We start from the raw sequence: 57,671 nt of genomic DNA, 5'->3' as shown, positions 1-57,671 counted from the left end.
TATACTCAAGGTGCTTGTTCACTTGCTGTACGCATTATCATTAATGAAATCGGATTAGATTGTGAATACGAATCTGTTGATCTAAAAACGAAAAAAACTGAGAAAAACAACGATTTTTTATCCGTTAACCCAAAAGGTGCCGTACCTACTCTTCAATTAAATGATAAGCAAATTCTTACTGAAAATCTTATTATTCAGATGTACTTAGTGGATGAATTTAAAGCAACAAAATTATGCCCTCCAATCGGAGATTTGTCGCGTTACACGGTGCTCGGATGGTCAAATTACATTTCCACTGAATTGCACAAGACTTTTGGTAATTTATTCAATCCAGCTATTACTTCTGAAATGAGAGAAAAAATTTTTATCCCTGCAATTAAATCAAAACTCAGTTATGTTAATAAACAGCTGGGTAAAACGAATTTTATAGCGGGCGATCACTTCACGATGCCAGATGCCTATTTATTTGTCATGCTTTTATGGGCTTCTAAAATGGGAATTGATACCAAAGAACTCACTCATTTAACACGCTATTTTTCAGAGCTACATCACAAACCATCGATTGTTAAATCGCTTAAAGAAGAAAGTTTAGAAATGGCTGCTTAGCAATGGCTCTATCAGTCCGTATGACTTAGGTTATACGGACTACCTCTGGTTATTTTTTAAAAAATCAATTTCTTTGTGACCAAAGTAAACCGTAATAATCGTTCCTATAATAACCAATATTGCGCCTAATAATGTGAATAAATTAGGAACGTAATCCCAAATTAGCCAATCAAAAAACCCGCCAAAAACAACAATCAGAAAAACAAGCGGAGACATTAAGCGCACGGGAGCCGTAGCATAAGATAACGTAGCAAAAATCTGATAAGAAGTTCCAAACACCCCAATTGCCAGCAAAAATAGCCAAATCTCAGATGACTCTGGGGATTCCCACTGAAGAGCTGCCACAAAACCCGATGCTAACGTACTGATCATAAAGTAATAAAATAACATTTGTTTCGTAGAACTGCTCTTACTGATGATCCGCATTTGTACGATAGCTAGGGCGGTCAGAAAACCAGAAGCAAGTGCAATAACGGAGGCAAAAGATAAAATTTCATGGCCTGGATTAAGAATTAATCCTACTCCTAAAAAACCTATTATAATCCCTAAAATTGCTTTTTTAGGCGTTTTAGCGCCAAGCAGAGCCCAGGCAATTAATGGAACGAATAGAGGCGCAGTATTATTCAATAAAAGCGCATCGACAAGTGGAAGAAATTTTACAACATAAAAAACACAAAACAATGCCATTAATCCTGCTAAAATTCGCACTACGTATTGCATTGGGTGCTCTACCTTTAAACGGAATGTTTTATCCGTAATAATCCAAGGGAGGAGAATCATTAAACTAATGGCAAATCGGAAAAATATTAACTGTGAAGTGGGTAATAAACCCCCAATTTTTTTAACAAAAACAGACATCGTCGCAAAGGAAAACGCGGATATCACACCATAAAGTAATCCTAACTTTAAACTTTGTATTCTTTCCAATTACTCTTCCACATTTGCTACAGTCTAACCTACACTATGTATTACTTCCTGCAAAAGAGCAACCATCACCGTTAAAAATATTAAGCTATCCTATTGATTTTGCTTGATAAACTGGATTGGTTGTACGTAAAAAGATTTGAGTGAAATAAAGTTTCCCTTTTTTGTCTCGTGCTAGCCCTATACCCGTCAAATTATAATTTCCCATAATATTTCGCCGATGGCCTGGACTCGTTAACCAATTGCGTACAACCTCTTCTCCGTCTCTATAATTGTAAGCGACATTTTCAGATCCTCCCTGGCACTGTTTAATTTTGGCAAATAGGCGATGAATGCGTTTGTCAAAGTATTTGTGTCCAAAGGGGATAGCATGTTTGGCCATATCACGACTATGTTTTGCTGCTTCTTCTGACATTAACCTATTGAGTTTGAGCGGTTTTAAACCGTGTTTAGCTCGATACGCGTTCACATAAAATAAAATGGCTTTCTGATTGGCGTTATCAATCGATTCCGGTTTGCTTGTTTGTGTTGCTGTGGTCAATTGGCACAAACTCATTAAAAGGAGGCCAACGATTGCTATTCTTATTTTTTCCATACTGATCCTCATTTTTTCTTTCTGTTTTAGAATCATCAATGATGGTAAAAAATATTTCTCTTGTCCAGAGTTTAGGATTAAAAACGATCTAACATTTCAAAAAACGAGCAATAATTCTCCTGTTAAGTGATAGCTCACCTTAAAAAGTGAACTATCACTACCCCATAAATTACGCTTTAAATTGGGGCTTATGCAGTGTAAACGGTAAATGCTTATTCAATGATGCTGTGAGTTGTTTTGCTGCAAAGAAACTTGCATCGACTTGCGTGCCCACAGCAATACATTGCTCACCTGTATTGTTGCAAAAAATGTCATTGAACCTAGATGAATTAGGAAAAGGCATGTCGGTGTATTTTTCCCACATTTTTCCAGCATTGTTGCTCGTAAAAACAAGTGGTTTTAAAATAGGAATTGTGGTGATACGCTTGGTTTCCCACCCAACAGCAACACAATGTTTTCCTGAATCATCGCAATGGATCGAATTTAGAACATGTTTACCTTCTTTTTGGGTAATTAAATTCATACCGTCCCAATCTAAACCACCATTATGCGTAGTGAAGGAAAAGGGCTGGAAGGCAGCGGTATAAAAATCATAGATATAACCAATTGACGTACATTGCATGCCTGCTCCATCACACGCCACATCCACAAACGTACTTACATTACTCTGCGTTTCTTCCATCGGTAATACAATGGGCTTGCTCCAATGCTCCCCGCCATCTTGAGTAGAATAAGCCACTGAGTGACTTGAATATCGATCACCGAAAAAAGACGTTGATATGACAGAATTACCCACGGCTACGCAGTTCCGGCCTGAGAAATTACAACTAACCCCTGATAAAAAGGTGCCATGATAAAATGTAGAAGGGGCTTGATAAAAGGGCTGTTTTAATGCGCTAAATAGTTTCCACGTTTCCCCCGCATCTTTGGTGGTATAAATCAATGGAGTGGCTTCATTGTCGCCAGCTAAGCCGCCAGCTATTGTGCAAACAGTGCCTGCCTGATCACAAGAAATCGCGGTAAATAGAGAGTCATTTTCATAAATTTGGTTTCTGTCAATTCCTTTGGGGAGTGATAATGTCTTAGGGGTGCTCCAAGTGACACCACCATCTTTCGTTGTGTACACCACCGGAGTCGGAACGCGTTCAATAATGGCGGAGCTGGTCACGATGCACTGTTGCCCAGATTCATCGCAATGGATATTGGCCGGATTTGGACTGTCGCTTAAAACAGGAGTAATTTCTTCTTTGGGGGATGCTAAAACGGTGGGCTCACTCCATGTTAAACCGCCGTCTTGGCTCGCATACGCTAAACGCTCATGCAAATGGTATTCGCCACCAAAACCAACAGCGACGCATTGTGTGGCCGTTTTATCACAAGATACTGCATCTAATCTTTTTAAAGCAGTGTTTAAATGCAAGTACCCATTTTGATAAAAAGAGTTTTCTGCAAAACACGATGCCGACATACAAGCCACAAATAACAGCGTTAAGCGCATGGATTTTTTCATAATGGTTCCTTAAGCGTAAAAATCGCTCGTATTATGGAAAAAATAATCTTTAAAGAGAAGGAGTTTTTTAATAACACACTCAAACTCCAGAGTAAAAGACTAAATTTACGCTCAGATTGTGATCACTGCAGCACCAGTAAACCGTCCATGACGAAGATCGTCAAGTGCTCGATTCACCTCACGTAAAGGATAAGTATGAACCTCTGTTTTGATTGGAATTTGAGGTGCTAAAGATAAGAATTCTTCACCATCTTTTCGTGTTAGATTGGCCACAGAACATAACGTACGCTCCCCCCAAAGGATAGCATAAGGAAAACTTGGGATATCACTCATATGAATGCCTGCGCAGACTACCGTTCCTCCTTTTGCTGTGTTACGAAGCGCCAGTGGAACAAGGTCACCTATTGGAGCAAATATTATCGCGGCTTCAAGGAGTTGCGGCGATTTTTGCGCTGAATCTCCCGCCCAAGTTGCTCCTAATTGATAAGCAAACTCTTGTGCAGCACGATCACCAGGGCTGGTGAATGCATAGACTTCTTGATCTTGATGGCGAGCGACTTGTATCAAAATATGCGCTGCGGCACCAAAGCCATATAACCCTAAATGTTTTGCTTTGCCGGCTTTTAAAAGAGCACGATAACCAATCAATCCTGCGCAAAATAAAGGTGCAGCTTGATAATCAGGGTAGCCTGCTGGTATTGGAAAGCAGAAATGCGCATCAGCTACGCAATACTCTGCAAAGCCACCGTCAATCTGATAACCGGTGAAGCGAGCTTGATCGCAAAGATTTTCACGTCCTGATAAACAAAATGGGCACGTTCCACAGCTCCCACCCAACCAGGGAACCCCAACTCGCTGGCCAAGTTCAAATCCTTTGACTTTCTTACCGAGTGCGTCAATATGCCCCACAATTTGATGCCCTGGAATGAGAGGAAGCTTAGGATTTTCTAGCTCGCCATCGACAACATGTAAATCAGTACGACAAATTCCACAAGCACTCACCTTAATGCGCATTTGATGCGGTTGCGGTTTAGGCTTTTCGACCTCAGCATACACTAGTGGTTGCCGTGGTTTTCGCATGAGCATTGCATGCATGAAACGTCCTTATTTTAACCAAGCTATACTTTATAAGAATAATACAATACGCATAATTCTTTTAGAAATTAGGATGAGATGATATGGAAAAATACATCGACCGATACGAAGCAGGGACAATGCTTGCCGGGCTACTAAAAGACTATGCAAACAAGCCAAATACCATTGTATTAGCTTTACCCCGCGGTGGCGTTCCTGTCGCTTATGAAATAGCAGCGACTCTTTCAATCCCTCTTGATGTTTTTATTGTTCGGAAATTGGGGGTTCCAGGACATGAGGAACTTGCAATGGGTGCCATTGCGACTGGCGGAATCGTTTTTTTTAATCACCAAATCATCGATTCTTTAAATTTGCCTGAGACGGCTATCCAACGCGCGATCAATGCGGAAGAAGCTGAGCTTAAACGACGTGAGTCTGTGTACCGCCAAGATAAGCCTCCCCTGCAACTCAACCATAAGACGGTTATTCTTGTCGATGACGGCGTAGCAACGGGTGCAACCCTGTTTGCTGCGCTGAAGGCAATACGTCAATTACACCCCTCTTCGATTATCGTTGCAGTACCTGTCGCTGCTCGATCAACTTGCGAAGAGTTAATAGGATTAGCTGATAAATTGATTTGTCCGCTTAGACCCATTAATTTTTATGCCGTGGGTTTGTGGTATGAAGATTTTACTCAAACAACGGATGAGGAAGTATTTACACTGCTTACCAAAGCGAACCAAACCTTCCCGAATCCATCAGCTTAAGGATGAACTTATGAGTTTTACTGCAGGTATCGACCACGCTATTGCTATTCCCATTGCTGAAGCCGAACTTAATGGGATTTTACATATACCCAAAGAATGCATAGGCCTGGTGTTATTTGCGCATGGCAGTGGCAGTAGTCGTTTGAGTGTGCGTAACCAATACGTCGCTAAAGTCTTCAATAAAGCAAAGTTAGCCACGTTATTGTTTGATTTATTAACACCCGAAGAAGATGCCATTGACAATTTCACTCGCGAATTTCGTTTTGACATTCCCTTTCTTGCCTCTCGTTTGCTTGACACGACCCATTGGTGCTCAGATGAGCTCAGTGATTATTCTTTAAATTTTGGGTATTTTGGGGCCAGCACAGGGGGAGGAGCAGCGATTGTAGCGGCTGCAAGAAGACCTCAATACGTTAAAGCAGTTGTTTCTCGTGGGGGAAGACCCGATTTAGCAGGTGATAGTCTACCCTTGCTAAAAGCACCTACGCTTTTAATCGTGGGGGGGAATGATGAAGTGGTGATTGAGATGAACCAAGAAGCCATGGCACAAATGAACTGCATTAAAAAACTGGAAATAGTTCCCGGTGCGACTCATCTTTTTGAAGAGCCCGGCGCCTTGGATATAGTCGCCAATTTAGCGAAAATATGGTTTATGAAGCACTTGATCTAGGCCCTCTTCTTTACTTGATGTCCCGCGGGATGAAGAAGAGTAATCTATTTTAAAAGAGGTTTCATCGACCTCGAATGAGTAAGACAGGGGTCGGTGCAATTCTGATGACACTCTCTGCTACGCTCCCTAAAATGAAATGATTTAAACCGCGTCGGCCATGAGTACCCAAAACAAGCAAATCGGCAAGCCACACTTTAACTTCTTCAACAATTTTTTCAGCAAGCTTCCCTGAAAAAGGCTTTAACTCAACTAATTTGCAGTCAAATGCAATCTGCGCTTTGCGAATCTCTTCGCTCAGTTTATCTAAAAATTTCAAGCCTTCTTCACGATAGACTTGCCAAAGAGAAGCATAATCAACATGACTTTCAGTGGTATAAACGATACTTTCATCAATAACATGCACAATACGTAGTTCTGCATGTTGATCCTTAGCTAATCGAATGGCTTCTTGCAAAGCTAAATAGGAAATTTCGCTTCCATCCACAGCGACCATAATGCGTTGATAGATCATCGCAGCCCCATTTATGCATTTATTCAGGTCCTAGTGAACAGTATAGCTTAGGCTCATTTTTGAAATGACGCTGGAGGGCTATAGATTGGGGTGTTAATCCCAATAGAGATCAACACCCGATGTTTATTTTGCATGTGAAGGCATTGGACGTACAATCAACACATCGCATTCTGCCCCGTGAAGAATGGCATTAGCAGTAGAGCCAAGGAGTAGGGCTAACCCATGTTTCCCATGACTGCCAGTCACTATCAAGTCAATTTTCTTTTCTTGAGCGACACGAAGAATTTCGTTCTTTGTGGAACCAAATTCAATCATGCAATGCTTTTCATCCACTCCCAACTGCTTAGCTAGCGTGGCTAATTCTTTCTCGGCTTGCTCGCGTATTGACACTTCAACTTCAGCAAATCCAGCAAATCCTGGATAAGCATAGGCAGGAATCGGCTCAACAACATGAACGAGATATAATTCTGCTTGATTTTCATCAGCAATTTTCTTTGCTTTATGCGCGGCTCTAATTCCTACCTCATCGAAATCAGTCGCGAATAATACCCTTTTATACATGTTCTCTCTCCTTGCAAACCTCAAATTCACTAGAGCGCGGTTACACTCTAGGGATAAAGATAACAGAAATTTTTTATTCCCACCTTTGTCAGTTTACTATAAAATTTGCCCAAAGCGTAAGGTAGGTAATGCTAAATCCATTGATATATTAGTGTTGACTTTTTCATAAAATTTAGCTGAAAAAATTATGCAAAAAAGCGGCCAATTTTATAACCCTTAATAGGCTCAGGTCACGCCCTCGTAGAGAATTGTTTATGCTGTTAGACATACTTGGTGCAATTATTTCACTTTTATCCACTTATTATTTCATTCGCCTTGATAGCAAAGCTTGGTTAACGAGCTTGTTCGCTACATGTCTTAATGCTTTTCTCTATTGGCAAAAAGGTATCTATGCCGACATGATCCTCGAATCCTTTTATTTTTTTAGCACTTGCTATGGGTGGTATGTCTGGCAAAATCCAACTCCGCAACGAGAAAACATTCGATCCCTTTCTAAAAAACATTGGTATTTACTGTTAGTCTTGCTCCCGAGTTGCTTCCTACTGATAAGTACTTTGCTTGTTATGTTTACCCGCTCTGATGTAATAATACTCGATGCGCTCACTACCTCACTAAGCTTAGCTGCACAATGGTTAATGTGTTACAAAGCAATCGCTACTTGGATTTTTTGGTTTTTTACCGATGTCATTTATGCTTACATGTACTTGCACAAGCAATTGCCTTTTCATTTCCTACTCATGCTTGTGTACATGGGAATGGCTGCAATTGGCTATTTAACATGGTGGAGACGCAATCCAGTTAAGTTAAGCAATAATGGAGATTGGGCCTTGGTCCAACCCAAGCGAGCTGTCTCTTGATCACCTGTTTGCTTACGCCCCCTTGTCCGCAGATCTAGCCTTTTAGCGCAGTGCTCCTGAATCCCACGGACAAGCCGCGGGACGCCGAGCGCTGCTGGACTGGGTTTCAGGGATGTGTAGATGATTCAGCCCAAGTGAGGAGGAAACAGAGCCCAATGTTTGCACAAAGCCAATCTCATGTACTCTTTTAGCCAATTGCCTTTAAGGAGCCGACTGGTCTAATCCAAGGATTAAATTTCGCAAGCTCAGTAGGTAGCATTTTGATTGCAGCTTGGGCTTGCTCTACTTGACCAAACTCACCAATGGTCAATACGTACCAATCCAAACCATCCCGTTTGGTTAAGCGAATTTTTGCATTCGCAGTCATCTTATGGCTATTCACAAAATGCATGACGTCATCTCGCTTACGACTGGCTAATACCTGTATAGTAAATTGACCTTTTTTGGCATTTACTTTTGCAACCTTTTTTAAATTATTTGGAGGTTGTTTTGCAGAAGCAACTTTTGGCATTGGATTTGTTGGATGCAACGTTTTTGGAATCACAACCACCCTATCTCTAACCACTAATGAGTCATTGTTTTCATCTTCATCAATTGCAAAATCCAGCACCCGTTTAGGGGAGGGTTGCACTTGCTGTCTTACTGAAGCCGTTAACCACCCTGGTATTTCACTGGGTCTACTGGCAAAGGCTTGATTAATATCCGGTAATTGACTCACCAAAACCGGTTCTTTCTCAATAGCAGGAATTATAGGGACTAAAGAAGGTAAAGGTTGACTCACTTCTGCAACAAGCTCGGAGACATCGTACTCCATCTCATCTTGAAAACTTGCGGAGGAAGGTAGAAACTGATTTTGCCACAGATAAGACGAAGCCAGTAAAGCAATGGCGGCAATCGCTAAGAACCCCATATTCCTAATAAATGATTTGTGTCGTTCAATTAATTGTTCAGATTCAGAACAAAAATAATCCCTCATATGCGTGTTGATCCGAGCGATATTACCGCCGGTTAGCTGATAAAATTGCTCTAACCGCTTCTCACTCATTGACTTATCGAGGACTTTAGTGAAGGGTAATGAATTCAACACGTACGTTTTTGTTTCTGCTTCTGTTAAAACACCAGGCTCTAAAGTATGAATTAAATTGGGTTCCAGCTTATTTAAACTTGTAACTAATGAAAAATCAGAAATGAAACAAAGGTGAAAGAAGCCATTGTCTCCTTGATGTTTGAGTTCCAATAAAGCTTCTTGCAAAAAAGAATCTGATAAATTGTGCGCATCATCGATGATAATAAGCACATGCACCTTTCTATCATTAATTTGATTCACTAATTTTGCAAGGTTAATTTCTGAATCAATGCGAAAATGGAATACTGCATCCAGCTGTGTTAAGAAATCTTCCTGTGAAAAAGGCGCCACCGCCTTTATCAGATGCGTTTTAATTGGCGAATTAAGACTTAATTGCAGCAGCTCAGCAAAAGTCGTTTTACCAGCGCCTCGCTCGGCCAAAACTGCTATTATGACATTATTAAATAAGACAAGGTGATTAATATAATCAATCTTGGTAAGCCAAGAACTGGGCTTAAAAATTTGCTTGGCAACTGGGTTATCCCCCTCCTTGATGCCTGGCTCAATTGCCTCATTTTGCATGCTAATCTCCTTCAACTGCACTTTGTAATGATAAACGCAAACTATCTTCCGGTACATTGTCTTGAATGTGACAATTTCCCATTGAGCTCATCAATATAAAGCGCAAGTGCTTATTTTTAATTTTTTTATCTTGTGACATTAATGCACGTAACTCATTTAGGTCAATATCAGCAGGAATTCTGCGTGGTAATTTAGCCATCATCAATAGCTTATCAACGAATTGTAATGCTTTTTCTTCGAGTAAACCGAGCTGATAAGAAAGCAAAGCAGCACAATAAAGTCCAATTGCAACAGCTTCTCCATGCAACCACCGCTCATAATGAGTATAAGCTTCAAGCGCATGCGCAAAAGTATGACCGAGATTTAATAAAGCACGCTGCCCTGCTTCTCGTTCATCTGCCTGGACAATGTCCGCTTTAATTCGACAACTCTGACTAATGACTTCGGGTAGTTGGGCCGAATGGTTGGAATCTAGCCCCTCTTCCAAAGCAGCATAAACAAGATTAAGAAATTCACCGCCGGCGAGTAAGGCATGCTTAATGACCTCAGCAAGGCCAGCGCGGAACTCTCGTAAAGGGAGTGTCTTAAGCGTATTCAAATCGATAATAACAGCACTCGGTTGATGAAAACTACCGATCATGTTTTTTGCTTGAGGATGATTTATCGCCGTTTTTCCTCCAATCGATGCGTCAACTTGAGCAAGTAACGTAGTAGGTATTTGCAGGAATCGAACACCACGTTGATAGGTCGCTGCAGCAAATCCTGTTATATCCCCAACAACTCCTCCTCCTAGAGCAATTAAGGTGGTATCCCGGTGATGATGCTTTGCTATCAAAGCATCATAAATAGTAAATAAGCTTTGCTGATTTTTAAAGGCCTCTCCGTCTTCAAGAATAACAGTATCGCATTGCCTATCAGCAAACACCGCTTTTAAAAATCCAAGATAAATGGGAGCGACTGTTGTATTAGTCACGATGAGTACTTGCTTAGACAACACGTAACGATGAAACAGATTTTCGTCGGTTAACGCATTATGCCCAATCAGAATAGGATACTCATGTCCTGGTAGGCGAATAATCAGCTCTTGATGTAACTTAAATTTCGCCATAGATATATTTAATAATGTTGTTAGCTACTGCTTTAACCGTGAGTTTATCCGTTTCGAAACTAATATCTGCCAATTCGTCATAGAATGGCTCCCTCTCATCACGCAGCATGGCCAATCTGCTTTCTAAGTCATCCGTTTGCAGCAGTGGACGTTTAGTATCACGTTTTGTTCGCTCATATTGTTGCTGTATGGAGGTCTTAAGATAAATCACTGTACCGCGACCTGCGAGCGCATTTCTGTTTTCAGGGGTCATGACGACGCCGCCACCAGTCGCTAAGACAATATTCGTTTTTTGCGTTAATTCATCAATTACTTTCTGCTCTCGACGACGAAAACCTTCTTCTCCTTCAATATCAAAAATCCAGGAAATATCCGCCCCTGCGCGTTCTTCAATCACTTCGTCAGAATCATAGAACTCAAGCTTGAGCTCTTTTGCCAAAGTACGGCCAATTGTACTCTTACCTGCTCCCATCGGCCCAATTAGAAATATATTTCGTACTTTAACTATGCTCATTTTTAATTACATACCCCTTGACTGTAAACATGGGGAAAAATCAACCCCAGATTCGATTAACTAGTACGCTAAAAGGTCTTCATCGATTATTCAAATGAACTGAGCAATATCTCTAGAGACATTACTTAGTGAATTGACCCTACTCGCTTACCAAACTTGTCCAACTTAACACCTCCTGCAATCGCTTGCCTTTGCTTTTCCACCGTTACTACTGACAAGTTGTTCGTTATTATCCTAGGAGTAATGAAAATGAGCAACTCTTCATTTTTAACTGCGGTTATGCTATTTCTAAATAATCGCCCGACAACAGGCAATTCTCCTAGGAAGGGAACACGATTTAGTGCATTGTACTTATCTCGTTTATAAATACCTCCTAAAACAACGGTTTGTCCATCATTAATTAGGACACTTGTCTGTATTTCTTTTGTTAAAATGGAAGGAACGCCATTAAATACCTTGACAGACGGTATATCTTGACTGATCTGTAAATCCATTAAAATTTTACTGTCTGGTGTAATTTGCGGTGTCACCTTTAAGCTTAGTACTGCTTTCTTGAATGCGACAGCGGTTGCCCCACTTAATGTCGCTTCCTGATATGGTATTTCCTCCCCTGATTCAATAACAGCTGTCTGCTGATTCGTTGTTATTAGCCTGGGATTAGCAATGATTTCACCCTTTCCTTCGCTCTCAAGTGCAGAGAGCTCAAGATCGAGAAGTATACCATTACCCAATTTAGCTAATGCAATGCCAACCGAGGCTGGAGAGGCTGAAATAGGTACTGCAGCCAGATCAAGATTGAGGCGCTCGGCCAAAGGAACCTCTTCTTTCAATCCACTCGATGGCAATGACTGCTTCATGCCCTTTAATCGACCCACTAAATGAGTCGGCCCAGATACACCAAAACGGACGCCCAAATCCCTAGCAAAATCCTTCGTTGCATTCACGATGCGAGCCTCAATGAGGACCTGTTTAACAGGCACGTCGAGGCGTTGCACCAGCTCTCTTATTTTTTCAAGATGAGCTTTAATATCCTGCAACCAAATTGTGTTGGTTCTAGGATCCACACTTGCGCTACCTCGAGGAGATAACAGTGGCATTTTTGGATCTTTTAATAAATTAACAATATCAACTGCTTTTGCATAGTTAATTTGTAATAAATCTGATCGAAGCGGTGCCCAGTTTCTACGATCATTCTCCCTATTAAATTCTTTTTTTTCAAGCTCTATGATTTCATCAACAGGAGCTACAAACATCACATTACCTATTTTTCGTTTACTCAACGATCGAGTTGTAAGAATAATATCCAATGCCTGGTTCCAAGGAATATTATCCAAACATACGCTAATATTACCTGTTACTTTATCACTTACTACTATATTTATTCCAGTAAAATCAGCCAACAATTGCAGAACAGCCCTCACTTTAATATTCTGAAAATTTAAAGAAATGAGCTTATGCTTACTCACTTTCTGTTCATAGGAGGGCAAGCGAACTCTTTCCTGTTTCTTCACTTGGGTAATAGGATCCGGTTTTATTGTTTTTACACCGATGCTCTCTGCAGACAAGCATTCGTTACATAGTAGTAACATAAGAATCAGGATAATTTTATTCAAATCTATTCTCGCTATTTTCATACTCTATGTCGTTTTAAATGGCCTATTTTTTGTCAGGAAACCCCGGTTTTAAATAAAGTGTCATGACTTTTCGTTTTGATTGACCCGCAATAAAAATCTTTTCTTCTAAAAGAAGGTATTTATTGGTCATTTTCATCACTCGCCAGTTTGTTTTTCCTATCTGCTCACCCAACTTAATGGAAGAGGTTTTTCCATTAGAGTGGCTCAATATTGCCCAAAAAATTGACTTTCCTTTTAGCAATCCACTGTAACGTAGCTTCTCCATAACCATTTCTGGTGGAAATTGTTTTTCTCGAGAAGCTCGAACACTCACTTTATTACTCTTATTTCTTTCAAAAAATGGATTGAATTCAATCATATTAGCAGTAGAAAACGCGGGTAAAATCGCTAACTTTGAAATAGTTTTATTAGGCAAATAAGGCTCCATTTTACTTTCTCTTAAAGAAAGAGACAGAGCATCTTCAGCAGCATTACCCACTAATAACCAAAATAGAACCACAAATAAAACAATCCAATTCTTCATCTTTTTATTTCGTGTTTATATTGATAAATTTTTGCCTCTACTTCCATGCGCAATTGTTGAAAATTGTTTTGAGAACCATTGAATGAAATTTTTGTGATATCAAAATAATCAAATCGAATTAGACGATTAAAGTGTAAGAGTTGATTTAAAAATAATGCCAACTGGTGATATTTACCTATAACTATCATATGAATGCTTTCTTCAGTCAAAAAGGGATGTTTCAATTCTGGCTCGGGAGAAAAAACCTCTAACGTAATACCTGATTTAACACACGCCTCTTGAATGTCGACCAATAACTGATGAATTTCGTCTTTTTTAGATATCGTTTCTATTTTGCTTTCGTAATGATTTTTTAACATTAAACCCTGGACTTCTTCATTATCATTATTTGTAATTTTCAGTTTATTCTCATAATCCATTTTGAGGGAATTTTCTTGATTTACTAATTTTTTATTCTTCTCAAAATCTGGATGTAAAATAAGACAGTAATTTACCAGAATCAAGCTGATTGCCAAGGCGGTTAGCATCAGGCAGTGTAAGGAAATTGGCAGCTTGCTAAGATTTTTCAATCTCGTTTTATTAAAATTGATGTTTTTCATTTGGCTTCCATTTTTCCTTAAAAACAAGGGCAAAGCTAAGATTAAATTGGGCTTTATTTAAGCCATCAATTTTTTTCACTTCGAGTAAACTTGGATCTTTCATCCATGGGTTTTGTTTAATGTTTTTTATCATTGAAGCAATTAAATCATTAAACTCAGAGACCCCTTGCAAGACAACTTTGTTATTTTTAAATTGCATTTGATTAAGATAAATACCATGAGGTATTATTTTAGTGATTTCACCGAAAAAATTAACAACCAAATACCCTTCTTCATCCAGTTTTTTCTTGAACAAGATCCGCTTAATTATTCCTTCTTTTTTCATTTTTATTTTTTTTATTTCATTTATTTTTTTATTTAAGTAGGTGATTTTACGTTCAATATCTTTAATGCATTTTTCTTTTGAATCATTAAGTTTTTTAATATGAGAATGGATCAGAAGAAAAGCGAATATAATCAATATGAAAATAACCATCGCGACTGCAAGTAAATTTCTTCTTTCTCTATTGCGCCTAAATTGTCTCCAAGGCAATAAATTAATCTCAATTAACATGGCATTTGCCTTATAGCCAAACCAAAACTCACTAAAAATGAAGAGGAAAGAGAAAACTTTTCGCCCTTTGGCGTGTTTGGAATATTAGCGTGGTTAAGCAAATTAATAACAAGGGTTGAAATGTTCAATTCTGCCTCAACGTATTGAGCAAGCTTATTTAACTCAATCCCCTCTCCGGCGACATAAATCAAATGAATTGCTCCATAATGGCCATTAGCCAAAAATAATTGAATATTCCTTTTTAAGTGCAACAAAGCTAAATCAGAGAAAAGTCTCCATGACTTGGACATTATTTCTTGGTTAGATAGGAACGATTGCTCAGCGACAAATTTTTTTTCTTGCTCCGTCAGTGTTTCTAGCAAAGGCGCGATGTCAATCTTTTCATCGCGCGTGTAAATCACTCTACCGTTCGTTACAATGCATAGGCGCATGAATGGATAACTGATATCGACCACCATGATCACTTTTTCGAAGCTACTGCGATTAATATAATTCAGCGCACGCGCCATGGCATAGGATTCGATATCGACAAGAATAACCTCAAGACCTGCACTTTTAATCGCTTCAATACGTTTAAGGATAGGTTCACTCTTAGAAATGACCAGCAACACATTCACCATGCCAACTATTTCACTATCACCTAGGACAACAAAATCGACGAAAATCGCTTCTGATGAAAACATAAGTAATTTTTTTGCTTCGTGAAAAGCCAGCTCTTCAAGTTCAAGATCGGTTAAATTGTTAACAAATTGGATTGTTTTACTCATGATCATTGAATCGGGAACAGCAAGCGCTACATGCCTCGTTGTTGGATTCATTTCTGATAGCAGGGTTTTAATCGTTAAACTGAGTGTATCACTGTCAATAATGCCCCCGGCTTCCACCACGTTCGGTGGCAGAGGCTTATAACCACAAGTTTCTACACACAGCGTTTCACCCTGGAAGGAGAGTTCAAGCATGTTGATTGATGTTGGACCAATATCCATACCAAGCACTGAACGAGTCTTGGATTTGAATCGTTTAAACACGATAACTCCATTATTTTTTACGAGTTGGACAATAACTGAATCACTTTTCCATTTCAGTTTTTCAGCGCGACCATCATAGCTGAGTTCTTGATGAAAATAAATTTCTTATCACTCATTTTTTTAAATGAATGAGTATGAAAAGGATACTTAGTAACCCCCAATAATCTTACTGCCTAATAATTGTTCTCATGGCGTTATTTCAGTACAGAAGATAACGAGGATGTTAAAGTGGTACCAATTCACAATTACCAGGGAGTTTTCTATGTCTTTCTAAAACGATTGCGGTGTTGTATCCACGCCTTGCGTTCCAGCACAAGCTATCGAAAAAAAATGCTTACCCTCTTTGAGTTGGCATTCACTAAGAAAGAATTGCCAGTGAAGATAACGATTAAAACTATTGTTGATGCGCATAAAACAGAAATTAAAGAAATGTGCGAATTACGCCAAAAAATAGCTGCTTTTGCGCGAAGAGTAGCTGACTTAGAAGAAGAGAAAAAAAGGTTACTTCAATCCGCTCAAGAGCAAGAAAAAAATTTAAGGATTGGAGGACACCAGTCGAGAAAATGAAGAGCGGTTAAGCGCATTGGCGCGTAAAAAATGAGACACAATCGGTATTTTACTTAATAATTCGCAAAATACTATTAAATGGCGCTATAATCAGCACATTCAATTTTAATCATTTAAATTATTCCTCTCATGAAAAAAGCAGCATACTTCTGGCGCAAAGGCATTTGGGCATTGGTTAGCCTTTTTTTCCTTTTTATAGTCTGCGCCAGCGTGCTTTACTTATACCTCGAAAGTCAACTTCCAAGTGTCGAATCGCTTAAAACAGTCCACTTGCAAGTTCCTTTGCGCATCTATACGCAAGATGGGTTACTGATTCAAGAATATGGTGAAAAACGGCGGATACCGGTTACTTACGAACAAATCCCGCCTATGCTGATTCACGCGATTTTAGCAACAGAAGATCAGCGTTTCTTTGAACACCCCGGTGTGGATATTTTTGGCTTAGGCCGAGCTACTGTACGCATGATTCAAACAGGCACAAAGTCGCAAGGCGGTAGTACTATTACCATGCAAGTAGCCCGCAATTTCTTTTTAACGCGCAAAAAAACCTTTTTACGCAAGTTCAATGAAATCTTGCTTGCCATTAAAATCGATCGCGAATTAAGTAAAGAAAAGATTTTAGAGCTTTACCTGAATAAAATCTATTTAGGAAACCGCGCTTATGGCGTGGGAGCGGCGGCAATGGTGTATTATGGCAAGACCTTAAAAGAATTGAACTTGGCTGAAATTGCTACGATAGCCGGCTTGCCCCAAGCGCCTTCAACGCAAAACCCTATAGCTAATCCACTGGCAGCCAAAAAGCGTCGCGATCATGTACTAGAGCGCCTGCTTGAACAAAAATTCATCACTGAAAAAGAATATCAAGAAGCGATAGCTCAGCCTATCACGGCTCAATACCACAGCACTAACGTACAGGTTAATGCGCCTTATGTCGCAGAAATGATTCGTCAATCCATGTTTGAACATTTTGGGCCTAAGGCCTATACAAAAGGTTACAAAGTATACACGACCATTAAAGGCCCTTTGCAAATCGCTGCCAATCAAGTGGTAACCAATAATCTGCTTGCCTATGATCGTCGCCACGGTTATCGCGGTCCCGTTGCTAACATCAGTGGCATGGAAAACCAATCAGTGGATTCCTTACACAAAATCCTGGCTCAGTATCCGGTGATCAATGATCTTGAACCCGCAGTCATTTTAACGGTAAGTGAAAAAGAAGCCACCGCTGCCACTCGCCATGGGCTAAAATTCACTATTCCTTGGGAAGGATTATCCTGGGCAAGGCCTGCACTTAAGAACGGTTGGATGGGTAAAGCGCCCACCAAAGCCAGCCAAGTCGTTGCGGTAGGTGACATTGTCTACGTGCGTAACCAAAATGACCAATGGCAGCTCACTCAGATTCCTCAGGTTGAAGCAGCACTCGTTGCGCTCAATCCAAACAACGGTGCCCTTGAAGCTTTAGTGGGTGGATTTAATTTCCAAAAGAGCAAATTTAATCGGGCCACTCAATCCGAAAGGCAACCCGGTTCAAGTTTTAAACCTTTCATTTATGCGGCTGCTTTAAATAAAGGCTATACTCTGGCCACGCTTGTGAATGACGCTCCTGTGGTGGTTGATGATCCCAGCCAAGCCAACTTATGGCGTCCACATAATGATAACCTGACTTTTAATGGACCGACGCGACTTAAAGATGCTTTAGTTCGCTCGCGCAATTTAGTTTCTATTCGTGTCTTAGACGATATTGGATTTGACTATGCGATTGACTTCATTAGCCATTTCGGCTTCCGCAAATCGAGCCTTCCTAAAGCGCTTTCCTTAGCGCTAGGTAGTCTTTCTGTAAGTCCCTTGGATCTGACGACTGCTTATGCCGTTTTTGCTAATGGGGGCTATAAAGTCGAACCTTACTTAATTGATCATATTACCGACAATGACGGTAAAATTCTTCTACAAGCCAAGCCCACGATTGTTTGCAAAAATAATTGTGATCCTTCCAAAGTTGATCCGTCTAATCTAGCGCCAAGAGTGATTCCAGAAGATATCGCCTTTTTAATGAACACCGCCTTAAAAGACGTCATCCAACATGGTACAGCACACGCTGCAAAAGTTTTAAATCGTCAAGATATTGCAGGTAAAACAGGCACAACCAATGACCAAGTTGACGCGTGGTTCGCCGGCTTTAATTCCGAAATTGTCGTCACCACTTGGGTTGGTTTTGATACACCTCAATCGTTGCATGAATATGCTGCAAGCGTAGCATTGCCTTTATGGATAGACTTTATGAAAATAGCGCTAGAAAATACATCTGAGCAAGAATTAACTCAACCGCAAAATGTGGTTGCAGTACGTATTGATCCAGTCACAGGATTGCTTGCTAAAAATGATCAACCCAATGCCATTACTGAGTATTTTCGTGAACATGACATCCCTGGGGCCGAAGAATCTTCTTCATCGACTTCGGTATACAGCGATCCCACCGTCACCGCTGAAAATACCACTGTCCAAGCTGCAGCAAATTCACAAGAACAGGACAATTTATTTTGACCCGAGTTTAGGCTTGGGTCTTTTGTCTTTTGCACCTTTTCTTATTACCCTTTTTTGATTATTAATTTGACAAAAGCAATCGCTAGCAATATCATTTGTTATTTTTTTGATCAAAAAAAGGACTTCATATGGCTAGTGTTCTCAGTGATTTTTTTACTCCCTTACCCCAAGAAATTTTAATCCATATCTACTCTAACCTAAGTCTAGAAGAACTTTTACGCGCGTGGCGCACAGGAAGTAAAATACACCAAAGAGCCATAGAATTCGTTGTATTTACTAAAAATAATGTCGAATTTTATTCAAGCCAACTTAGCCTATTAAGGCTACTTTCCAATCTGCCCTCGATTTTCAACAATAACAATGACTATTTAAATGATTTGAAAAAAAAATTTTATAGCAGAATAAATAACCCCAATTTAAGCTTGGCTGATCAATTACGGGGATTAAACCTGCTTGGTACTATTGACGACCTCTCATTAGATATTACGCTGATCCTATCCACACTGGATCAACCAGAGCCAAGCTCTGTGCAAATAGCATTAGATTGCCTGACCACTGTGATTCCTGCTTTAGATAAAAAAACACTAGCAAATCTTGTTAAACCTGTTAAAGCTAAACTCATCACTTCAGATGAAAAAATCTATCAAGCAGCACTGGACTGTTTGGCAGCGATGGTGCCTGCTTTAGAGAAAGAAACCCTCACGACTCTGGCCGAGCTTATTAAAAATAAACTCGATGATGAAAATTATGCTATTCGCCAAGCAACATTGAATTACTTAAAGAGCATTGCACCTGCTTTGGAAAAAGAAACGTTAGCAATTCTTGTAGCACCTGTTAAAAATAAGCTCAATGACCCAGACTCAGATGTCCGTCAAACCGCATTGAATTGTTTAACAGTGCTGGCACCTCCCTTAGATAAAGAAATGCAAAGAATGCTTGTTAACCCACTCATCAATAAACTCGATGATCCTGATTGGACTATTCCCCAAGACGCACTAAACCGCTTAGCTGCTATAATACCCTCCTTAGGAAAAGAAACATCAGCAACCCTTATTGAACCCGTTAAAAATAAGCTCAATGATCCCGATAAGAATGTTTGTCAAGCTGCATTGCTTTGCTTAACCGCAATGATACCCCTTTTAGAACAACAAACACTGACAATGCTTGTTAAATTAGTTATAAGCAAACTAGATGACACAAATACAGCCGATATTCGCCAAGCTGCGTTAAATTGCTTAACAGCAATGGTGCCTCATTTAGAAAAAGAAACACTTACGACGCTTATTGAACCCGTTAAAAACAATCTAAATGTCCAAAATTGGAAAGTGCGTCAAACCACATTAAATTGCTTGGCAGTATTGGTACCCCATTTAAAACAAGAAAACCTAGCAAGTCTTGTGGAACCTGTTAGCAACACACTCAATGACCAAGATAGCGATGTTCGCAAAGCCGCATTAAATTGTTTAGCAGCAATAGCCCCTGTTTTAGCGCAAAAAATACCACCAACGCTTGTTCAACAGATCAAAAATAAATTCACTGATCTGGATTGGGCTGTTTGCCGAGCAGCATTACAATGTATAGCTGCAATGATACCTACTTTAGAAAACGAAATGCAGGAAACCTTTATTAGTCCAGTTATTAATAAGCTTAATGACCAAGATTGGAGAGTTCGCCAAGCCGCATCCCATTGCTTAGAAACAATAGTCCCTACTTTAGGGAAAGAAGCTTTGGTATCGCTTGTCAAATCCATTACGCATGAACTAAACGACCAATCTGGGACCGTTCGCCTATCCGCATTAAATCGCTTAAAAATAATAGCTCCTCGTTTAAAGAATTTAACGACAGAAATGCTAGAAGAAGTGGTAAAGCTTATTACAAATGAACTCAATGGCAGAGATTCAAGAATTCACCAAGTAGCATTGAGTTGTCTCGCAGCTATAATACCCTCTCTCGATAAAGAAAAAGTAGCTACGCTTGTTCCATTTATTGTAAATAAATTAAATAATGCTTCGAATTTATGTGTTCGCCCAGCATTTAATTGCATAGAAGCAATGGCACCTATTTTAGAAGAAAAAACACTAGCCACACTTATGCAAACGGTTACCAACAAACTTTATGACCAAAATGCATCTAGTCGCCAAGCAGCATGTCATCTTCTTGTTTTGTTACTCGTCAATCCGAATATTGAGGTAAAAATAGAACTAAATCCTTCATTACCGAAGACAAGCGAAGCCTTGTTTATCCATACTGTCTCTGACTGGATTACACACATTAGCAAACAGACAAATCCAGCAGAAGTGATATTGCAACCAGAGAAAGAATATCCTCAAATGACAGGCTAAGGGCGCATCCAACAAACCTTACCAGCCAAGATGCCCCATTCTGCGCCTTATGGTCTCAAAGAGAGGTCTACAAGTATAAAGCACGACAGGTCACCAAAATGAAGTCTTCTCTGCTGAAAAAGAAGATGCGGTTACCTGTCTCAAATGACTAACGTTTTGAAATTTATATAGATTTTATCATTCAATTTCATTGATATTAAGGTACTGTCCCATGGCAAACACGATGACCGATTTTTTTTCTCCATTACCCCGAGAACTTTTGATAGAGATCTACTCTAATTTAGACCTTAAAGCACTTTTACGCGCCTGGAACACTTACAATAGAAGACATCAAAGAGCGATTGAGCACGTTTTATTTGCAAAAAATGATGTCGAGTTTTATGCAATCCAAATGAAAATGCTCACAACACTTTTTAACCTCGCTCCCATTTTAATGCCTGGTAATAACAATTATTTGAATGACTTAGTCATCAGTTTTTCTACTAAGGTAAAAAACCCGAAATTGAGCTTGTCCGATCGACTACGGGGGTTAAAACTGCTTGGCACAATTCGGAAAGTTCCTCTGGACATCACACAAATAATATCCAAACTTAATGCGCAAGATCCGAAGGCATGCCGAGCAGGATTGAATTGTTTAAAAATAATGGCACCTGCTTTAAAGAAAGAAATTCTAGCAACGCTTGTTGAGCCTGTTAAAAATAGACTCAATGATTTAAATTGGAGAATTCGGCATGCAGCATTAAATTGTTTAGCAGCGATGACTTTTGCTTTAGAGAAAGAAACACTAGCATCGCTTGTTGAACCGGTTACCAATCAACTCAATGACCAGGATTGGGATGTTAGCCAGGCCGCATTAAATTGCTTAACCACTATGGTACCGGCTTTAGAAGAAGAAACCGTAACGACACTTATCGCGCCTGTTAAAAATATCCTAATCAATGACCAAGATTTAGACGTTTGCCAAGCAGCACTAAATTGTTTAGTCTCCATGACACCTGTTTTGGGGAAAGACATACTCACAACGCTTGTTGAGCCCATTAAAAAACTCAGTAATCAAGATTGGGAGGCTCTCCAAACAGCCTTAATTTGCTTAGCGGTAATAGCACGCTCTTTAGATAAAGAAACACTCGCGACTTTTGTTGAACCTATTACCACTAATCTAAATAGCCCCAATTGGTATATTCGTGAAGCAACATTGAATTGTTTAGCATCCATGGCACCTTTTTTAGAGAAAAAAAAGTTAACCTCTTTTTTCGAGCCTATTACCAGTAGGCTTCACGATGAGGATGGGAACATTCGCAAGCCAGCATTATATTGCTTAAAAATAATGGTCTTTGCACTCGAGAAAAAAGCGCTAGTCACTCTGATTGAGTCGATTACAAATAGCCTCAATGAGAAAAATGGGTTTATTTGCCAAACAGCATTAAATTGCTTAGAAGTAATAGTACTTGCTTTGGAAAAAGAAACGCTAGCAACGCTTGTTGAACCTGTTAAAAATAAACTCAATGACCAAGACTCCGATGTTTGCCAAGCCGCATTAGATTGTTTAGCAGCAATGGCTCCTGCTTTAGAGAAAAAAACCCTTGTCACGCTTGTTGAGTCTGTTATTAATAAACTCAATGACCCAGATTCAGATGTTTGCCAAGCCGCATTGAATTGTTTGGCCGCAATGGCTCCTGCTTTAGAGAAAGAAACACGAGCAACACTTGTTGAACCTGTTAAAAATAAACTCAATGACCCAGATTCAGATGTTTGCCAAGCGGCATTAAATTGTTTAACAGCAATGGCTCCTGCTTTAGAAAAAGAAACACTAGCTACGCTCATTGAACCAGTTATCAGTAAACTCAATCACCCAGATTCGGATGTTTGCCAAGCCGCATTGAATTGTTTGGCCGCAATGGCTCCCGCTTTAGAGAAAAAAATGCGAGAGCCCCTTATTGAATCGGTTACCAATAAACTCAATAGTCCGAGTCTGTTTGTTCGGCAAACAGCATGCCATCTTCTCTTTTTTTTATTAACTAATCCCGATAACGTCGCAAAAATAGAAATCACTAATTCTTCACTGTGTACAAGCGAAGCTTTGTTTATTCATGCCGTCTCTGATTGGATTAAACAAATTAATAACGCTCTCCCTTTAGCAAAAGTGGCATCGCAACCCGATCAAGCACATTCTCAAATGAGAGCGTTTTGAAGTCGTAAGGCTGCGTTGAGAGAGCGGGTAGTATTCGCTCTCTCAGCCACCACTCGAACCTCTTCAGCACAAGACATTAAGATCGCAGACGGTATGGAATTTTTAACTCGCCAAAGCATCTGTAGCCGCGACGTATTCATAACCTAGCTCGCGAGCCACCGCCTCGTAGGTGATCATGCCTTTATGAACATTGAGGCCGTTCAGCAAATGACCATCACTCAATAAAGCCAATTTTACCCCTTTGGTGACGAGGCTTAAGACAAAAGGCAGCGTTGCGTTATTCAGGGCAAAAGTGGACGTGCGCGGAACAGCGCCAGGCATATTAGCGACACAATAGTGAACCACATGATCTAATACATAAGTGGGGTCTTGATGCGTGGTTGGCTTACTGGTTTCAAAGCAACCTCCTTGATCAATAGCGACATCGACAACCACTGAGCCTGGGCGCATTGTTTTTAACATTGCTCGAGTCACCAACTTAGGTGCTGCGGCACCGGGAACTAGCACTGCTCCGACTACTAAATCCGCTTCGGCTATATATTGCTCCAATGCTTCAACGGTAGCATAGATAGTGTTTAATTTTGAGCCAAATTGGAAATCGAGCTCCCTTAAGCGAGACAATGATTTGTCCAGGACAATCACTCGTGCCTCCATACCCATGGCCATACGCACCGCATTGGTACCTACCACACCGCCTCCTATAACAACAACATTAGCAGGAGCGACACCGGGAACGCCACCAAGCAATACACCTGATCCTCCTTGCGCCATTTCAAGACAATGCGCTCCAGCTTGGATTGACATGCGACCAGCGACTTGTGACATCGGCGTTAATAAAGGTAAGCCTCCATCATTTTGCGTCACTGTTTCGTAAGCAATCGCTGTGGCACCCGATTCCTTTAGTAGGCGTGTTTGTTGCGGATCCGGAGCCAAATGGAGATAAGTAAATAACGTTTGTCCTTCGCGCAAGCGGCGACATTCAATGGGTTGGGGTTCTTTTACTTTCACAATAAGCTCAGAACGTTCAAAAATTTCATCTGCTGTGGCAACAATTTCTGCTCCAGCAGCGCTGTATTCTTCATCGCTAATTCCGATCCCTAACCCAGCACCTTTTTCAACCAAAACAGTACTGCCTACACGGACAATCTCTCTTACACTCGCAGGGACAAGACCAACACGATTTTCTTGTGACTTGATTTCTTTTGGAACTCCGACAAACATGATTTATTCCTTCTAATAGTGTTCTTGGTTGATTTAGTGTAATAGCTCACGTTTCCCTTTTATTCCTCGTCCTGCGGACAAGCCGCCGGGATAGAGAGAAAGGGATTTATTCCTTACATTGCCTGTAATTGCTTAATCATTTGAGGGACCAATTCGAAAAGATCACCCACCAAACCGTAATCAGCAATTTGAAAAATAGGCGCTTCTGCATCCTTATTAATAGCAACAATGATTTTCGAATCCTTCATCCCCGCCAAATGTTGTATTGCTCCAGAAATTCCCACAGCGATATATAAATTGGGAGCAACCACTTTTCCTGTTTGGCCTACTTGAAAGTCATTCGGTACAAACCCGGCATCTACTGCTGCTCTTGAAGCACCCACTGCCGCTCCTAACGCATCCGCAAGTTCTTCAATTAATTTAAATTTTTCTGCACTTTGTAAGCCTCGGCCGCCGGAAACAACAATTTTAGCACTGCTTAGATCAGGGCGCTCTGAGCGACTTAACTCTTGCTTTATGAATTGCGTGCTATTTCCTTCGATGGTTTTATCAAGATGTTCGATGGAGCACGGATTTTGCTCATCAAGGATGGCGTCGAAGGCCGTTGGACGAATGGTCAATACTTTAATTTTGTCTAAAACGCGCACTGTCTCGATGGCATTTCCTGCGTAAATGGGGTGTTCGAACGTATCTTGGTCGATGATTTTACTCACATCCGAAACTTGAGCCACATCTAATTTAGCCGCAATACGAGGTAATAAATTTTTACCAAACGTAGAAGCCGGAGCCAAGATTGCAGAAAATGAAGAGGCCATTGAGACCACTAAATCACTCATGATTTCAGCCAATTGATGAGCAAAATTTGGATTATCCACTAACCACACTGAATGGGCTCCCGCCATTTTGGCAGCCTGTTCGGCCACTGCTTTACAATCTTGACCTGCGACGAGTAAAACAGGATTGTTATCCAGTTGCCTTGCAGCAGCAAACGTATTTCGAGTTGCAGAGTGCATTTGCTTATTATCGTGTTCAACAATGACTAAAGCGCTCATAATTTCCTCCTCACTCAAAGCACTTTGGCTTCATGTTTTAATTTTTTTAATAGCTCTTCAACAGAGTCGACTTTTACTCCTGCACTGCGAACCGGTGGCGCCTTCACATTGAGAATCTCAACGTGATTTTTAAGTGTTAAGCCTAATGTTTCCAGTTCAACGATCAATAGCGGCTTGGATTTAGCCTTCATGATGTTAGGTAAGCTAGCATACCGAGGTTCATTTAAACGAAGATCAACACTAACCACCGCGGGTAAATGCATGCTAAGCGTTTCTAAACCACCATCGATTTCTCGAGTGATTTCTATGGCGCGACCGTTTACATTCAGGTTGGAGACGAAAGTACCTTGAGGCCAATCGAGTAAAGCAGCGAGCATTTGCGGGGTTTGATTATTGTCGCCATCAATGGCTTGTTTCCCCATTAAGATAAGATCGGGCTGTTCATCGAGAGCAATTTTTTGCAAAATTTTTGCGATATTAAGACTGCAGTAACTCTCTTCAGTCTTGACAAGAATTGCACGGTTAGCACCCAGCGCTAACGCATGCCTGAGTGTCTCCTGACTCGTTTCTGAACCTATCGATACCACGACGACTTCTGTTGCAACCTTTTGTTCGAGCAATCGAACAGCCTGTTCCATCGCAATTTCATCAAAAGGATTCATGGACATTTTGACGTTTTGTTTTTCCACACCGTGTCCATCAACCCTCACTCGCACTTTGACATAAGGGTCTATCACCCGCTTCACTGCAACTAGGATTTTCATCGTTCCTCACTGGAAATACTAAGTCAGTCCAGCATATTGCCAGAGGTAGTGACTTAAATTCAATACTTGAAACAAAGCAAGATTGTCTAAATAGACGCTATGGGTCAATTTAGACGAGTATTATTGTCACAAAGAACCGACAAACGCTATCCAGTATGATCTACTGACACCAAAAAATTTGGAAGATCATCATGAATAGCGCTTTATTAATCACTTCAATGACTTACCAGACCCACGAATTGATAGGATAAAAAAATACTCACTGATAGAAATCATGTTTTTGATAGGTGTCTCATTGTGTTTTTTAATTTCATTGAGATTTATAATCGATTAGTAAGGTGATTTTCCGGCACCATACTCTGATGAAGAATAGCAATAACAATTATTGAGCCAGATATAGTGAAGTAATAGATGGCATGACTTCCACATAAAAATCGATAAATATCTTTGCCTAAATCATCAGAGCAATTTTTTCCCATCAACGGCATATCTGATAGCAGTTCAACAGTCCTTTTTAATTCTTCCAGATAACTTATGGAGTGTTTTGATCCCCAATGTTCTAATGTAAAGCGACGAATTTGAATAAGATCCTGTCGTGCCTGTATTGTAAACTGATACCTGGTCATTATTCGTCGAATTTTCCATTTAATAATTCATCAAAAAAAGCATTCCCTTCAATAAGTCGACCAGTAGCAATATCTTCTTTTGCCTGTTCTACACGCATTTTCAAATACTGGATTTTGAGGGATTCTAAATTTTGGTAGTCATCAACAGACAGCACAACGGCAACAGCTTTGCCATTTCGGTTAATTTGAACTGGTTCACGTTGTACTTTGAGAAGCAAATCTCCAAAATGTGTTTTTGCTTCATTCGCGGATAATGATTCCATAATAAAATCTCAGTCATTTCGTTCGATTCAATCATTATAGTTGAATTAATCGATAATTCCAAACTCTTCTATGTAGCTTGCCTCTTTGCTGACTGGGTTTTGCATAACGGAAGATCTCATTACATGAAACAGATTTACGAGTAAGCAACCGTTCACGTCACCCTGTGTTCATGCTTACACGTGTGTCGCGTCCTCTTAATTTAAAGTTCGCAAATACTCACTAAACGCTTGTCCTACTTCCGAATGATACATCCCGAACTCAACCGTTGCCTGCAAATAACCCAGCTTAGATCCACAGTCGTAACGCTTTCCAAGAAATTGATAAGCTTGAACAGTTTGTTCTTTTGATAAGCGTCGAATTCCATCAGTGAGCTGAATTTCGCCGCGCTGATCAGGAACCGTTTTTTTAAGGTAGTCAAAAATTTCTGGAGTAAAAATATAACGGCCCACAGCCGCAAGGTTGGAAGGTGCTAATTCTTTTTTTGGTTTTTCAACCATATCGATGATTCTCGAATAATTCTCAATGGCATCCGCAACTTGCACGATGCCATAATGACTAACATCATGCCAAGGGACAGGCTGAACCGCCACGATGGAATTCTCGTCTTTTTTAAAATATTCAGCCATTCGTGAAAGGCATGGTATTTTTGAATCATCAATTAAATCATCAGCTAACAACACAGCAAACGGATCCCTACCCACCACATGCTCAGCGCAAAGAATGGCATGACCCAAACCTAACGGTTGATTCTGCCTCACATAGGAAAATTGAATTCCAGGCGGCGATACACCTCGGACCACTTCGAGTAACTCTTTTTTCCCTTGCTCTTGCAACCGCACTTCGAGTTCAAAATGATTATCAAAATGATCTTCTATGGCACGCTTGCTTGAACTGGTAATAAAAATCATATGGGTAATACCAGCACGAACAGCTTCTTCGACGGCGTATTGGATCAGTGGTTTATCAACAATGGGTAGCATCTCTTTGGGATTGGCTTTTGTTGCGGGTAAAAAGCGCGAGCCCATTCCGGCAACGGGAAAAACTGCTTTTTTTACTTGCATAGTTAATGCGCTCCTTCGGATTAAGATGCAACACACGTTTCTGAAGAGACCGTCACAACAGGGGGACGGCCTACTGAGTAATAGCGTGCAAGTTGCGCCGTTTTCACTGCAGATAAGGGGTAACAGTTACGCCCATCAAAAAGTGGTGCATCACCTAATTTCATTTTTAGAAAATCAAGAGGGTAATTTTTAAATTGCGGCCATTCAGTCATAATGGCTAAGGCATGCAAAGAGGTATTAAAAACAGCTTCAGCGGACTCACACCACTGTATTGCTCTATTATCTGCTAATAATTTTTGTGCTGCTGGTATAGCGACTGGGTCGAAAATTCGAAGATTAGCGCCTGCCTGCAATAGAGTCTTGATAGCTGCCAAGCTGCTCGCTTCGCGCAAATCATCGGTTCCAGGTTTAAATGATAACCCCCAAATACCAATGGTTAGTCCGTTTAGGTTCTGTTTAAAATGCTCAGACAACTGAGCAAAAATCCACTTTTTTTGTAAGCGGTTTATGGATTCGATCGCATCCAACAAATTAGTGTCCACATTCACTCGCTTGGCTGTCTGAATCAAGGCACGCACGTCTTTGGGAAAACACGATCCCCCATAACCAATTCCTGCATTAAGAAAATGGGGACCAATGCGATAATCGAGCCCAATTCCCTGGCGTATATCATCAATATCGGCTCCAAGTTCGTCTGCAAGCCGGCTGATTTGATTAATAAAGCTAATACGGCAAGCCAGCATTGCATTAGCGGAATATTTGGTCAGTTCCGCGGAACGTCGGCTCATGAGTAGAATAGGAACTCCCTGGTCTGCCAAAGGTTGATAGAGTTGCTTTAACACCATTAAGGTTTGCTCTTCACCACCGATGACAACACGATCTGCGCATAAAAAATCGTGAACAGCAGTCCCTTCTCGTAAAAATTCAGGATTGGAAGCGACTCCTATTTTAATTGCCTTGTGATAATGTGCCAACTCGTTATTCACATGGGCTTGAATTTCATCACCGGTTCCTACCGGCACAGTCGATTTAATGACCAAAACACAATCTTCTTCAGCTTCCTGAGCTATTCTGGAGGCCACGGCAAACACTTGTGATAAATCCGCATTTCCATCGGCAAGGCCCGGTGTCCCTGTTGCAATAATATGGACTTTCGCCCGTGCTATTGCAGCGGATAAATCAACCGTAAAATCGAGCCGCCTTCGAGCGAGTTGCTCTTTCAGTAGCTCTGGAAGTTGTTCTTCATAAATAGGACATTTCCCTTGAGCAAGCATGGCAATCCGCGATTCATTGATATCCACGCAAATCACGTCATGACCTAATTGGGCTAGGCAAGCAGAAGATACTAAACCGACATATCCAGCTCCGTAAACGGCGATAATCATAGGTATCTCGACAATAAACCTGGTCAGTGTAAAAGCATCATTGTTGCCAATAATGGATATTTTGTCGAGCGTTTGTCAGGTATACTTTTAAGGTTGTTACTTTCCACCGATAAAACATGTTCTCTAAAAATCTCATTAAACAACACTCATGGCTCAATCGACCGGCGATCCTTTTATTTTTTTTTGCTGTCCTTCTTTTTTTCGTCCGCCTTTTTTTGCGCGGATCGCTTTTAGAGATTGATGAAGCAGAGCAAATGGTCATGGCGCAGCAGCTTCTTCCTGGATACCCTGATCAACCCCCTCTTTATTCCTGGCTGCAGTACTTTTTTTTTAAATTATTAGGTCGGAATCTCGCCAGTCTTGCTTTACTAAAATCGCTACTCCTTTTTGGTTGCTTTTATAGCTTTCATCAAATTTGCCGCCTTTATTGCCCCTCCGTTTCATTAGCCTGGTGCGCTACATTGAGCTGGGTATTCATTCCGGCGATTAGTCTTGATTTAATAAAGGACAATACTCATTCTATTTTAGCGTTATTCGCCGCATGCCTTACCTGGTATTGGTTTATTGCCCCCTCCTTGTTGGGGAAAACGCTCTGGTATACCATTTTAGGACTTATTATTGGGATAGGATTTTTATCGAAATTTAATTACTTGATTTTTCTTGCTTTATTTGTTTTTACTGCAATTTCTCTACCGCATTACCGCTCTAAAATAATTAATTGGCACAGTTTAATCACTTTACTCATCGCTGGCGCTATAGCGAGCCCCTATTTTTTCTGGATAGCCCACTTCCCCAATCTTGCTTTTCGCAGCGCTTACAAATTAGCAAGTGATCATAACCGATTGCTAGGTTTAGGGTATTTAATGAAAACAAGTCTTAGTTTCGCAGTGCCATCTTTCATTATCATTTACCTTTTTTTCCCTGCGAAGCAATCTGTGCCATTGCAAAACCATTTACATTCCTTACTCGTTCGTTACCATAGACTATGCTTCCCATTGCTGGTTTCGTTGATTTTTTTCAGTGGAATGAGCAATTTTGAAACACGCTGGCTTATACCCATTCTTTTTTTATGCCCGCTTTTGCTCTTTAAACAAGTGAATCTAACGAATCAATTAAAGCAAAGGGTAAAGTATTTTTTGATTCTCGCTTTAACGGTTCAATTCATTTTTCTTATGGTGTTAATCCATCGAAGCCACAGTAAGCAGAAAATACAAGATGAGTTTCTCATTAATCAAATGGTACAAGCCATTAATACCGATCATCAGCAAACAAAATTTATTGTCGCTGACTCTCTTTGGCTTTTGGGAAATTTCATGTTACTGCGACCTGATCACTATGGATGGTTATTGCATCCATCGACTTATCCTAAATTGCCTCAAGGAAATTCTTTACTGGTTTGGCAAACGTCTTTACGCCCAATCTGGATCGATTTTTTTGCCGTCAAGCAACCTGAGATCAGCGGCATAACTCTGATTAAAAATCCGAAAAATCATCTAGTCATTGCAGGCTATGCTTACTCTTCGGTTAAATAATCAGCAGTGCAGTTTTGCTGCTCTTCTATTTTCGCGCAAAACTGGATTGCCTTATCCTAAAGCGAGAGCCTCGCTCGCGGTGAATCAAGTACAAATTGCGCGCATAAATAAATACGCCTGTTGCCTGCCCTAAAATAAAGACTGGATCGCGCTTATAAATTGAATAAAGCAATAATGTAATTCCCCCAAATAAACTCAAATACCAGAAAGCAACGGGAATAACGCTTTTTTTCTCTTTTTCACTGACTAGCCATTGAACAATAAAACGCGCAGAAAATATTCCCTGTCCAATAAAGCCTATCGCGAGCCAAAAATAATTAATGTTCATTGATGGACACCTCCGGTGCACACGGACGTTTGAGCAACCAGCGAACACCGATTAAATCATGTATGCCAACAAACAAGCGGTTCATGACCCCATATTTAGATACGCCGTGTCTGCGAGGTCGATGATTAACGGGTAAGTTAATCAACTTAAACCCTGCTCTTTTAAATAATGCAGGTAAAAAACGATGTAAATGATTGAAATGAGGAAGGGCTAAAAATGCCTCGCGCGGAAATAATTTTAAACTACAGCCGGTGTCAGAGCATTCGTCCTTCAATAGTTGACGCCTCACACGATTACCAATCAGCGAAGACATTTTACGTAAGTGATTATCATCTCTTTTGTTGCGATTCCCTAAAACCACTGTATTCGCGTCTTGCAAGTGTGCAAACAGACGAGGAATATCAGCTGGATCATTCTGACCATCACCGTCCAACGTAACCAGCATTGAATAGCGAGCAGCTCTCGCACCACTTAATAAGGCAGCACTTTGACCGTAATTGCGCTTATGATAAACCACACGCAAATTTTTATGGACCTGAGCTAACGTCTTTAGACGAGCGACTGTCCCATCAACACTTCCATCATCAACAAAAATCACTTCATAAGTAAAATCATCTGCCGGCAAAGCGGCTCTAATTTCCTGATATAATGCCTCAACGTTATCAACTTCATTGTAAACAGGTATCACTATGGATACTTCTCTTTGTTGATCTGAAGACATTTAAAGACTACCTAAGATAGCAAAATTTAGCCATTATACAGTATGTTGCCACACAGGGGCTAGCCACGATTTACGTCGCAAGATGTTCCGCAAAAGCCCTACTTCGATCAAAGCAAGGTAAGCAGCAAATAGCACATCACTAAGATAATGATGACTTAGAAAAACCCTTGATAAAGCCACTGCTATTCCCAATAAAATAAACCAATAAAAATAGCGCGGGAACAAAATACATAAACCAAAGATAACGCTCATAATGGTCGTTGTATGGCCTGAAGGAAGTGACCAAAAATTTGGGTTCCATTTCAATCCGTAGAAACCATACATTTGGCCATCTAAAAGCAACCTTGGGCGAGCGCGCCCTAAAGCCATTTTCAGCAATAAGCAGATTAATCCTGGAACAATAACACACATTAATAAAAACCAGGCCTTCGCTTCCAACCTCGGATTTTTAACAAGGTAACGAAAGCACAGTGCTAAGGCCAAAAAAGTAGGAACATAAACAGCCCCTAATCCAAAACGAGTGAGAACACTTAAAAGGGGGAGATGATGCCTTAAATCAAGAGCATGAAAATAATAAGCAATCGGTTTATCCAAATAAAAAAACAACAGTGCTATTAATCCAAAATAGAGCATCATAACCAGGGGTTTTGTCATAATTGCCAATAAGCGATCAAAGGGTGACATGGCTAACCCCAGGCTTTTGCTGTCCAATCAAAAAAAGCTCCACCCAATGCCCTTTGCTGTAGTTAAATCCTTTGATTCGCCCCAAAATTGCTAAGTCCATGAAACTGTTTTCCCAATGGGCAAAATGATTTGCCTCCACGATAGCAATGCGTGAAGGGTCCGATTGTAAGATTTGTCCAGCGAGTACACCATTCACAAATTGGACCGATTTAGTATTTAAATTAAACACAAGACTTGGTTCATCAAAACCGACCACAAGTAAGGGTTTATCATCCGCAATCGCTTTTCCATTAACAAGCTGCACAAGATTTGAAGTAAGCCATACGGGTTTTAACTGAGGAAGAAGAGCAGTAAAGATCAGTGAATAACTGATTAGTGCTATCAATAGAGTTGTTAGGTAGGCCTGACGATAAATCCCGTTCCAAGCAAAGCGAGCAGCGATAACACTTAGTACTACTATTGAAATGCACAGAGCAACGCTTGCCAACGTAAATTGTTGCATCACTAAATAAGGCAAGCTTACGAAACTGAGGGCTAAACCTGTTGATAAAACAACCCAAAGCACTTGCAGTAGATGTAACCATTTTCCTGGTTTTTTATCGTGATTATCTCCTTGAATTGCCAAAGCACATAATAAAGCGATTGCTGGAAAAGTCGGAAGGACGTATTGTGGAAGCTTTGTCGGCATTAATTCAAAAAAAATCCAGGTTGGAATGATCCAAGCCAGTAAAAATTTGATGACTTTTTCTCGCCGGTGCTTAACCGCATGAACCCCCGCTTGCCATAAAAATAGTGACGCAGGCCAGAAAGTCAACGGGAGAATTAAGAGGTGAAAGAGAGGAGGCTTCCCATGTGATTCGTGTCCCCCTTTTAACTTAGGAAGTAAATCCCTATGAATCACTTGCAAAAGGTAATTGGAATGCTCTGCCTCATTGACCATGATTATCCAGGCAAGACTGAGCGCAATAAATACCAATACTCCTTTCATCACTTGTAAATTGCGCAGCCAAGCGATTCGCCTTTCAACAAGGCATAAAGCAATTATCGATAAAATACCGACCAAAGGGGTAACCCCTTTTAGCACAAGTCCATAGGTCATTGCTAACCAAAAACAAGCGGCCCAGCCCCAATGCACTCTTTTGCCCTCTATACCTGCTTGGTAAATGATCCAAAGCGCACCTTGCATCAGCACAACAGAGGACAGTAATGAAGCATCAATTACAGCCATATGGCTTTCGACAACGAGCAGCAAGGTAGAAGCAAGCATTACCGCGGCTAACACCGCAACCGTCTGTCCGAGAAACCGGCGGGAAAAAAAATAAGTTAATAAAATAGAGATTAAGGCTCCTAGCAACGAGGGAATACGATAAGGCCATATGATGTTTGCATCGGGATTGCTAAATAACTTCACTGAGGCAGCCTGTAGCCAATTAATGCCAGGGGGCTTGCGAAAACGCGTCGTCTCTTGGAAACGAATTTGAAAATAGTTACCTGTTTGTACCATTTGTCGACTTGCTTGCGCAAAATGCGCCTCGTCCCTGTCCATGACAGGCATTTTGACAATCCCTGGCAGTAAAAGGAGCAAGGAAAATAATGTTAAGAGCAAATAATGAGTTAATTTCGGCAATGTCATCACTTTCATAGTGAGCATGAAAAGTCTGTGAGCTAGGAGTATATACTCAAGATACTGCAAAATAAATTGCGTACAATAAGATAGCTGCATCTAACTTTTAAGCCATCTTAGAAATCTTCATTTTGTCTATGAGCCGCTTTACCACCTGCTAGTTGTACTGGAAAGAAAACCTTGAGCAGAGGAACAACTATCCGCTAGAATTAGCCTTCTCTTAACAAGGCGTGTTATTCATGCTCGAATTATCAACTGTCCAGCGAATAGTCATTTGGATACTGCCTGTACTCTTCGCAATCACAATCCATGAAGCGGCACATGCCTGGGTGGCCTCTCGTTTTGGCGATACAACGGCTAAAATGCTTGGACGATTGAGCTTTAACCCACTAAAACACATCGATCTTATTGGTACTGTATTCGTTCCCATCGTAGTGCTCCTACTAAGCCAATTTAGTTTCGTCTTTGGTTGGGCAAAACCCGTGCCCATTAATGCTTCTTTGTTACATAATCCTCGTCGTGATTTGGCCCTTGCTACCGCAGCAGGCCCACTATCCAATTTACTCATGGCTTTTTTGTGGGCAATTTGCCTTAAGCTAGGGATGATATTGAATCCGACCACCTCCAGTGCTGCTTTATTTATGGCACTCACAGGGCAAGCAGGCATAATGATTAATCTTGTATTAGCGTACTTAAATTTAGTTCCCATTCCACCCTTGGATGGAAGCCGAATTGTTGCCAGCCTTTTACCCATTAAGCAGGCTATTCAGTACCAAAAAATTGAGCCTTATGGTTTTTTTATTCTTCTGGCCCTTATCTTTACGGGTGCCTTAGGCTGGTTCATTCTTCCTCTTCTACGCTGGTCTCTGGCTGGAATTTACACCTTATTTGGTATATGAAAATTCTCGCCGATGCCAGCTTACCTGGGTTAATTGAAGCCTTTCCTAAACCGTTTGAGCTTAGCGTCTATCGCCATGCCGATGAAATTCCTCATCTTCTTAACGATCAGCATATTTTACTTTGCCGTTCCACACTCAAAGTGAATGAACAGTTATTAAAAGGTCAGTCGCTACGTTATGTTGCCACAGCAAGTTCCGGCACTGATCATATCGATTACCTTTATTTACAGAATAATGGCATTGAACTAATTGATGCCAAGGGGAGCAATGCTGTAGCTGTAGCCGATTATGTGATTGCTACCCTGGCGTTTTTGCAAAAATATAAAGGGTTTAGTGAGGTACAAGCAGGAGTTATCGGAGTAGGAGAAGTCGGGGCTAAAGTCGTTAAACGTTTGATGGCCGCTGGCATGGAAGTACACTGTTATGACCCACTTAAAAGTGAAAAGGATCCCCTTTTTAGTAGCTGTACTCTTGAAACAATTCTGCAATGCGATCTCATTGCCATCCATGCCAATTTACACGATAACCTTCCTCATCCAAGCCGAAACCTCTTTAGTGAAACACTTCTTAACCAGCTCAAACCAACGGCAGTGATTATTAACGCCTCACGTGGTGGAATAATGGATGAAGAAGCCCTATTACAGCTCAAAAAACCCATTATTTACTGTACTGACGTCTACACGAATGAGCCTCACATCAACCCAGAAATTATAAAAAGTGCGACACTCTGTACTCCCCATATAGCCGGACACAGCATCGAAGCAAAATACAATGCCATTCATATGGTCAGTAAGAAATTGCATGCTTGCTTTAATCTAGCCCCTCCTTCTATTAGTGAACCGGCAGTTACAGGGTCTATTTCCTTCAATGAAGTTGAGAGCTGGCAGGAGCTGGCCCTGCATCTCTATAACCCGCTTGAAGAAACCACTTTATTGAAATCTTCACACCATCTTCAGCAAAGTTTCTTAAGCCTGCGTAAAGCCCACCAAAAACGCCATGATTTTTGTAAATACCTCTTGCCAGTGAGTGATGCACAGACAAAAGAAATATTAGGAATTTAAATTTTCGCGTTCAATTCGCATTAAATCCCTTGCGAGAGTGGTTTAATAAGGCTTTGAGTCGTCCGTAATCGTCAGATTGCCGGTTCTATCCCCCACCAAAAACCTAAAATTAGTAAATGCAGGTGCAGATACTGAACCAAAGGAAATCGTAAAAGGTGACGTTATCGCAACGTCGGTGCGCAATAATAACCATCTACTGCCATCAAAAGCATAGGTTCGTAAAAAGAATTGCGTGCCATTCTCTATGTCCGTTATCTTTGCTGCGGTGTTTGAACTACCAACCGATTTTTGGAAACCCACTACTTCATAAGTTCCATTGGCATTTTTCACGACACTCAAGAATCCTGTACTGTAACCTGCATCGCTCATGGTAACGGGGATTATAAAAGTGTCCTCTCCAGGCACACTAGGAGTGGCATCATCAGGAATTAATAGCATGGGCTCATCATTAATTAACGGCCATTCATCCACATGATCTGCTTTTACAAAACTAATATTCCAGGTGTTGGAAACTCCAGCCACAGCATCAATTCCCTGATATTGAATTGAGGTATAACAAGGAGGGGAAGAGAGAGGGTTATTCCTTCTGTCAAAAACACTAAAGGGACATGCATCATTACCCACGGCAGCAAATAATTCATTGTAATCATTCGTTATTGTGGCGGTATAGGTAGTTCCGTCATATTGTAGATTGGTCGGGTTGGCTACTAAGCTAGAAGTATTAGCACTATAAAACTGATAATAATCTTGTACTAAGCTAACATAATTGGTTGAAAAAAATTCCTGACCATTTAATTTCGTATTACTCGGGTAGTCTGGGTCATACTGCCCTAAAATGGAAGGAAAATAAACAGTCAATCCGTTTGAGTCGGCTCGATTAGCGCTGTTTAATAAATACTTAATGGTATTCGCATTCGCACTGACTACGGCGTTTGTAGCGAGTTGCAGTACGGGATCTGCTGGAAATTGGGCAGCAACGGCTGTAGCAAAGGCGGTCAAATCCACTACATCGAAACTATTCGCCTCCCATATGGACGTTGAATAATCAGCCGATTTATAGCGTGCATTCGCAATGGCTTTCCACTCAGAAACAGAACGAACATGGCTGTTTAAAGCATTTGCAAAATTGCTAATTGCAGCAATTAAATTAGCTACCTCAGAGGAAGCGGCTATTGATAACGTGGTGGAATCACCTTCATTCTGGCTCATATAGCCATTAATAATATCGATACCAATGGCTAATCCATTAGCCAGTAAATTATTCTTTACATAAGCAAGAAAAGTGTTGTACTGCCATCCTTGACCAGGTTCTAAATCTTCCGAAGCGACGAAATAATTGGTATACGGAGCTAGACCTGCTAAGAGCTCTGCACTAGCCATTAAACAGGCATCAAAACCGATCATTTCAAAACGCTTCCCTGTATTGAGAGTGGCTCCTCTAATGGCAGCAACCAATTGATTGATAGGTGTCGCGGCATTATTGTAAAGCTCATCTCCGCCAAAACCACCATTTGGACCACCGCCGTGATCGTTAAAAATTAAAATATAATTATCCGCTGGAAAGTTAGTCATTCCCCATTGGATAAAATCCTGAATGGTACTCGCTGCTGCCATGTTGACAGGACCTAAATCCTGAAGAGTTACGGCACTTCCTGGCAGTACAATCTTGCGTTGCACAGTTAGCCAACCAGGTGCATTAGCACCTCCGGTTTCTAAAACCACTTTCATTTCCTTAGAAGAACCCACCGTGGCCATTTGATTGATATTAAAGCTAGCGGATTGACCTAGTGATTCCAAATCAGAACCCACTATATACATTAAGATTGTGTACTTCGCTTGAGTCACATTAAAAGCAATACTACTCACTAAGGGTGCTCTTCCATTGTAATCAATCACTAAATGGCGATAAAACCTACCTGGAACTAGATTACCCAAAGTAACAATAATTGAACAATAAGCATTAGGGGCAATAAAAGTCCCGCAGGTACTCGCTATTGCAGCAGGAGAAGGGGGCTGCTGATCACCACCATTGATAACAGTAATACTGCGTAAAGGTAAATATTGTGTGGGTAAATTATTGTGAATTACGTAAGTCAGGGTTTGAGACTGATTAGGCTCCATGTCTGTTATAACAGGTAAGGAAACAAATTCTAAAGGTAGTTTCGCTGCCCAAAGCCAATGCGTCCAACAACAAAAAAACACCAATAGATAACTGTATTTACGCATGGTATTGAATCCTTTTAATAAAGCGACTAGGGATTTATACGGATACCTAATGAAATTCCCTGTGAACGCAAGTGAAAACGAGCTGGGCCGATAACCGCAAATTCTCCATCTAAAATACCTGTATTAGCTGTTCTGACTGTGCCTAAATCAGCATAAAGATATTGGAGTAAAAGGTGAGTATTTTCTTTAATCTGATAAGCGATACCTACTCCTCCTTCAGCAGCAAATCCTGTTTTTTTATAGCTACTTAACGATAAGGCACCTGCCTCAACTCCTAAGACAGGCTCATCATCATAGCGCAGCTTTGTCCACGTAGACCCAATGCCACCGCTTACAAAGAGAGAAAATTTCTTTAAGGTTGCAAGAGTTAATGCGACATTAAACATCAGGCGGGCATTGGCAATGGAGATTCCATAAAGATAATTATTCATTGTTGGATCTTGGTACTGCTCAATCTGTCCTCTGATCTCATTATTGAAAAAATCATGATCAAAATAGTGTAAATTTAAAGCGGCTCGCAGGCCTGAGAACCATTGCCACTGAGTAGCTGGAGAAGCAGTGCGAGAAAAAGGAAAAAAATAACCAACTCCAAGACTAAATTGACCAACAACTGGATTGTGAGTTTGATGGAGGTTATCGGTTTCTGTCTCAGTAATTTGATAAGAGGAGTTGCCTAATTGCAAATGATTAACACCTAATTCTCCTGTAAATTCCAGTTTTGCCTTTCCCAAAGAGGAAGAAAACACAAGAGAGTAGAAAGAAAATGAACCAAGAAATACAACAGCTATCCCTGCATGCTTTAATGAAAATACCATTTATAAATCCTGCTAAAAAGCGCTTTCAGTCGAATTTTTTGTTGAAAAAACTTTGGGTTAGCATCATACAGATATTTTTTAAGAAGACAATAACGCGACTTTAATGAAGTCGGGAATAATAGACTGTACTGCTCAAATGATAATATTGCTGAACAAAAAAATAAACTATTTACGCAGGTTGTTCACTCAATCGTCGAATAACGACCTGATCAGAAAAAGCATGACGAACGTTACCAATTTGCTGATAATTCTCATGCCCTTTCCCTGCTACTAGAATAATATCATCCTTATTCGCCAAGCTCATTGCTTTGGCAATGGCTTGCTCACGATCGGGAATTTTATAAAGATTCACTTTGTTTGAAATACCGGACTCTATTGCCTCGATAATGGCGAGGGGATCTTCGGTACGTGGATTATCGCTCGTAATGATTGTAATATCGGCATACTGGCTGGCGATTTTACCCATCATTGGACGTTTTGTTTTATCGCGATCACCACCGCAGCCGAATACCACTATGATTCGACCTTTTTTAACATTCTGCAAGGTAGCCAATACATTTTCCAATGCATCGGGAGAATGCGCGTAATCAACAATAGTGTAAGGTTCTCGAGTTACAATTTCCATTCGCCCGGGAGCCGCTTGTAATTTTGTCATGACCTCAACTACTTTTTCCACAGGATAACCATAAGCTAATAAACTGGTGAAGACAGCTAATGCATTATAAATATTAAAAAATCCCAAAGCGTTAATCACCAATTCCTGATGGCCCCATGGCGACACTAATTCAAGCTCTGTTCCTTTGAGATTAACATTCCAACGCAGTGCTTTTACTTCAGCGTCCTCTCGCACACCATAGCTCATGATTTGCTTGGCCTTACACTGCTTGCGCATTAACGAACTGTAGCTATCGTCTTTATTAATTATTGCCCATTGAAGATTAGGTTTCGCGAATAACATCGCTTTTGCTTCAGCATAAGCTTGCATGTTGAGGTGATAATCTAAATGCTCATGGCTTAGATTAGTAAAAATGGCTTGTTGAAATTCAATACTATCGACACGTCCTTGAGACAAAGCATGTGAAGAAACTTCCATGCAAACGTGTTTTATTGCCTTTTGCTCATAGTAATGCATAAGCTCTTGTAAACAAAGCGCATCGGGTGTGGTGTTAATTAAAGGTTGCAAGGCCGAAACTTCGCCCTGCCCTATCGTGCCAATATAAGCGGCATGCTCACCTAATAAGTTATGTGCTTGTGCCAGTTGAAAAGCAATCGTTGTTTTGCCGTTAGTTCCTGTCACGCCTGTGACAGCAAGTTTTTTTGTTGGCTCCCCATAAAACCGACTCGCGATGGCACCTAGCTGGGTTCCTAACCTCGGTACAGGTACGGCTGGAAAATGTGCTGGGATTTGGCTAACAGAAGACCAATTTTCGGGATCATAAACCAATGCAGCTGCTCCAGCATTGATTGCTTGCTGGATAAAGAGGCGTCCATCCGTTGCCAGACCGGGGTAAGCGAAAAATAAAAATCCTGGCTTAATTTGCCGGCTATCGTTGTGCAAACCTAAAATTTCGCATTCAGGAATAGCCCCTTTAATCCACGGTTGCATCAGCTCAGCAAATTTCATTATCACCTCATGTAGTCGTTTGGTCAGGTGGAACATCAAGAATACGCAGCGTTCCCGACATGACTTGCGCAAAAAGAGGGGCGGCAACGGAGGCTGCGTAATAACCGTTTTTAGTAGGCTCGTGAATCACGACAGCGACAACGAAGCGAGGATTTGAAACAGGGGCGATACCCACAAAGCTTGCAATATGGCGATGTTTCTCATAGCCATTTTTGCCAGCGATTTGAGCAGTTCCCGTTTTTCCTGCCACACGATATCCTGGAACTCTTGCTGAGCGCCCCGTTCCCCCGTTACCTAGCACTGCTTCCAACATCGCAAGAACCTGTTTTGCCGTTTTTTTATCTAAAACCTGCTCCCCTACTACTTCATTTTCATTATGCAATAAGGTAACGGGTTTTAACCGACCTTCGTTTGCAAAAATAAGATATGCTTTGGCTAATTGTAGCGCAGTCACTGACATGCCATAACCAAAGCTCACGGTACCCAATACAAAAGGATTTGCATCTTTAACATTGACAATACTGCCATCACTTTCTCCGGGGTAACCACTCTCCGTGCGCTGTCCAAAACCAACGCGCTGTAATAAACCAATTAATTGCTCCGGTGGGCTGGCTAAGACCATTTTTGCTACACCCACGTTACTCGAATGTTGAAGCACGCCAGTAACATCCAGAACACCATAATTATGAATGTCACGAATGGTATGACCATGGACAATCATCCAACTTGGCCGTGTATCAATGATAGTATCTGGCTTAAAGAGTCCACTTCCTAAAGCGCTTGCTATACTAAATGCCTTGATTACAGACCCAGGCTCAAAAGTATCCGTCAAAGCCCTATTGCGATAACTGTCTAAAGTATAGCGACCACGCGCGTTGGGATTAAAAGAGGGTGCGTTTGCCGCCGCTAAAATTTCTCCATTGCGAGTATCGACCACCACTACTGAACCCGATTTTGCTGCAAATTTTTCCATTGTATTTTGCAATTCGTGGTAAGCCAAATACTGGATACGCCGGTCGATGCTTAATACCAAATCCTGACCGGGACGAGGCAGCTTAATAATCCCAAGCTCTTCAATAATTTCGCCCATCCGATCTTTGACAACCCTTTTTTTGCCATTGGTTCCCATTAGCCAATCTTGATAGGCGAGTTCTAGACCTTCGATTCCGATATCATCAATATTGGTAAAACCCAGTAATTGAGCCATACTTTCCCCCTCAGGATAGTATCGCTTAAATTCTTGCTGAAAGTTGACCCCTGGGATATTAAGTTCTTCAATTTTTTTGGTTAGTGGTGGGGGCAACTGGCGTTGTAAATAGAGAAACTCTCGATTACGGGCTTGCCCCACACTGCTGCGCAGATGCCTAGGAGAAATGTTCAATAGACGACATAATTCAGTCAGCTGCCTGAGAGTGGGATTAAAGGTTTTAGGATTTATCCATACAGACTGTACTGGAGTACTTACCGCAAGTGGTATTCCTTGACGGTCAGTAATCATGCCCCGATGCGCCGGTATGTCGATTACACGCAAACTGCGCGCATCTCCTTGTCCTTGTAAAAATTGACGATGCAGAACCGTTAAATCCAGCATCCTCCATAAAAGAGCGCCTAATACCAAGAGGAAAAAACAAGATACGACGATTAATCGTGCCTGGTGGCCATTATTTTTCATTCTGTTCGTAATATAAAAATTTCTTTATCCATGGGTAATCTCATTTGCAACTTCTCCACGGCCAATTGTTCAACTCGGGCAGGCGTTGCAAGGCTGGCTTGTTCCAACAATAATTGCCCCCACTGTAATTGTAATTGATTAGCTTCCTGTTCCAAGCTCTGTAATTGGCTGAAATAGATACGATGCTCGTTGGTAGTATAAACAATCGCCAATGCAGTGACTAGAACCGCTAACAATAGAGTCAGTAAAAAACAAAGCTGTTTTGAAAACCGCATATCGGATAATTGTCCAGTAAAAAAATTGCTTTGATTGATCGCTCTGGCCGCAGCATTCATGCTATTTTTTCTCCTATACGTAAAACTGCGCTACGGGCTCTAACGTTCTGCCTTATTTCGTTATCAGACGCTTTTATAGCCTTACCTACTCTTTTAAAATTGGTCGACATTTCCACATTGCGTAGAGGAACACCGGGTGGGGGACGATGCCCATACTCTTTATCACGCATGAATTGCTTCACAATACGGTCCTCCAAGGAATGGAAACTAATAACCACCAGGCGCCCCCCCACCGCTAACGCATCCATGGCACTATTCAGACAAGTCACCAAATCACTGAGCTCCTGATTGATGTGAATACGTATTGCTTGAAATACACGGGTTGCAGGGTGTTTGTGCTTTTCCCACTTTGGATTTGCCTGCTTAACAATTTCAGCTAACTGATCGGTTGTCTTAATGGGTGTTTGTTCTCGCGCAGCAACAATTGCCCGCGCTATACGACCCGCAAAACGCTCTTCCCCGTATTCTCTGAAGACAGTCGCCATTTCTTCGGCCTCTGCATGATTGATGAAGCGCGCAGCATCCAATTCTTGCTGCAAATTCATACGCATATCTAAAGGACCTTTCTGCATAAAGCTGAAGCCTCGGTTGGGATTGTCCAATTGCGGTGATGAAACACCGAGATCTAACAAAACACCGTCAATACAGCCGTAGATCTGTTCTGCTTTAGCAAGTTCCGCAAGCGTAGCAAACGAACCATGAATAATTTGAAACCTCGGGTCATCGGCAAAATGCTGTTTAGCGTAGGCAATTGCTTCAGGGTCTTTATCAATCGCAAGCAATCGTCCGGATGCCGATAGTCGCTGCAAAATAACCTTACTATGCCCACCACGCCCGAACGTTCCATCGATATAGACGCCTTCTGGCTTAATGGCCAAGCCATCAATTGCTTCTTGCAACAATACTGATTGATGCGTTGTCATAATTACTTCCGTTACAAAGAAAAGGTTTTCATTTCATCAGGCAATCCATCTTCTCTAGAGGCTTCTTCAGCTAACCAATGCTCACGCCTGGTTTGCCACAAGCATTCATCCCATACTTCAAATTTATTACCCTGACCAATCATCACTACTTTTTTATCGAGATGTGCATAATCCCTGAGTAGTTGTGGCAGCAGGATACGCCCACTATTGTCTAATTCCACATCCGTCGCATGCCCAATCAACAAGCGTTGAATGCGCCGTGCTGCTGCATTAAAGCTTGGCAAACTTTGTAATTTATCCTCAATGATTTGCCATTCCTCTGCTGGATAAAGCAGCAAACAGGTTTCTTCTGTATCAATAGTCACTACCAAAGAGGCCTTGTCTTGTGCAGTCAAGGCATCTCGATAACGGGTTGGCACAGCAAGTCGGCCTTTTCCGTCGATGGTAATGGCATTAATTCCGCGAAACATGATTTTCAATTTATGCAGGTGACTGAGATGCCAGCTGAAATTTTATTAAACAATCCGCCGACATCTCACCCTCCCCACAATTCTCCACTTTTTTGTTATTTTAAACCACTTTTATACACTATAGAAACACAATTTCCCAAGCGTCAACCCTTTAACGACGATTTTAAAAAAAAATCCATGCAAAGTGGTTTATTTTTCCAAAATATGAGTTAAATATTTTCATAATGAGAATTTAATAATCTTTGAAAACAGCAGACAAAAAACCAGCCTACGAGGACATTCGCAACTATTTCGAATTGTTCATTCTTTTTTCTACGCCTCACGCCTTGTCCGCGAGACATAGGAGTTAGGAGAAAAGTGAGTTATCGCAAAAGTTTCAATCTGATGAATAAATTTGTTCTGAATAAAAACAGAAGGACAACTGATTTACCTCAATAAACTACTTTTGTATTTTTCAACTTGAGAAGTATTCTTCTCAGAAAGCGCTAGCAATTTAACTCTGCCGCTAAACGAACCCCTTGTAACACTAAATCTGGAATGAGGTGATCGTAAATACCTTGTTTATCAAATAAAGAAGCAAATCCTCCGGTTGCAAGCACTAGAACTTCTTGCTTTGAGAAAATCTCTTCTTTAATACGATGAATTAATTCTCGACAAGCGCCCAAAGCACCATAGTACACACCGGCTTGGATGCTTTCTATCGTGGAGCGCCCGACTACTTGCTCAGGCTTAATTATTTCCACAGCGGGCAATTTTGCAGTTTTCAAAGCCAGTGCATCCACCGCCAAACGTACACCAGGTAAAATCGATCCCCCTAAATACCCTTTTTGGGCGGTGATGACACAGAAAGTAGTTGCAGTGCCAAAATCAATGACGATGATGTTTTTCCCAGGAAATAGCGAAGTGGCCGCAATTGCATTGGCGATACGGTCGGCCCCTACTTCAATAGGATTGCGATATTTAATGTTTAGGCCTGTTTTCACTCCCGATTGAAGGAAAAAAGGCTCTACTGAAAAATATTTTAAGCAGGCAGCACGCAAAGAATAATCAATTTGTGGAACCACTGAGCAAATAGCAATTTGGTTAATTGCCTCCGGAGAGCATTGATTTTCACGTAACACGGATTTAAGAAAAATACCTAACTCATCAGAAGTACTGATTTTTGATGTATGACGAAAGCGAAGACGAATTTCTTCTCCAGCAAAAACACCCCCGTAAATATGAGAATTCCCCACATCGATACATAACATCATAGTCAATACTCTTCGCATTCCTAAATGCGCGATAGTAAGTCGAGTTAAGATTAGAATCAAGAGAAGGATTGATTTATACAGGGGTAAACGCATTCTCCTGTCTAAATTTGTGAGTACTTTTCAGGCATAACGAGCGGAACTTAGACTTTTTGGTTTTATATAGTCCTATGAGACGCGTTTACCCTGCTGATTTATACGTGAACGTTTACGTTACCGAATGAATTAGGGGCAGGCGGCCTAAGTTCGCGTTAATGAGCATGCCTATTGAGATAAAAATAAGTCGGTCGATAAGCCGGGTTCTGTCGCGGACAATCATTCATCTGGGACATGCGTCACCACATGCCTCAAGCAACCTACCCGAATCCCGTACGGGCCGTACGCTCTTACCAAAGGTAAGTAGGATTCCTATTTGGTCTTGCTCCGAGTGGGGTTTTCCCTGCCACGACTGTTACCAATCGCGCGGTGCGCTCTTACCGCACCATTTCACCCTTACCTGCTAAATGAACAGGCGGTATATTTTCTGTGGCACTTTCCGTAGGCTCACACCTCCCAGGCGTTACCTGGCACTCTGCCCTATGGAGCCCGGACTTTCCTCCCTTCGTGGTACACAAAGAGCGATTGCCTGACCGACTCTGTTACTAATACTAGCAGAGTGCCTAGTGAAAGGCCAGTAATTCAGAAACTACCCGCGAGTACCAATGAACTCATCATCGAAATAGCGCTTCAACTTAGTGCGTAACGTACCACGGCTTACACCAAGAACACGAGCTGCCTTAGATTGATTATACCGAGTTAACTCCATCACTGTACGAAATAGAGGAGCTTCAACTTCTTCTACAATCAATTGATAAAGGTTTAAATTAGCTTCTTTATTGCCAACTGCGTTTAGATATCCTTTCACAGCAGCAATAACTTGCTGGTTTAACCCCTCACTGTGATTCTCAACTCGCTGCATAACTGCTGCACTCATTATCCTCTCCAACAATCAAAAAAATAGTTATTTAACTTCATAAATGAACATCGTGGCCTATATGCTAACAAATGTAGCAAAGTATGTAAACATTGTTTTAATGATATTCATTTATTAAGGAAAGCTTAAGGAAAAATAATCTTTTTTTCAAGTAATTTTGCGCGATCTGAAACAATTTAATTCAATTTATAAAAAAATAGTTCTGAATTGATTAAAAAAACACAAAAGTGCCATTGCGATTAACTCAGGGGATTTTGTTCAGCGGGTACCTTTATAAAAGAGTTAGTTTTTAACAAATCGATCAAATAATAAAAAAGTTGGCTTTGATCCAACTCACATAGAGAGGATGCCGATCAGTTGATAAATCGAGCGAGCATTAAGAAGCAACCAAAGCAGCACTGATCTTGATTGCTTCTCATCTTTGTAAATCCGGGCTTACTCAACAGTAAAGCTCTCGCCGCAACCGCATTGTCCTGTTTGATTTGGGTTTTCAAAAACGAACTTATGATTTAGACCTTGCTTGACATAATCCACCCTAACTCCCTTAAGATAAGGGTAACTGGCTTTGTCAATATACAGTTGATAATCACCCGTCAATTCCTGCACAATGTCATTGTCTTTTGGTGCAACCACATAATCGACAACGTAAGACATTCCTGAACATCCGGTTTTCTTAACTGAAAATCGCACACCCTTGCTACCTTTTTGTTTCTCAAGATAAGCGACAACATGACGAATCGCTGTTTCGCTCAAACTAACACCAAATCCTGTGTCACTAGTATGATGCATCACTTCACTCATTAGTTTTCCCCTTTAACTTTGCTTTCATTTTTTGGATTAGTTCCTGATAGCCATCTTCGACTTGCAATCCAACCGAATAGCGGATTTTCGGTATAGCCAATTTTTCAACGAGCACACCATGAGTCCACTGAGGATGCGTATGGATTTGGCTTCCTTCCAATTGACGACAGAGCCATTCTGCTGCAGCAACTAAATAAGGGTTTCCGTAAGCCTTAAAACGCGCTTTGAGTACAACTCCCTCTTCGTTACACTGTAAATAAAAATCGCATACATCCCCACGGCCTGCTTCTCCAGTGCGATGATAAACGCTCAAATGCTGCGTTAAGTCCACTGTACCTACGTGTTCGGGGGCAAAAAAGCAGGATTCTACAAGTTCATTATATATCATAGTGGCGATATTTTATGCAATCGGTTGATTTGATGGATTATTATAGCAATGACTTTCTTCACTTGCTCTTCTGTTGTGAAACGTCCTATTGATAATCGAATTGAACTATAAGCTAACTCATCAGTTAAACCTAAAGCACGCAACACATAGGACGGTTGCATGCTCGCTGCCGAGCAAGCTGAAGTGGTTGAAATGGCTATCTCACGCAATGCCAATAACAGTGAATCGCCTTCAATGCCTGCAAAAGTCAAGTTGAGGTTACCTGCGAGACGTTGATGTTCATGCCCATTTAAACGGATGCCAGGCAGATGTTTAATGCCATCCCATAGTTGTTGGCGCAAACCCAAGATTTTTGCTTGTTCTTCTATTCGACTTTCCTCTGCAAGGGCAAACGCCTCTCCCATACCCACAATTTGATGAGTTGCCAATGTGCCTGACCGTAATCCACCTTCATGACCACCTCCAAATGAAAGGGGTTGCAATCGAATTCTCGGCTTATGACGAACATAAAGTGCGCCGACTCCCTTAGGACCATAGATTTTATGCGCTGAAAACGACATCAAATCGACAGATAATTGAGTGAGGTCAATTTCAAGCTTACCGGCACTTTGCGCCGCATCCACATGAAAAATAATCCCTTTATCGCGCAATAACTCACCTATCGCAGCAATATCCTGGATCACTCCAATTTCATTGTTGGCATGCATAATAGACACCAGGATAGTGTCCTCACGTAAAGCGTCAGCCAGCGTCGACAGATTTAATAATCCATCCGGTTGAGTATTTAGATAACTTACCGTAAATCCTTCTCGCTCCAGTTGCTGAAAACTATCAAGAACAGCCTTATGCTCTGTTCGCAGGGTGATGACATGACGCCCTTTGCGCTGATAAAACCGGGCGGCCCCCAAAATGGCTAAATTATCGGCTTCGGTTGCCCCTGAGGTAAAAACAATTTCGCGGGGGGAGGCATGAATCACTTGAGCAATCTGTGCACGTGCCTGCTCTACCGCTTCAGCCGCATGCTTGCCATACACATGCGTTACCGATGCTGGGTTACCAAATTGACCGTCTGGGCCTAAGTATTTCATCATTTTCTCTATGACCCGGGGATCAACAGGCGTTGTCGCCATGTAGTCTAAATAAATGGGTAGTTTATGCATACCTATCTCCACTCATTTCTCATTGGTCTTTTTCAATGCATACTGCACCTGACTTAAAATGCCACGTAAAATAGATACCTCTGTGTGTTCCAATTGCGATCGATTAAATAAACGCCGAATTCTTTGTTGTAATCGTTTTGTTGGATTGGTCGGTTTTAAAAACTCAATGGCAGTCATTACTTCAGTTAAATGAGCATAAAATCCTTCTATCTCCTCTGCGGTCGCTGGACGACCAGGGTGCAACTCGACTTCAGCAAGGGGAGCCAGGAGCTTCATGCGCAGCTCGTAAGCAATGATTTGCACCGCTTGTGAAAGATTTAACGAACTGTATTCTGGGTTGGATGGAATATTGACATGATAATGACTGCGCAATAACTCTTCATTGGTTAACCCAGCATGCTCACGACCAAAGACAATCGCTACTTTTGTGTTGTCTGGTTTCTGAGCTATTAGTTCAGCGCAACTTGCCGGAGTTAATCCCGGTAAAGCGATTCCGCGCGGCCGAGCACTTGTGGCAAAAACCAATTGGCAACCCTGCAATGCGTCATCGAGGGATGTCGTCACTACTGCTTCTTGTAGTACATCATCAGCTCCTGCTGCCATTTCATGGGCTTTTTGATCTGGAAATGACTTTGGCGATACTAAATAAAGCTTGCGCAATCCCATGGTCTTCATAGCCCTTGCAGCAGAACCAATGTTTCCAGGATGAGAAGTTGCCACTAAAACGATGCGAATCGAAGCAAAATTCATAAAACAACCTTAGGCAGTAATTTACCCATTGCAACCGATGCAACCAAAGTTTTAAGGCAAAAATGTTCAAAACCAAGGACGGCTTTCGCAGGCAGCGAGGGCATTTTTGTGCAAAAAATGCCCTCGCTGCTCAGTTACAATGAAGGGTCGTAAATTCAATGATAGCAACTATACCAGCAATGACTCCTCTCTGTACAAAAAAAAATGTGGTAAGATCGCCGGCTTTGTGGAAAACGAGCAAACTTATGCACCCATTACTCAATATTGCTATTACTGCCGCCCGTTCAGCCGGGGATATTATTATCCGTCACATCGAACAAATTGATCGAATAAAAATAACTGCCAAAAGCAGTGAAGAATATTTCAGCGAAGTGGATGTTAAAGCGGAACAAGCGATCATTACCTCTATTCTTAAGGCCTATCCTGACCACGGTATCATTGCCGAAGAAAGTGGTATTCATAATGATGAGGCGGAATCCGTATGGATTATTGATCCCTTAGACGGCACAACCAATTATTTGCATGGTTTTCCATTTTTTTCTGTTTCTATCGCTCATAAAGTTAAGAATCGCATCGAGCATGCAGTGGTCTATGACCCTCTTCGTCATGAATGCTTCTCCGCAAGTCGTGGAAGTGGAGCAAAACTCAATGATCGCCGCATTCGAGTTTCTAAACAGACACAGTTAAATGGTGCCTTATTGGGTACAGGATTTCCATTTCGCAATACGCTGATCGCCAAGCGTTATATGCCAACTTTCGAAGCCCTCATCGGCAAATGCGCTGGCGTTAGAAGGACAGGATCGGCAGCGCTCGATCTTGCTTATGTCGCGTGCGGCAGGCTTGATGGGTTATGGGAATTCGGCTTGCGCCCCTGGGATATTTCAGCCGGCAGCCTACTCATTAAAGAAGCTGGCGGTTTAATCAGCGATATGCAAGGGGGCGAGGAGTACCTAAAACAGGGTGATGTTGTTGCAGGTACACCTAAGGTTTTTAAGTCATTACTTCAAACATTGATGCCGGCAACAAAACGTTAACATAGAAACAAGATCATTCGCCAATGAGCCGGAGATCATCTTTTCATCCTTCTTGCCCTACCCCTAAAGGGGGCTAGGGGCGCTCAGGACTTACTATCCCTTTAATAAACCTCTTGCTGCACTTTTGGTGCAAAAAGGCGTGCACCAAATAAATTGATAAACAAGCCACTGATCACTAATAAACCTGCTACCAACTTCCAAAGATAGAAAGGTTCATCGAGTAATAATACCGAGCTCAATACGCCCACTACCGGGACTAGTAAGGTAAAAGGCACTACCATCCCCACGGGATAGCGGCTCACTAACCAATTCCATACGCCATAACCAACCCAAGTTGACGCATAAACAATATAGAATAAGGAACCAACACTTTGCCAAGTTAAGTGTTGGAAAGTATGCATAATTGTTCGTGGGCCTTCAACGAGTAAAGACAGAAGCAGCAAAGGGATCCAAGCAACGAAGCTCCCCCAGACTACAAGCGCTATCATATTAACGTGGTGGTTTCTTTTGGTAATAAGATTACCAAAACCCCAAATCGCCGCAGCCGCAAGAATACATCCAAACCCTAACAGGGAAACATTTTTATCGAAATGCATAGCAACAATGCCAATCCCTGTAAAAGAGATCAGTGCACCAAAACCCTGCCAAATAGAAGCCTTCTCTCCTAGAAAAAGTGCAGCAAAAAACATGCTGAAAAACACCTGGGTTTGCATGATGATTGAACCCATTCCTGGCGTCATACCCACATGCATTCCTACGAAAAGAAAGGAAAATTGCAATGCGAACATAATAAGTCCGTAGGAAAGGATCACACGGAAAGGAACAGCAGGTAATTTAATGAAAAAAATGGCTGGTATACTTGCTAAAACAAAGCGAAGAACACAAAGAAAAAGAGGTGAGATCTCGTGGAGAGCTAATTTCACAAAAAGAAAATTAAGACCCCAAATTACAACAACCAAGAGTGCAAGAAGAAGATGAGTAATAGGCATTATTAGGAGTTTTTATTAAGAATGTCGGCTATCTTATCACAAATTGAGCGATGAATTGAGGGGGAAAAACGCGATTTCAGTAAAGATAAATTAAAGATAATTTCGTGGATTCAGCCAGGACACTGAGCTGTGGGCAGCCGGGTGAAGGCATAGCCGTAACCCGGGTTATCTCTAACTCTATGAGGGAGTTCTCGGAGGTGCAGCCACCTCAGTGACTTTTTTCAAATCGTCTTTAGCTCTTTCACTTTCTTCTTTAAGCGTAGCAGAAAACATCGTATAAATACTTTTTGAATGTATTTTTTCAGCTTTTCTTGCTGTTTTTTCTAGAGCATTATGGAGATCATCAGTAAGTTCAGCATGACCATAAGAAGCCTCGCCTTTATCGAATTTTTCCTTCATGGACTCCAATTGTTTTTCAAGGTTTTCTGCTTCACTAATCAGCAATATCTTATCATGCATGAGACGGCGAAATGAGGTTGTCGATAACCAATTGACAATTGGTTTAAATAAACCAATCTGGGTTACCTTCGCAATGCCGGTCGCTTGTTTTTGTTCATACAGCGCTAAGCATTTTTGAATGTGAACAATGTAGCGAATGGTCGCAACTTTATCCGCTAATTCATCAACTTGTTTTGAGGACAGTTTCTCAAAATCTTTCCCACTCACTTTAAATTTAGGGTCGTCTCCAGAATTCAATCCATCAGCTAAATCATTGATTTGTTGTTGCGCTTTTTCAATTAAGGTTTCTTTTTTCTTGGCGACATTAGACAACGGTTTTACCGTATCTTTAATACCACTTACCATACTTACCAAGCTTGATGCTAAGTTATTGATACCTTGGGGCATGACTCTGCCTACTGTTCCACCTATCAGGTAATTAGTCCATCCGCCAACCGTTTCTGCTGCACCAATTACCGCACGAGTCGCAGTTACTGCCACTTTCGTCACACCACTCCGTTCAGTATCAGGAGTATCTAAGCTTCTTAACTCGCCAGCAACGCGAGGAAAGGTTTGCTCCAATTCGTGTGCATTATCATCTTTTAAGCGATCGAGCAATGAATCATCATGAGGCAATTCTTCGATGAATTTTTTATATTCGGCAATTTCTCTAAGAATTTTTTCTTTCTTTTTGAGTGCAGCATCCAATTCGGTAAAAAGACTGGCAATATTAGACTGATTATATTCCACATTGGCTTGATCATACTCATCAATTTTCTTTTTTGCATCTTCTTCAAATTGGCCAATCAGTTTATCCTCAAGCGGTAATTCAGAGAGCATATTTTGGACTTTTTCAAACAGATTTGCTCCTGCTTGTTGAGTCACACCAGGAAAAGTTTCTTTAACTTTGTTGGCTTCTTCTTCGTTGTTGCAATAAGCTTCAATTCGTTTTTTTAATTCAATCATATTAGCCTGTACAACAGCATCATTTGCCCTCACCCCATTTAAGACTAAGGAATTACCTTCATTGATTTGTGCGTAGCGATTGAGGTGCTGGTAAAAAACCATGGCAAATAATAATTCATCGGGATTCGTTACATTAGGAAGGTATTGAGGGGCCTCTGTTGCGCTACTGGTGTATTCCGCTCCCAATTTTTCGGATGCTTTCTTGATATTTGCTTCTCTAGTCCTCGCTGCAAATAAATTAGCCTCGATTTCTCTTCCTTCAGTAGCCATGGTCATTGCTGCAGTCCATGCTTCCGAATTCGAAGTTTCTTGTTTAACCAGGACCTTTAGACGATCTAAATCAGTGATTAACGCATTCCACCAGTCAGTCAATCTCATAGCCGTACACCATTATTAATTACTTATGATTAATAATTGTACATAAAGATAATTAACAGAACATTATGCGTTTATTATGAGAGCATTACGTCTTTCTTAAACTAAGATTAAAGAATCTCCAAGTTGAATGTGATGTAGATTGGGCAAATGGTATGCAATCCCCTATTCTTAGGTTGGGCCGAGGCCCAACCTGTTTTCCGACCTGATTCCTTGTTGGAGGCCAAGAGCAATAGGAAGTTGCTCCATCATTGCTGTACCCAGATTTTTGGCGACTCGTTCAAAGACGTTTTGCTTGTAGGTATAGTCGATAATTTTTTCAACCTTAACAAGGTCTCGCGCTACTTGGCCGCTGCTGGCAAAACCATCAATTAAGCCTCGCTCTTTAGCCTGATCCCCTGTCCAAAAAAGGCCTGAGAAGGTTAAATCATCCATTTTTAGGCGATCCCCGCGACCTTCTTTCACTTTATTAATAAAGACATTATGAATGTCATCTAACATTGTTTGCAAAATCTTGGTTTGCTCAGGCAAAACGGGAGAGAACGGATCGAGAAAACCTTTATTTTTCCCTGAAGTTTGGAGTCGTCTTGAGATACCCAATTTTTGCAGAGTGTCTACAAAACCAAATCCATTGTACAAGACACCTATAGAGCCCACCATACTTGAGGGATTCGCATAAATTTCATCCGCTGCAACCGCAACATAATAAGCGGCAGAAGCACACATGTCTGCACACACAGCATACACTTTAATATCAGGATATTTATTACGGTAGTATTTAATGGTGTTGTACATATAATCAGCTTGAACAGGACTACCTCCGGGACTATTGATTCGTAAAATCAGCGCCTTAAGACCAGTACTGTTATAAGCGTCATCTAAACCTTTGACAAAATTCTCAGAGCTTGCAGTTTGGCTATCAAAGATACTCCCTTTAATATCGATTAAACCCACATGAGGTTTGGTTTTTATGCTTTTGTCTTCTTCAGACATGCTAAATAGGCTGTAGGCAATGATCAAAAAAATTAAAAAATAGACTGTACGCATAAACCAGCGCCATCGCCTTTTTCGTTTTTGTTCGCGCATAAACTCGAGAACAATTTGATTTAACAAAGCTTGTGAGTCAGGATTTTCCCCTGTAGGCGTATTATTCATGGGTAACTACTTGATTTTAAAAAATAGGCCCATATTTTACGGCAGATAGCGTTTAATTCAAACAATATCCTGCATTTCGGCACAAGAAATGAATGATTTTAAATTTATTCACCCTTTAAGAGAGGTCTTTTATGCGTACTGATAAGCTTACCTCAAAATTCCAAATGGCTCTGGCTGATGCTCAATCCCTTGCTTTGGGTCGAGATAATGGATTCATTGAACCCGAACATGTTATGAAAGCACTTCTGGATCAACAAGGAGGCAGCAGCAGACCATTGCTTACTAAAGCTGGGGTTAATTTATCTCAGTTACGCAACTTACTTGACCAGGCTTTAGATAGACTCCCTAAGGTTGAAGGGACAGGTGGAGATATGCACATTTCCAATGGACTGAACCGTCTTTTAAATTTAACCGATAAGCTCTCGCAACAACGTAAAGACAGCTATATTTCCAGCGAAATGTTCATCTTAGCTGCGTTAAGTGAAGAAAACAGTCTTGGTAAATTACTTAAACAGGCAGGCGCTGATAAAAAAGGAATCGAAAAAGCCATTGATGAAGTTCGTGGTGGAGAGACTGTGAATGACCCTAACGCCGAAGAGCAAAGACAAGCATTAGAAAAATACACTTTAGATCTCACCGAACGTGCGGAACAAGGAAAATTGGATCCTGTCATCGGCAGAGATGATGAAATACGCCGCACGATTCAGGTATTGCAACGGCGTACAAAAAATAACCCGGTCCTGATTGGCGAACCTGGTGTGGGCAAAACAGCCATTGTCGAAGGATTAGCACAACGAATTGTAAATGGCGAAGTGCCAGAAGGCTTAAAAGACAAACGCTTACTCGTGTTGGATTTAGGCGCACTGATTGCCGGGGCCAAATTCCGTGGTGAATTTGAAGAACGATTAAAGGCAGTACTTAATGATTTGGCAAAACAGGAAGGACAAATTATTTTATTCATTGATGAATTGCATACCATGGTAGGGGCAGGAAAAGCAGAAGGCGCTATGGATGCTGGAAACATGCTAAAACCTGCCCTCGCCCGTGGGGAATTGCATTGCATCGGTGCTACTACCTTAGATGAATATCGGCAATACATTGAGAAAGATGCTGCTTTGGAACGCCGCTTCCAAAAGGTCTTGGTGAATGAACCCAATGTGGAAGACACCATCGCTATTTTGCGGGGCTTGCAGGAGCGTTATGAAGTCCATCATGGTGTGGAAATTACCGATCCGGCCCTTGTTGCTGCTGCCACACTCTCACAGCGTTATATCACCGACCGACAGCTACCTGATAAAGCAATTGATTTAATTGACGAAGCAGCCAGTAAAATTCGCATGGAAATTGATTCCAAACCAGAAGCCATGGACAAACTTGAACGACGCTTAATTCAGCTAAAAATTGAACGCGAAGCATTAAAAAAAGAACATGATGAAGCCTCCAAAAAGCGCTTGAGCGACTTACAACAGAGTATTGATGAACTCGAAAAAAATTATGCTGATCTAGAGGAGATTTGGAAAGCGGAGAAAGCGACATTACAGGGTGCCAATCAAATTAAAGAATCGTTAGAGCAAGCTAAACTCGAGTTAGAAACCGCACGACGTGCTGGCGATTTGACCCGCATGTCCGAATTACAATACGGTCGGATTCCAGAGCTTGAAAAACAATTAACTCAGGTGCTCGCTTCTGAAAAAGCGGGAGCAGAAAATAAATTAGTCCGCAACAGAGTGACCGAGGAAGAAATTGCTGAAGTGGTTTCTAAATGGACTGGTATTCCTGTCGCAAAAATGTTGGAAGGAGAAAAAGAAAAGCTTTTACGCATGGAAGAAGCCCTACATAAACGACTGATTGGCCAAAATGAGGCAGTGGATGCAGTGGCTAATGCGATACGTCGCTCAAGGGCAGGTTTATCCGATCCTAATCGTCCGATTGGTTCCTTTCTCTTTCTGGGTCCTACAGGCGTGGGTAAAACAGAACTTTGTAAAGCGCTTGCCGCCTTTCTTTTTGATACAGAAGAAGCCATGGTGCGCATTGACATGTCTGAATTCATGGAAAAACATTCGGTGGCAAGGCTAATTGGCGCCCCCCCTGGTTATGTGGGCTACGAAGAAGGCGGCTATCTCACGGAAGCTATACGCCGGCGTCCTTACTCTGTTATCTTGTTGGATGAAGTGGAAAAAGCCCATAGCGATGTATTTAATGTATTGCTGCAAGTCCTTGATGATGGGCGACTAACAGATGGACAAGGTCGAACCGTCGATTTTCGCAATACAGTCATCGTAATGACTTCGAATTTAGGCTCTCATCTTATTCAAGATATGGCCTCAAAATTGGACTATGAGCAAATTAAAACAGCAGTTTTGGAAATTGTCGGCCAACATTTCCGCCCGGAATTCATTAATCGTATTGATGACACTGTGGTCTTTCATCCTTTATCCAAAGAGCAAATTGGTCACATTGCTGAAATTCAGATTCACCATTTGCAACAACGGTTAGCACAACAAAACATCGAATTAGCTGTTCACCATGACGCATTAATGCATCTTGCTGAAGCAGGTTTTGATCCCGTTTATGGCGCCCGTCCTTTGAAAAGAGTTATCCAACAGCGGCTTGAAAATCCATTAGCTCAAGCCTTGTTGAATGGTCAATTTCAATCAGGGGATAGGATTAATGTGATTTGGAAAGAGGGAAAATTTCACTTTGAAACAAAATAATGCTGAGGGATCTCCTTGATGGGGTTACTGCCAAGAGTCGGGAGGTCCTTCGCTTTGCTCAGGATGAC

The 57,671-nt window shown here is 41.2% G+C and carries 54 protein-coding genes and 1 other RNA gene (1 of these 55 only partly in view); 13 read left to right on the top strand and 42 right to left on the bottom strand.

Going from position 1 to position 57,671, the window contains the following annotated elements; genetic code table 11:
• Positions 1-606: the 3' portion of a glutathione transferase GstA gene (gstA, locus tag B5D33_RS01475; RefSeq protein ID WP_058452535.1), read on the top strand. It extends 12 nt beyond the left edge of the window; the window shows 606 of its 618 coding nt (coding positions 13-618); its start codon lies off the left edge, out of view; its stop codon occupies positions 604-606.
• Positions 607-645: 39 nt separating this feature from the next.
• Here the strand turns inward: gstA and B5D33_RS01470 are convergent, their stop codons facing one another.
• The 4 genes from B5D33_RS01470 to B5D33_RS01455 form a co-directional block, all read right to left on the bottom strand.
• Entirely contained in the window at positions 646-1,533 is an 888-nt protein-coding gene (locus B5D33_RS01470; RefSeq protein ID WP_133140965.1) for a DMT family transporter, read from the bottom strand.
• Positions 1,534-1,618: 85 nt separating this feature from the next.
• Positions 1,619-2,125 (bottom strand): CAP domain-containing protein, encoded by a 507-nt coding sequence (locus tag B5D33_RS01465; protein ID WP_234802428.1) that lies wholly within the window; start codon positions 2,123-2,125, stop codon positions 1,619-1,621.
• A 169-nt stretch (positions 2,126-2,294) separates the two neighbouring features.
• On the bottom strand, positions 2,295-3,635 hold the full coding sequence (locus tag B5D33_RS01460) for a sialidase family protein (RefSeq protein WP_058452533.1): 1,341 nt from the start codon (positions 3,633-3,635) through the stop codon (positions 2,295-2,297).
• A 111-nt stretch (positions 3,636-3,746) separates the two neighbouring features.
• Positions 3,747-4,730 carry a zinc-dependent alcohol dehydrogenase family protein gene (locus B5D33_RS01455; RefSeq protein WP_058452532.1) on the bottom strand — a complete coding sequence of 328 codons (984 nt, stop codon included), beginning with the start codon at positions 4,728-4,730 and terminating at the stop codon, positions 3,747-3,749.
• A gap of 83 nt (positions 4,731-4,813) precedes the next feature.
• On the opposite strand from B5D33_RS01455, the gene B5D33_RS01450 reads away from it, so the two are divergent.
• The gene (locus B5D33_RS01450) at positions 4,814-5,476 is read left to right on the top strand and encodes a phosphoribosyltransferase (RefSeq protein ID WP_058452531.1); all 663 of its coding nucleotides are present in this window, start codon (positions 4,814-4,816) and stop codon (positions 5,474-5,476) included.
• Positions 5,477-5,486: 10 nt separating this feature from the next.
• On the top strand, positions 5,487-6,146 hold the full coding sequence (locus B5D33_RS01445; RefSeq protein ID WP_058452530.1) for a dienelactone hydrolase family protein: 660 nt from the start codon (positions 5,487-5,489) through the stop codon (positions 6,144-6,146).
• 61 nt (positions 6,147-6,207) lie between these two features.
• On the opposite strand, the gene B5D33_RS01440 is transcribed toward B5D33_RS01445, so the two are convergent.
• Both B5D33_RS01440 and B5D33_RS01435 read right to left on the bottom strand, forming a co-directional pair.
• A complete protein-coding gene (locus B5D33_RS01440) occupies positions 6,208-6,657 on the bottom strand; it encodes a universal stress protein (protein WP_234802427.1) in 450 nt (149 codons plus the stop codon).
• 123 nt (positions 6,658-6,780) lie between these two features.
• Positions 6,781-7,218 carry a universal stress protein gene (locus tag B5D33_RS01435; protein WP_058452529.1) on the bottom strand — a complete coding sequence of 146 codons (438 nt, stop codon included), beginning with the start codon at positions 7,216-7,218 and terminating at the stop codon, positions 6,781-6,783.
• Between the two features lie 254 nt (positions 7,219-7,472).
• Here B5D33_RS01435 and pnuC point away from each other — a divergent pair, with 254 nt between their 5' ends.
• Positions 7,473-8,075, top strand: a complete 603-nt coding sequence (pnuC, locus tag B5D33_RS01430) for a nicotinamide riboside transporter PnuC (RefSeq protein WP_058452528.1) — start codon at positions 7,473-7,475, stop codon at positions 8,073-8,075.
• A 187-nt stretch (positions 8,076-8,262) separates the two neighbouring features.
• Here pnuC and B5D33_RS01425 read toward each other — a convergent pair whose 3' ends face one another.
• The 8 genes from B5D33_RS01425 to pilM all read right to left on the bottom strand — a co-directional run bounded on the left by B5D33_RS01425 (position 8,263) and on the right by pilM (position 15,682).
• Positions 8,263-9,723 carry an AAA family ATPase gene (locus tag B5D33_RS01425; protein ID WP_058452527.1) on the bottom strand — a complete coding sequence of 487 codons (1,461 nt, stop codon included), beginning with the start codon at positions 9,721-9,723 and terminating at the stop codon, positions 8,263-8,265.
• A gap of 1 nt (position 9,724) precedes the next feature.
• Complete coding sequence (aroB, locus tag B5D33_RS01420) at positions 9,725-10,831, bottom strand: 3-dehydroquinate synthase (protein ID WP_058452526.1); 1,107 nt, start codon at positions 10,829-10,831, stop codon at positions 9,725-9,727.
• On the bottom strand, positions 10,818-11,345 hold the full coding sequence (gene aroK, locus B5D33_RS01415; RefSeq protein ID WP_045098899.1) for a shikimate kinase AroK: 528 nt from the start codon (positions 11,343-11,345) through the stop codon (positions 10,818-10,820). The genes aroB and aroK overlap by 14 nt, the downstream gene beginning before the upstream one ends.
• Positions 11,346-11,470: 125 nt before the next feature.
• Positions 11,471-12,958 (bottom strand): type IV pilus secretin PilQ, encoded by a 1,488-nt coding sequence (locus B5D33_RS01410; protein WP_234802426.1) that lies wholly within the window; start codon positions 12,956-12,958, stop codon positions 11,471-11,473.
• Between the two features lie 43 nt (positions 12,959-13,001).
• A complete protein-coding gene (locus B5D33_RS01405) occupies positions 13,002-13,502 on the bottom strand; it encodes a pilus assembly protein PilP (RefSeq protein WP_058452524.1) in 501 nt (166 codons plus the stop codon).
• Complete coding sequence (locus B5D33_RS01400; RefSeq protein WP_058452523.1) at positions 13,499-14,101, bottom strand: type IV pilus inner membrane component PilO; 603 nt, start codon at positions 14,099-14,101, stop codon at positions 13,499-13,501. Before B5D33_RS01400 ends, B5D33_RS01405 begins: the two co-directional genes overlap by 4 nt.
• The gene (locus tag B5D33_RS01395; RefSeq protein ID WP_058452522.1) at positions 14,082-14,654 is read right to left on the bottom strand and encodes a PilN domain-containing protein; all 573 of its coding nucleotides are present in this window, start codon (positions 14,652-14,654) and stop codon (positions 14,082-14,084) included. The genes B5D33_RS01400 and B5D33_RS01395 overlap by 20 nt, the downstream gene beginning before the upstream one ends.
• Positions 14,648-15,682, bottom strand: a complete 1,035-nt coding sequence (gene pilM, locus B5D33_RS01390; protein ID WP_058452521.1) for a type IV pilus biogenesis protein PilM — start codon at positions 15,680-15,682, stop codon at positions 14,648-14,650. Before pilM ends, B5D33_RS01395 begins: the two co-directional genes overlap by 7 nt.
• A gap of 228 nt (positions 15,683-15,910) precedes the next feature.
• Between pilM and B5D33_RS01385 the strand changes: the two genes are divergently transcribed.
• From B5D33_RS01385 to B5D33_RS01370, 4 genes are all read left to right on the top strand, one after another.
• Positions 15,911-16,249 (top strand): hypothetical protein, encoded by a 339-nt coding sequence (locus B5D33_RS01385; protein WP_058452520.1) that lies wholly within the window; start codon positions 15,911-15,913, stop codon positions 16,247-16,249.
• A 129-nt stretch (positions 16,250-16,378) separates the two neighbouring features.
• Positions 16,379-18,790 carry a penicillin-binding protein 1A gene (locus tag B5D33_RS01380; RefSeq protein ID WP_058452519.1) on the top strand — a complete coding sequence of 804 codons (2,412 nt, stop codon included), beginning with the start codon at positions 16,379-16,381 and terminating at the stop codon, positions 18,788-18,790.
• A gap of 128 nt (positions 18,791-18,918) precedes the next feature.
• The gene (locus B5D33_RS01375) at positions 18,919-21,132 is read left to right on the top strand and encodes a HEAT repeat domain-containing protein (protein ID WP_058452518.1); all 2,214 of its coding nucleotides are present in this window, start codon (positions 18,919-18,921) and stop codon (positions 21,130-21,132) included.
• A 211-nt stretch (positions 21,133-21,343) separates the two neighbouring features.
• Positions 21,344-23,323 carry a HEAT repeat domain-containing protein gene (locus tag B5D33_RS01370; RefSeq protein ID WP_058452517.1) on the top strand — a complete coding sequence of 660 codons (1,980 nt, stop codon included), beginning with the start codon at positions 21,344-21,346 and terminating at the stop codon, positions 23,321-23,323.
• 102 nt (positions 23,324-23,425) lie between these two features.
• Here the strand turns inward: B5D33_RS01370 and ald are convergent, their stop codons facing one another.
• From ald to B5D33_RS01335, 7 genes are all read right to left on the bottom strand, one after another.
• Entirely contained in the window at positions 23,426-24,544 is a 1,119-nt protein-coding gene (ald, locus tag B5D33_RS01365) for an alanine dehydrogenase (protein WP_058452516.1), read from the bottom strand.
• A gap of 113 nt (positions 24,545-24,657) precedes the next feature.
• Positions 24,658-25,596, bottom strand: coding sequence for an electron transfer flavoprotein subunit alpha/FixB family protein (locus tag B5D33_RS01360; RefSeq protein ID WP_058452515.1), 939 nt, complete (start codon positions 25,594-25,596; stop codon positions 24,658-24,660).
• Between the two features lie 14 nt (positions 25,597-25,610).
• Positions 25,611-26,360 (bottom strand): electron transfer flavoprotein subunit beta/FixA family protein, encoded by a 750-nt coding sequence (locus B5D33_RS01355; RefSeq protein WP_058452514.1) that lies wholly within the window; start codon positions 26,358-26,360, stop codon positions 25,611-25,613.
• A gap of 320 nt (positions 26,361-26,680) precedes the next feature.
• Positions 26,681-26,986, bottom strand: a complete 306-nt coding sequence (locus tag B5D33_RS01350) for a type II toxin-antitoxin system RelE/ParE family toxin (protein ID WP_058452513.1) — start codon at positions 26,984-26,986, stop codon at positions 26,681-26,683.
• A complete protein-coding gene (locus B5D33_RS01345) occupies positions 26,986-27,249 on the bottom strand; it encodes a type II toxin-antitoxin system Phd/YefM family antitoxin (RefSeq protein ID WP_058452512.1) in 264 nt (87 codons plus the stop codon). Before B5D33_RS01345 ends, B5D33_RS01350 begins: the two co-directional genes overlap by 1 nt.
• A gap of 195 nt (positions 27,250-27,444) precedes the next feature.
• Positions 27,445-28,311: a UTP--glucose-1-phosphate uridylyltransferase GalU gene (gene galU / locus B5D33_RS01340; protein ID WP_058452511.1), complete on the bottom strand. Its 867-nt coding sequence runs from the start codon at positions 28,309-28,311 to the stop codon at positions 27,445-27,447.
• Positions 28,312-28,331: 20 nt separating this feature from the next.
• Positions 28,332-29,696 carry a UDP-glucose dehydrogenase family protein gene (locus B5D33_RS01335; RefSeq protein WP_058452510.1) on the bottom strand — a complete coding sequence of 455 codons (1,365 nt, stop codon included), beginning with the start codon at positions 29,694-29,696 and terminating at the stop codon, positions 28,332-28,334.
• A gap of 116 nt (positions 29,697-29,812) precedes the next feature.
• Here B5D33_RS01335 and B5D33_RS01330 point away from each other — a divergent pair, with 116 nt between their 5' ends.
• The gene (locus B5D33_RS01330) at positions 29,813-31,228 is read left to right on the top strand and encodes an ArnT family glycosyltransferase (protein ID WP_058452509.1); all 1,416 of its coding nucleotides are present in this window, start codon (positions 29,813-29,815) and stop codon (positions 31,226-31,228) included.
• Positions 31,229-31,253: 25 nt separating this feature from the next.
• Here the strand turns inward: B5D33_RS01330 and B5D33_RS01325 are convergent, their stop codons facing one another.
• The 4 genes from B5D33_RS01325 to B5D33_RS01310 are packed head-to-tail and all read right to left on the bottom strand — an operon-like array spanning position 31,254 to position 34,612.
• The gene (locus B5D33_RS01325; RefSeq protein ID WP_058452508.1) at positions 31,254-31,556 is read right to left on the bottom strand and encodes a lipid-A-disaccharide synthase N-terminal domain-containing protein; all 303 of its coding nucleotides are present in this window, start codon (positions 31,554-31,556) and stop codon (positions 31,254-31,256) included.
• Positions 31,546-32,277: a glycosyltransferase family 2 protein gene (locus B5D33_RS01320; RefSeq protein ID WP_058452507.1), complete on the bottom strand. Its 732-nt coding sequence runs from the start codon at positions 32,275-32,277 to the stop codon at positions 31,546-31,548. The genes B5D33_RS01325 and B5D33_RS01320 overlap by 11 nt, the downstream gene beginning before the upstream one ends.
• 33 nt (positions 32,278-32,310) lie before the next feature.
• Entirely contained in the window at positions 32,311-32,961 is a 651-nt protein-coding gene (locus B5D33_RS01315) for a phosphatase PAP2 family protein (RefSeq protein ID WP_058452506.1), read from the bottom strand.
• Positions 32,948-34,612, bottom strand: coding sequence for an ArnT family glycosyltransferase (locus B5D33_RS01310; protein WP_058452505.1), 1,665 nt, complete (start codon positions 34,610-34,612; stop codon positions 32,948-32,950). Before B5D33_RS01310 ends, B5D33_RS01315 begins: the two co-directional genes overlap by 14 nt.
• A gap of 212 nt (positions 34,613-34,824) precedes the next feature.
• Between B5D33_RS01310 and B5D33_RS01305 the strand changes: the two genes are divergently transcribed.
• Together B5D33_RS01305 and B5D33_RS01300 are read left to right on the top strand one after the other, a co-directional pair.
• A complete protein-coding gene (locus B5D33_RS01305; protein ID WP_058452504.1) occupies positions 34,825-35,484 on the top strand; it encodes a site-2 protease family protein in 660 nt (219 codons plus the stop codon).
• The gene (locus B5D33_RS01300; RefSeq protein ID WP_058452503.1) at positions 35,481-36,545 is read left to right on the top strand and encodes a 4-phosphoerythronate dehydrogenase; all 1,065 of its coding nucleotides are present in this window, start codon (positions 35,481-35,483) and stop codon (positions 36,543-36,545) included. The genes B5D33_RS01305 and B5D33_RS01300 overlap by 4 nt, the downstream gene beginning before the upstream one ends.
• Before the next feature lie 42 nt (positions 36,546-36,587).
• On the opposite strand, the gene B5D33_RS01295 is transcribed toward B5D33_RS01300, so the two are convergent.
• From B5D33_RS01295 to B5D33_RS01225, 14 genes are all read right to left on the bottom strand, one after another.
• Positions 36,588-38,771 carry a clostripain-related cysteine peptidase gene (locus B5D33_RS01295; RefSeq protein ID WP_058452502.1) on the bottom strand — a complete coding sequence of 728 codons (2,184 nt, stop codon included), beginning with the start codon at positions 38,769-38,771 and terminating at the stop codon, positions 36,588-36,590.
• A gap of 26 nt (positions 38,772-38,797) precedes the next feature.
• Positions 38,798-39,586, bottom strand: coding sequence for an outer membrane protein (locus B5D33_RS01290; protein ID WP_058452501.1), 789 nt, complete (start codon positions 39,584-39,586; stop codon positions 38,798-38,800).
• A 169-nt stretch (positions 39,587-39,755) separates the two neighbouring features.
• Positions 39,756-41,210, bottom strand: a complete 1,455-nt coding sequence (locus B5D33_RS01285; protein ID WP_058452500.1) for a UDP-N-acetylmuramoyl-L-alanyl-D-glutamate--2,6-diaminopimelate ligase — start codon at positions 41,208-41,210, stop codon at positions 39,756-39,758.
• A 7-nt stretch (positions 41,211-41,217) separates the two neighbouring features.
• Positions 41,218-42,882, bottom strand: a complete 1,665-nt coding sequence (locus B5D33_RS01280; protein WP_058452499.1) for a peptidoglycan D,D-transpeptidase FtsI family protein — start codon at positions 42,880-42,882, stop codon at positions 41,218-41,220.
• On the bottom strand, positions 42,879-43,217 hold the full coding sequence (gene ftsL, locus B5D33_RS01275; RefSeq protein ID WP_058452498.1) for a cell division protein FtsL: 339 nt from the start codon (positions 43,215-43,217) through the stop codon (positions 42,879-42,881). Before ftsL ends, B5D33_RS01280 begins: the two co-directional genes overlap by 4 nt.
• Positions 43,214-44,140 (bottom strand): 16S rRNA (cytosine(1402)-N(4))-methyltransferase RsmH, encoded by a 927-nt coding sequence (gene rsmH / locus B5D33_RS01270; RefSeq protein ID WP_058452497.1) that lies wholly within the window; start codon positions 44,138-44,140, stop codon positions 43,214-43,216. Before rsmH ends, ftsL begins: the two co-directional genes overlap by 4 nt.
• 11 nt (positions 44,141-44,151) lie before the next feature.
• Positions 44,152-44,610 carry a division/cell wall cluster transcriptional repressor MraZ gene (gene mraZ, locus B5D33_RS01265; protein ID WP_058452496.1) on the bottom strand — a complete coding sequence of 153 codons (459 nt, stop codon included), beginning with the start codon at positions 44,608-44,610 and terminating at the stop codon, positions 44,152-44,154.
• A gap of 485 nt (positions 44,611-45,095) precedes the next feature.
• On the bottom strand, positions 45,096-45,863 hold the full coding sequence (locus B5D33_RS01255; protein ID WP_058452494.1) for a type III pantothenate kinase: 768 nt from the start codon (positions 45,861-45,863) through the stop codon (positions 45,096-45,098).
• 272 nt (positions 45,864-46,135) lie between these two features.
• Positions 46,136-46,497: RNase P RNA component class A (gene rnpB / locus B5D33_RS01250), an RNA gene on the bottom strand.
• Positions 46,498-46,545: 48 nt separating this feature from the next.
• Positions 46,546-46,833 carry a helix-turn-helix domain-containing protein gene (locus B5D33_RS01245; protein ID WP_058452493.1) on the bottom strand — a complete coding sequence of 96 codons (288 nt, stop codon included), beginning with the start codon at positions 46,831-46,833 and terminating at the stop codon, positions 46,546-46,548.
• A 435-nt stretch (positions 46,834-47,268) separates the two neighbouring features.
• On the bottom strand, positions 47,269-47,634 hold the full coding sequence (locus B5D33_RS01240; RefSeq protein WP_058452492.1) for a HesB/IscA family protein: 366 nt from the start codon (positions 47,632-47,634) through the stop codon (positions 47,269-47,271).
• Positions 47,627-48,022, bottom strand: coding sequence for an iron-sulfur cluster assembly scaffold protein (locus tag B5D33_RS01235; RefSeq protein WP_058452491.1), 396 nt, complete (start codon positions 48,020-48,022; stop codon positions 47,627-47,629). Before B5D33_RS01235 ends, B5D33_RS01240 begins: the two co-directional genes overlap by 8 nt.
• The gene (locus tag B5D33_RS01230; protein WP_058452576.1) at positions 48,019-49,182 is read right to left on the bottom strand and encodes an IscS subfamily cysteine desulfurase; all 1,164 of its coding nucleotides are present in this window, start codon (positions 49,180-49,182) and stop codon (positions 48,019-48,021) included. The genes B5D33_RS01235 and B5D33_RS01230 overlap by 4 nt, the downstream gene beginning before the upstream one ends.
• Before the next feature lie 12 nt (positions 49,183-49,194).
• Complete coding sequence (locus tag B5D33_RS01225; RefSeq protein ID WP_058452490.1) at positions 49,195-49,932, bottom strand: RNA methyltransferase; 738 nt, start codon at positions 49,930-49,932, stop codon at positions 49,195-49,197.
• Between the two features lie 245 nt (positions 49,933-50,177).
• Between B5D33_RS01225 and B5D33_RS01220 the strand changes: the two genes are divergently transcribed.
• Positions 50,178-50,966, top strand: a complete 789-nt coding sequence (locus B5D33_RS01220; protein WP_058452575.1) for an inositol monophosphatase family protein — start codon at positions 50,178-50,180, stop codon at positions 50,964-50,966.
• Positions 50,967-51,067: 101 nt separating this feature from the next.
• On the opposite strand, the gene B5D33_RS01215 is transcribed toward B5D33_RS01220, so the two are convergent.
• From B5D33_RS01215 to B5D33_RS01205, 3 genes are all read right to left on the bottom strand, one after another.
• Positions 51,068-51,955 (bottom strand): EamA family transporter, encoded by an 888-nt coding sequence (locus B5D33_RS01215; protein WP_058452489.1) that lies wholly within the window; start codon positions 51,953-51,955, stop codon positions 51,068-51,070.
• Between the two features lie 177 nt (positions 51,956-52,132).
• The gene (locus B5D33_RS01210; RefSeq protein WP_058452488.1) at positions 52,133-53,737 is read right to left on the bottom strand and encodes a hypothetical protein; all 1,605 of its coding nucleotides are present in this window, start codon (positions 53,735-53,737) and stop codon (positions 52,133-52,135) included.
• A gap of 168 nt (positions 53,738-53,905) precedes the next feature.
• A complete protein-coding gene (locus tag B5D33_RS01205; protein WP_058452487.1) occupies positions 53,906-54,889 on the bottom strand; it encodes a S49 family peptidase in 984 nt (327 codons plus the stop codon).
• Between the two features lie 131 nt (positions 54,890-55,020).
• Between B5D33_RS01205 and clpB the strand changes: the two genes are divergently transcribed.
• Positions 55,021-57,603, top strand: coding sequence for an ATP-dependent chaperone ClpB (gene clpB / locus B5D33_RS01200; RefSeq protein ID WP_058452486.1), 2,583 nt, complete (start codon positions 55,021-55,023; stop codon positions 57,601-57,603).
• Positions 57,604-57,671 lie beyond the last annotated feature (68 nt).

The sequence above is a fragment of the Legionella maceachernii genome, assembly GCF_900167045.1.
Taxonomy (GTDB): domain Bacteria; phylum Pseudomonadota; class Gammaproteobacteria; order Legionellales; family Legionellaceae; genus Tatlockia; species Tatlockia maceachernii.
This window is presented reverse-complemented; position numbering and strand designations above follow the sequence as displayed.

What these genes read in the sequence shown, in the direction of transcription:
- B5D33_RS01465 (WP_234802428.1), bottom strand. Translation starts at nt 2,125, where the DNA reads ATGGAAAAAATAAGAATAGCAATCGTTGGCCTCCTTTTAATGAGTTTG.
- B5D33_RS01460 (WP_058452533.1), bottom strand. Translation starts at nt 3,635, where the DNA reads ATGAAAAAATCCATGCGCTTAACGCTGTTATTTGTGGCTTGTATGTCG.
- B5D33_RS01455 (WP_058452532.1), bottom strand. Translation starts at nt 4,730, where the DNA reads ATGCATGCAATGCTCATGCGAAAACCACGGCAACCACTAGTGTATGCT.
- B5D33_RS01450 (WP_058452531.1), top strand. Translation starts at nt 4,814, where the DNA reads ATGGAAAAATACATCGACCGATACGAAGCAGGGACAATGCTTGCCGGG.
- B5D33_RS01445 (WP_058452530.1), top strand. Translation starts at nt 5,487, where the DNA reads ATGAGTTTTACTGCAGGTATCGACCACGCTATTGCTATTCCCATTGCT.
- B5D33_RS01440 (WP_234802427.1), bottom strand. Translation starts at nt 6,657, where the DNA reads ATGATCTATCAACGCATTATGGTCGCTGTGGATGGAAGCGAAATTTCC.
- B5D33_RS01435 (WP_058452529.1), bottom strand. Translation starts at nt 7,218, where the DNA reads ATGTATAAAAGGGTATTATTCGCGACTGATTTCGATGAGGTAGGAATT.
- pnuC (WP_058452528.1), top strand. Translation starts at nt 7,473, where the DNA reads ATGCTGTTAGACATACTTGGTGCAATTATTTCACTTTTATCCACTTAT.
- B5D33_RS01425 (WP_058452527.1), bottom strand. Translation starts at nt 9,723, where the DNA reads ATGCAAAATGAGGCAATTGAGCCAGGCATCAAGGAGGGGGATAACCCA.
- aroB (WP_058452526.1), bottom strand. Translation starts at nt 10,831, where the DNA reads ATGGCGAAATTTAAGTTACATCAAGAGCTGATTATTCGCCTACCAGGA.
- aroK (WP_045098899.1), bottom strand. Translation starts at nt 11,345, where the DNA reads ATGAGCATAGTTAAAGTACGAAATATATTTCTAATTGGGCCGATGGGA.
- B5D33_RS01405 (WP_058452524.1), bottom strand. Translation starts at nt 13,502, where the DNA reads ATGAAGAATTGGATTGTTTTATTTGTGGTTCTATTTTGGTTATTAGTG.
- B5D33_RS01400 (WP_058452523.1), bottom strand. Translation starts at nt 14,101, where the DNA reads ATGAAAAACATCAATTTTAATAAAACGAGATTGAAAAATCTTAGCAAG.
- B5D33_RS01395 (WP_058452522.1), bottom strand. Translation starts at nt 14,654, where the DNA reads ATGTTAATTGAGATTAATTTATTGCCTTGGAGACAATTTAGGCGCAAT.
- B5D33_RS01380 (WP_058452519.1), top strand. Translation starts at nt 16,379, where the DNA reads ATGAAAAAAGCAGCATACTTCTGGCGCAAAGGCATTTGGGCATTGGTT.
- B5D33_RS01375 (WP_058452518.1), top strand. Translation starts at nt 18,919, where the DNA reads ATGGCTAGTGTTCTCAGTGATTTTTTTACTCCCTTACCCCAAGAAATT.
- B5D33_RS01370 (WP_058452517.1), top strand. Translation starts at nt 21,344, where the DNA reads ATGGCAAACACGATGACCGATTTTTTTTCTCCATTACCCCGAGAACTT.
- ald (WP_058452516.1), bottom strand. Translation starts at nt 24,544, where the DNA reads ATGTTTGTCGGAGTTCCAAAAGAAATCAAGTCACAAGAAAATCGTGTT.
- B5D33_RS01360 (WP_058452515.1), bottom strand. Translation starts at nt 25,596, where the DNA reads ATGAGCGCTTTAGTCATTGTTGAACACGATAATAAGCAAATGCACTCT.
- B5D33_RS01355 (WP_058452514.1), bottom strand. Translation starts at nt 26,360, where the DNA reads ATGAAAATCCTAGTTGCAGTGAAGCGGGTGATAGACCCTTATGTCAAA.
- B5D33_RS01350 (WP_058452513.1), bottom strand. Translation starts at nt 26,986, where the DNA reads ATGACCAGGTATCAGTTTACAATACAGGCACGACAGGATCTTATTCAA.
- B5D33_RS01345 (WP_058452512.1), bottom strand. Translation starts at nt 27,249, where the DNA reads ATGGAATCATTATCCGCGAATGAAGCAAAAACACATTTTGGAGATTTG.
- galU (WP_058452511.1), bottom strand. Translation starts at nt 28,311, where the DNA reads ATGCAAGTAAAAAAAGCAGTTTTTCCCGTTGCCGGAATGGGCTCGCGC.
- B5D33_RS01335 (WP_058452510.1), bottom strand. Translation starts at nt 29,696, where the DNA reads ATGATTATCGCCGTTTACGGAGCTGGATATGTCGGTTTAGTATCTTCT.
- B5D33_RS01330 (WP_058452509.1), top strand. Translation starts at nt 29,813, where the DNA reads ATGTTCTCTAAAAATCTCATTAAACAACACTCATGGCTCAATCGACCG.
- B5D33_RS01325 (WP_058452508.1), bottom strand. Translation starts at nt 31,556, where the DNA reads ATGAACATTAATTATTTTTGGCTCGCGATAGGCTTTATTGGACAGGGA.
- B5D33_RS01320 (WP_058452507.1), bottom strand. Translation starts at nt 32,277, where the DNA reads ATGTCTTCAGATCAACAAAGAGAAGTATCCATAGTGATACCTGTTTAC.
- B5D33_RS01315 (WP_058452506.1), bottom strand. Translation starts at nt 32,961, where the DNA reads ATGTCACCCTTTGATCGCTTATTGGCAATTATGACAAAACCCCTGGTT.
- B5D33_RS01310 (WP_058452505.1), bottom strand. Translation starts at nt 34,612, where the DNA reads ATGCTCACTATGAAAGTGATGACATTGCCGAAATTAACTCATTATTTG.
- B5D33_RS01305 (WP_058452504.1), top strand. Translation starts at nt 34,825, where the DNA reads ATGCTCGAATTATCAACTGTCCAGCGAATAGTCATTTGGATACTGCCT.
- B5D33_RS01300 (WP_058452503.1), top strand. Translation starts at nt 35,481, where the DNA reads ATGAAAATTCTCGCCGATGCCAGCTTACCTGGGTTAATTGAAGCCTTT.
- B5D33_RS01295 (WP_058452502.1), bottom strand. Translation starts at nt 38,771, where the DNA reads ATGCGTAAATACAGTTATCTATTGGTGTTTTTTTGTTGTTGGACGCAT.
- B5D33_RS01290 (WP_058452501.1), bottom strand. Translation starts at nt 39,586, where the DNA reads ATGGTATTTTCATTAAAGCATGCAGGGATAGCTGTTGTATTTCTTGGT.
- B5D33_RS01285 (WP_058452500.1), bottom strand. Translation starts at nt 41,210, where the DNA reads ATGAAATTTGCTGAGCTGATGCAACCGTGGATTAAAGGGGCTATTCCT.
- B5D33_RS01280 (WP_058452499.1), bottom strand. Translation starts at nt 42,882, where the DNA reads ATGAAAAATAATGGCCACCAGGCACGATTAATCGTCGTATCTTGTTTT.
- ftsL (WP_058452498.1), bottom strand. Translation starts at nt 43,217, where the DNA reads ATGAATGCTGCGGCCAGAGCGATCAATCAAAGCAATTTTTTTACTGGA.
- rsmH (WP_058452497.1), bottom strand. Translation starts at nt 44,140, where the DNA reads ATGACAACGCATCAATCAGTATTGTTGCAAGAAGCAATTGATGGCTTG.
- mraZ (WP_058452496.1), bottom strand. Translation starts at nt 44,610, where the DNA reads ATGTTTCGCGGAATTAATGCCATTACCATCGACGGAAAAGGCCGACTT.
- B5D33_RS01255 (WP_058452494.1), bottom strand. Translation starts at nt 45,863, where the DNA reads ATGATGTTATGTATCGATGTGGGGAATTCTCATATTTACGGGGGTGTT.
- B5D33_RS01245 (WP_058452493.1), bottom strand. Translation starts at nt 46,833, where the DNA reads ATGAGTGCAGCAGTTATGCAGCGAGTTGAGAATCACAGTGAGGGGTTA.
- B5D33_RS01240 (WP_058452492.1), bottom strand. Translation starts at nt 47,634, where the DNA reads ATGAGTGAAGTGATGCATCATACTAGTGACACAGGATTTGGTGTTAGT.
- B5D33_RS01235 (WP_058452491.1), bottom strand. Translation starts at nt 48,022, where the DNA reads ATGATATATAATGAACTTGTAGAATCCTGCTTTTTTGCCCCCGAACAC.
- B5D33_RS01230 (WP_058452576.1), bottom strand. Translation starts at nt 49,182, where the DNA reads ATGCATAAACTACCCATTTATTTAGACTACATGGCGACAACGCCTGTT.
- B5D33_RS01225 (WP_058452490.1), bottom strand. Translation starts at nt 49,932, where the DNA reads ATGAATTTTGCTTCGATTCGCATCGTTTTAGTGGCAACTTCTCATCCT.
- B5D33_RS01220 (WP_058452575.1), top strand. Translation starts at nt 50,178, where the DNA reads ATGCACCCATTACTCAATATTGCTATTACTGCCGCCCGTTCAGCCGGG.
- B5D33_RS01215 (WP_058452489.1), bottom strand. Translation starts at nt 51,955, where the DNA reads ATGCCTATTACTCATCTTCTTCTTGCACTCTTGGTTGTTGTAATTTGG.
- B5D33_RS01210 (WP_058452488.1), bottom strand. Translation starts at nt 53,737, where the DNA reads ATGAGATTGACTGACTGGTGGAATGCGTTAATCACTGATTTAGATCGT.
- B5D33_RS01205 (WP_058452487.1), bottom strand. Translation starts at nt 54,889, where the DNA reads ATGAATAATACGCCTACAGGGGAAAATCCTGACTCACAAGCTTTGTTA.
- clpB (WP_058452486.1), top strand. Translation starts at nt 55,021, where the DNA reads ATGCGTACTGATAAGCTTACCTCAAAATTCCAAATGGCTCTGGCTGAT.